Source organism: Pseudoalteromonas sp. NGC95 (assembly GCF_015864705.1).
GTDB lineage: Bacteria > Pseudomonadota > Gammaproteobacteria > Enterobacterales > Alteromonadaceae > Pseudoalteromonas > Pseudoalteromonas arctica.
In genome coordinates this window covers 173014-230684 of sequence record NZ_JADYWR010000005.1, presented here as the reverse complement: position 1 = coordinate 230684, position 57671 = coordinate 173014, and the positions used below count along the sequence as shown (strand labels likewise).

58 protein-coding genes (2 of these 58 only partly in view) are annotated in these 57671 nt (G+C 39.9%); 52 read left to right on the top strand and 6 right to left on the bottom strand.

The genetic code is table 11. From position 1 onward, the window contains the following. The 10 genes from flgG to fliD all read left to right on the top strand — a co-directional run. Positions 1 to 402 carry the 3' portion of a flagellar basal-body rod protein FlgG gene (flgG, locus tag I6E70_RS06990; protein WP_002959420.1) on the top strand. It extends 387 nt beyond the left edge of the window, so 402 of the gene's 789 nt are visible here — the last part of the coding sequence; its start codon lies beyond the left edge, outside the window; it ends in the stop codon at positions 400 to 402. Between the two features lie 16 nt (positions 403 to 418). Then, the gene (gene flgH / locus I6E70_RS06985) at positions 419 to 1102 is read left to right on the top strand and encodes a flagellar basal body L-ring protein FlgH (protein WP_002959418.1); all 684 of its coding nucleotides are present in this window, start codon (positions 419 to 421) and stop codon (positions 1100 to 1102) included. An 11-nt stretch (positions 1103 to 1113) separates the two neighbouring features. Next, positions 1114 to 2208 (top strand): flagellar basal body P-ring protein FlgI, encoded by a 1095-nt coding sequence (locus I6E70_RS06980; protein ID WP_024592771.1) that lies wholly within the window; start codon positions 1114 to 1116, stop codon positions 2206 to 2208. A gap of 172 nt (positions 2209 to 2380) precedes the next feature. Next, positions 2381 to 3397 carry a flagellar assembly peptidoglycan hydrolase FlgJ gene (gene flgJ, locus I6E70_RS06975; protein ID WP_197098606.1) on the top strand — a complete coding sequence of 339 codons (1017 nt, stop codon included), beginning with the start codon at positions 2381 to 2383 and terminating at the stop codon, positions 3395 to 3397. Between the two features lies 1 nt (position 3398). After that, entirely contained in the window at positions 3399 to 5465 is a 2067-nt protein-coding gene (gene flgK / locus I6E70_RS06970) for a flagellar hook-associated protein FlgK (protein WP_197188354.1), read from the top strand. Between the two features lie 2 nt (positions 5466 to 5467). Beyond that, the gene (flgL, locus tag I6E70_RS06965) at positions 5468 to 6742 is read left to right on the top strand and encodes a flagellar hook-associated protein FlgL (RefSeq protein ID WP_197188353.1); all 1275 of its coding nucleotides are present in this window, start codon (positions 5468 to 5470) and stop codon (positions 6740 to 6742) included. A 285-nt stretch (positions 6743 to 7027) separates the two neighbouring features. Further along, positions 7028 to 8206 (top strand): flagellin, encoded by a 1179-nt coding sequence (locus I6E70_RS06960; RefSeq protein WP_197188352.1) that lies wholly within the window; start codon positions 7028 to 7030, stop codon positions 8204 to 8206. A gap of 310 nt (positions 8207 to 8516) precedes the next feature. Further along, positions 8517 to 9692, top strand: a complete 1176-nt coding sequence (locus I6E70_RS06955; RefSeq protein WP_231620072.1) for a flagellin — start codon at positions 8517 to 8519, stop codon at positions 9690 to 9692. Positions 9693 to 9848: 156 nt separating this feature from the next. Continuing rightward, positions 9849 to 10274, top strand: coding sequence for a flagellar protein FlaG (locus tag I6E70_RS06950; protein ID WP_197188351.1), 426 nt, complete (start codon positions 9849 to 9851; stop codon positions 10272 to 10274). 61 nt (positions 10275 to 10335) lie between these two features. Next, positions 10336 to 11769 carry a flagellar filament capping protein FliD gene (gene fliD / locus I6E70_RS06945; RefSeq protein ID WP_197188350.1) on the top strand — a complete coding sequence of 478 codons (1434 nt, stop codon included), beginning with the start codon at positions 10336 to 10338 and terminating at the stop codon, positions 11767 to 11769. A gap of 145 nt (positions 11770 to 11914) precedes the next feature. Here fliD and I6E70_RS06940 read toward each other — a convergent pair whose 3' ends face one another. Further along, positions 11915 to 12226 carry a hypothetical protein gene (locus I6E70_RS06940; protein ID WP_197188349.1) on the bottom strand — a complete coding sequence of 104 codons (312 nt, stop codon included), beginning with the start codon at positions 12224 to 12226 and terminating at the stop codon, positions 11915 to 11917. Between the two features lie 8 nt (positions 12227 to 12234). Next, on the bottom strand, positions 12235 to 12636 hold the full coding sequence (gene fliS / locus I6E70_RS06935) for a flagellar export chaperone FliS (protein ID WP_024608173.1): 402 nt from the start codon (positions 12634 to 12636) through the stop codon (positions 12235 to 12237). 433 nt (positions 12637 to 13069) lie between these two features. Here fliS and I6E70_RS06930 point away from each other — a divergent pair, with 433 nt between their 5' ends. After that, positions 13070 to 14506, top strand: a complete 1437-nt coding sequence (locus I6E70_RS06930; protein WP_197188348.1) for a sigma-54 dependent transcriptional regulator — start codon at positions 13070 to 13072, stop codon at positions 14504 to 14506. A 346-nt stretch (positions 14507 to 14852) separates the two neighbouring features. Here I6E70_RS06930 and I6E70_RS06925 read toward each other — a convergent pair whose 3' ends face one another. Continuing rightward, complete coding sequence (locus tag I6E70_RS06925) at positions 14853 to 15446, bottom strand: DNA-3-methyladenine glycosylase I (RefSeq protein ID WP_197188347.1); 594 nt, start codon at positions 15444 to 15446, stop codon at positions 14853 to 14855. 132 nt (positions 15447 to 15578) lie between these two features. On the opposite strand from I6E70_RS06925, the gene I6E70_RS06920 reads away from it, so the two are divergent. From I6E70_RS06920 to I6E70_RS06770, 31 genes are all read left to right on the top strand, one after another. Continuing rightward, positions 15579 to 16691: a sensor histidine kinase gene (locus I6E70_RS06920; protein ID WP_197188346.1), complete on the top strand. Its 1113-nt coding sequence runs from the start codon at positions 15579 to 15581 to the stop codon at positions 16689 to 16691. Beyond that, positions 16688 to 18154: a sigma-54-dependent transcriptional regulator gene (locus I6E70_RS06915; protein WP_197188345.1), complete on the top strand. Its 1467-nt coding sequence runs from the start codon at positions 16688 to 16690 to the stop codon at positions 18152 to 18154. Before I6E70_RS06920 ends, I6E70_RS06915 begins: the two co-directional genes overlap by 4 nt. A 156-nt stretch (positions 18155 to 18310) precedes the next feature. Beyond that, a complete protein-coding gene (gene fliE / locus I6E70_RS06910; protein WP_007581879.1) occupies positions 18311 to 18643 on the top strand; it encodes a flagellar hook-basal body complex protein FliE in 333 nt (110 codons plus the stop codon). A gap of 20 nt (positions 18644 to 18663) precedes the next feature. Beyond that, complete coding sequence (gene fliF / locus I6E70_RS06905) at positions 18664 to 20379, top strand: flagellar basal-body MS-ring/collar protein FliF (protein WP_007581880.1); 1716 nt, start codon at positions 18664 to 18666, stop codon at positions 20377 to 20379. After that, on the top strand, positions 20372 to 21412 hold the full coding sequence (gene fliG / locus I6E70_RS06900) for a flagellar motor switch protein FliG (RefSeq protein WP_010553910.1): 1041 nt from the start codon (positions 20372 to 20374) through the stop codon (positions 21410 to 21412). Before fliF ends, fliG begins: the two co-directional genes overlap by 8 nt. A 3-nt stretch (positions 21413 to 21415) precedes the next feature. Then, positions 21416 to 22222 carry a flagellar assembly protein FliH gene (gene fliH, locus I6E70_RS06895; protein WP_197188344.1) on the top strand — a complete coding sequence of 269 codons (807 nt, stop codon included), beginning with the start codon at positions 21416 to 21418 and terminating at the stop codon, positions 22220 to 22222. A gap of 18 nt (positions 22223 to 22240) precedes the next feature. Beyond that, complete coding sequence (gene fliI, locus I6E70_RS06890) at positions 22241 to 23575, top strand: flagellar protein export ATPase FliI (RefSeq protein ID WP_024589949.1); 1335 nt, start codon at positions 22241 to 22243, stop codon at positions 23573 to 23575. Then, complete coding sequence (gene fliJ / locus I6E70_RS06885; protein WP_024589948.1) at positions 23575 to 24021, top strand: flagellar export protein FliJ; 447 nt, start codon at positions 23575 to 23577, stop codon at positions 24019 to 24021. Before fliI ends, fliJ begins: the two co-directional genes overlap by 1 nt. A gap of 89 nt (positions 24022 to 24110) precedes the next feature. After that, a complete protein-coding gene (locus I6E70_RS06880; RefSeq protein ID WP_197188343.1) occupies positions 24111 to 26237 on the top strand; it encodes a flagellar hook-length control protein FliK in 2127 nt (708 codons plus the stop codon). A 57-nt stretch (positions 26238 to 26294) separates the two neighbouring features. Next, the gene (fliL, locus tag I6E70_RS06875; protein ID WP_197188342.1) at positions 26295 to 26822 is read left to right on the top strand and encodes a flagellar basal body-associated protein FliL; all 528 of its coding nucleotides are present in this window, start codon (positions 26295 to 26297) and stop codon (positions 26820 to 26822) included. Positions 26823 to 26831: 9 nt separating this feature from the next. Continuing rightward, positions 26832 to 27923 carry a flagellar motor switch protein FliM gene (gene fliM, locus I6E70_RS06870; RefSeq protein WP_024592743.1) on the top strand — a complete coding sequence of 364 codons (1092 nt, stop codon included), beginning with the start codon at positions 26832 to 26834 and terminating at the stop codon, positions 27921 to 27923. 20 nt (positions 27924 to 27943) lie between these two features. Then, positions 27944 to 28342, top strand: coding sequence for a flagellar motor switch protein FliN (gene fliN, locus I6E70_RS06865; protein ID WP_007585803.1), 399 nt, complete (start codon positions 27944 to 27946; stop codon positions 28340 to 28342). Beyond that, positions 28339 to 28722 (top strand): flagellar biosynthetic protein FliO, encoded by a 384-nt coding sequence (fliO, locus tag I6E70_RS06860; RefSeq protein WP_007377952.1) that lies wholly within the window; start codon positions 28339 to 28341, stop codon positions 28720 to 28722. The genes fliN and fliO overlap by 4 nt, the downstream gene beginning before the upstream one ends. Positions 28723 to 28726: 4 nt before the next feature. Continuing rightward, the gene (fliP, locus tag I6E70_RS06855; protein ID WP_007585804.1) at positions 28727 to 29467 is read left to right on the top strand and encodes a flagellar type III secretion system pore protein FliP; all 741 of its coding nucleotides are present in this window, start codon (positions 28727 to 28729) and stop codon (positions 29465 to 29467) included. A gap of 40 nt (positions 29468 to 29507) precedes the next feature. Continuing rightward, entirely contained in the window at positions 29508 to 29777 is a 270-nt protein-coding gene (gene fliQ, locus I6E70_RS06850; protein WP_002959325.1) for a flagellar biosynthesis protein FliQ, read from the top strand. A 2-nt stretch (positions 29778 to 29779) separates the two neighbouring features. Continuing rightward, positions 29780 to 30559, top strand: a complete 780-nt coding sequence (gene fliR, locus I6E70_RS06845) for a flagellar biosynthetic protein FliR (protein WP_007585805.1) — start codon at positions 29780 to 29782, stop codon at positions 30557 to 30559. A 9-nt stretch (positions 30560 to 30568) separates the two neighbouring features. Further along, the gene (flhB, locus tag I6E70_RS06840) at positions 30569 to 31699 is read left to right on the top strand and encodes a flagellar biosynthesis protein FlhB (protein WP_007585806.1); all 1131 of its coding nucleotides are present in this window, start codon (positions 30569 to 30571) and stop codon (positions 31697 to 31699) included. 72 nt (positions 31700 to 31771) lie between these two features. Further along, a complete protein-coding gene (gene flhA / locus I6E70_RS06835; protein WP_010553901.1) occupies positions 31772 to 33883 on the top strand; it encodes a flagellar biosynthesis protein FlhA in 2112 nt (703 codons plus the stop codon). A 21-nt stretch (positions 33884 to 33904) separates the two neighbouring features. Beyond that, entirely contained in the window at positions 33905 to 35386 is a 1482-nt protein-coding gene (gene flhF, locus I6E70_RS06830; protein WP_197188341.1) for a flagellar biosynthesis protein FlhF, read from the top strand. Further along, on the top strand, positions 35379 to 36239 hold the full coding sequence (locus tag I6E70_RS06825; protein ID WP_007585809.1) for a MinD/ParA family ATP-binding protein: 861 nt from the start codon (positions 35379 to 35381) through the stop codon (positions 36237 to 36239). Before flhF ends, I6E70_RS06825 begins: the two co-directional genes overlap by 8 nt. A gap of 26 nt (positions 36240 to 36265) precedes the next feature. After that, the gene (locus tag I6E70_RS06820) at positions 36266 to 36976 is read left to right on the top strand and encodes an RNA polymerase sigma factor FliA (protein WP_007585810.1); all 711 of its coding nucleotides are present in this window, start codon (positions 36266 to 36268) and stop codon (positions 36974 to 36976) included. A gap of 40 nt (positions 36977 to 37016) precedes the next feature. Then, entirely contained in the window at positions 37017 to 37400 is a 384-nt protein-coding gene (gene cheY / locus I6E70_RS06815; RefSeq protein ID WP_008132609.1) for a chemotaxis response regulator CheY, read from the top strand. Between the two features lie 17 nt (positions 37401 to 37417). Then, a complete protein-coding gene (locus tag I6E70_RS06810; RefSeq protein WP_007585814.1) occupies positions 37418 to 38191 on the top strand; it encodes a protein phosphatase CheZ in 774 nt (257 codons plus the stop codon). Between the two features lie 15 nt (positions 38192 to 38206). Then, positions 38207 to 40426: a chemotaxis protein CheA gene (locus tag I6E70_RS06805; RefSeq protein ID WP_197188340.1), complete on the top strand. Its 2220-nt coding sequence runs from the start codon at positions 38207 to 38209 to the stop codon at positions 40424 to 40426. 58 nt (positions 40427 to 40484) lie between these two features. Beyond that, complete coding sequence (locus tag I6E70_RS06800) at positions 40485 to 41651, top strand: protein-glutamate methylesterase/protein-glutamine glutaminase (RefSeq protein ID WP_121953963.1); 1167 nt, start codon at positions 40485 to 40487, stop codon at positions 41649 to 41651. Beyond that, entirely contained in the window at positions 41644 to 42408 is a 765-nt protein-coding gene (locus I6E70_RS06795; protein WP_007585825.1) for a flagellar motor protein, read from the top strand. The genes I6E70_RS06800 and I6E70_RS06795 overlap by 8 nt, the downstream gene beginning before the upstream one ends. 1 nt (position 42409) lies before the next feature. Next, positions 42410 to 43369, top strand: a complete 960-nt coding sequence (locus I6E70_RS06790) for a flagellar motor protein MotB (RefSeq protein ID WP_007585826.1) — start codon at positions 42410 to 42412, stop codon at positions 43367 to 43369. A 12-nt stretch (positions 43370 to 43381) separates the two neighbouring features. Continuing rightward, a complete protein-coding gene (locus tag I6E70_RS06785) occupies positions 43382 to 44152 on the top strand; it encodes a ParA family protein (RefSeq protein ID WP_007585827.1) in 771 nt (256 codons plus the stop codon). A 3-nt stretch (positions 44153 to 44155) separates the two neighbouring features. Then, positions 44156 to 44950: a chemotaxis protein CheW gene (locus I6E70_RS06780; protein WP_007585828.1), complete on the top strand. Its 795-nt coding sequence runs from the start codon at positions 44156 to 44158 to the stop codon at positions 44948 to 44950. A gap of 24 nt (positions 44951 to 44974) precedes the next feature. Next, the gene (locus tag I6E70_RS06775) at positions 44975 to 45472 is read left to right on the top strand and encodes a chemotaxis protein CheW (RefSeq protein WP_002959294.1); all 498 of its coding nucleotides are present in this window, start codon (positions 44975 to 44977) and stop codon (positions 45470 to 45472) included. A gap of 17 nt (positions 45473 to 45489) precedes the next feature. Beyond that, positions 45490 to 45891 (top strand): DUF2802 domain-containing protein, encoded by a 402-nt coding sequence (locus I6E70_RS06770; protein ID WP_024589935.1) that lies wholly within the window; start codon positions 45490 to 45492, stop codon positions 45889 to 45891. Positions 45892 to 45922: 31 nt separating this feature from the next. Here I6E70_RS06770 and I6E70_RS06765 read toward each other — a convergent pair whose 3' ends face one another. Together I6E70_RS06765 and fliK are read right to left on the bottom strand one after the other, a co-directional pair. Then, entirely contained in the window at positions 45923 to 46231 is a 309-nt protein-coding gene (locus tag I6E70_RS06765) for an EscU/YscU/HrcU family type III secretion system export apparatus switch protein (RefSeq protein WP_024589934.1), read from the bottom strand. Between the two features lie 2 nt (positions 46232 to 46233). Then, complete coding sequence (gene fliK, locus I6E70_RS06760) at positions 46234 to 48705, bottom strand: flagellar hook-length control protein FliK (protein WP_197188339.1); 2472 nt, start codon at positions 48703 to 48705, stop codon at positions 46234 to 46236. Between the two features lie 113 nt (positions 48706 to 48818). On the opposite strand from fliK, the gene ccmA reads away from it, so the two are divergent. From ccmA to I6E70_RS06710, 10 genes are read left to right on the top strand one after another with little or no spacing between them, the layout of a single operon-like run. Then, positions 48819 to 49439, top strand: a complete 621-nt coding sequence (ccmA, locus tag I6E70_RS06755; protein WP_096058052.1) for a cytochrome c biogenesis heme-transporting ATPase CcmA — start codon at positions 48819 to 48821, stop codon at positions 49437 to 49439. Continuing rightward, on the top strand, positions 49439 to 50125 hold the full coding sequence (gene ccmB / locus I6E70_RS06750) for a heme exporter protein CcmB (protein WP_002959286.1): 687 nt from the start codon (positions 49439 to 49441) through the stop codon (positions 50123 to 50125). Before ccmA ends, ccmB begins: the two co-directional genes overlap by 1 nt. Beyond that, positions 50125 to 50862, top strand: a complete 738-nt coding sequence (locus tag I6E70_RS06745) for a heme ABC transporter permease (RefSeq protein ID WP_007585844.1) — start codon at positions 50125 to 50127, stop codon at positions 50860 to 50862. Before ccmB ends, I6E70_RS06745 begins: the two co-directional genes overlap by 1 nt. Positions 50863 to 50864: 2 nt before the next feature. Next, complete coding sequence (ccmD, locus tag I6E70_RS06740; protein ID WP_007585846.1) at positions 50865 to 51068, top strand: heme exporter protein CcmD; 204 nt, start codon at positions 50865 to 50867, stop codon at positions 51066 to 51068. Further along, positions 51065 to 51544, top strand: coding sequence for a cytochrome c maturation protein CcmE (gene ccmE, locus I6E70_RS06735; protein ID WP_007585848.1), 480 nt, complete (start codon positions 51065 to 51067; stop codon positions 51542 to 51544). The genes ccmD and ccmE overlap by 4 nt, the downstream gene beginning before the upstream one ends. Positions 51545 to 51546: 2 nt before the next feature. Further along, positions 51547 to 53517 (top strand): heme lyase CcmF/NrfE family subunit, encoded by a 1971-nt coding sequence (locus I6E70_RS06730; protein WP_197188338.1) that lies wholly within the window; start codon positions 51547 to 51549, stop codon positions 53515 to 53517. Continuing rightward, positions 53514 to 54083, top strand: coding sequence for a redoxin family protein (locus tag I6E70_RS06725; protein WP_007585852.1), 570 nt, complete (start codon positions 53514 to 53516; stop codon positions 54081 to 54083). The genes I6E70_RS06730 and I6E70_RS06725 overlap by 4 nt, the downstream gene beginning before the upstream one ends. Then, positions 54083 to 54544 carry a cytochrome c-type biogenesis protein gene (locus tag I6E70_RS06720; protein WP_007585854.1) on the top strand — a complete coding sequence of 154 codons (462 nt, stop codon included), beginning with the start codon at positions 54083 to 54085 and terminating at the stop codon, positions 54542 to 54544. The genes I6E70_RS06725 and I6E70_RS06720 overlap by 1 nt, the downstream gene beginning before the upstream one ends. After that, the gene (gene ccmI, locus I6E70_RS06715; RefSeq protein WP_197188337.1) at positions 54545 to 55798 is read left to right on the top strand and encodes a c-type cytochrome biogenesis protein CcmI; all 1254 of its coding nucleotides are present in this window, start codon (positions 54545 to 54547) and stop codon (positions 55796 to 55798) included. It begins immediately after the preceding gene. A gap of 9 nt (positions 55799 to 55807) precedes the next feature. After that, positions 55808 to 56539, top strand: a complete 732-nt coding sequence (locus tag I6E70_RS06710) for an MlaA family lipoprotein (RefSeq protein ID WP_007585858.1) — start codon at positions 55808 to 55810, stop codon at positions 56537 to 56539. Positions 56540 to 56601: 62 nt separating this feature from the next. Here the strand turns inward: I6E70_RS06710 and I6E70_RS06705 are convergent, their stop codons facing one another. After that, positions 56602 to 57671: the 3' portion of an EAL and HDOD domain-containing protein gene (locus I6E70_RS06705; RefSeq protein WP_197188336.1), read on the bottom strand. Its footprint extends 157 nt past the window's final position; only the last 1070 of its 1227 coding nucleotides appear in the window; its start codon lies off the right edge, out of view; the stop codon is at positions 56602 to 56604.

Genomic DNA, 57671 nt, shown 5'->3' with positions numbered 1-57671 from the left:
ACATCGGGCGCAGGTTACGTTATTCAGCCAGAAATGAATGTACCTGATGACGCGCAATCAATTACGGTTTCGCAAGACGGTGAAGTATCTGTGCGTGTTGCAGGCCAAGCCGATAACGTGGTCATTGGTCAGCTTACTATTAGTGATTTTATTAATCCGTCGGGTCTTGAGCCAATCGGTCAAAATCTTTATACCGAAACCGCTGTAAGTGGTGCGCCGGTACAAGGTAATCCTGGTGTTGAAGGGTTAGGTAGCATTATTCAAGGCTCGCTCGAAACATCAAACGTAAATGTAACTGAAGAGCTCGTAAATCTAATCGAAACTCAGCGTATTTACGAAATGAACTCAAAAGTAATTTCGGCCGTTGACGAAATGATGAGTTATATCAATCAACAGCTTTAATAGAGTAGGGGGAATTATGCGTAATATTATTTTATTTGCAGCGGGCACATTATTTTTAAGTGGCTGTATGTCTACGCAAAATAGTGAGGTAGTGCAGGACGACCCTTACTACGCACCTATGTACCCCGAGCCTATTTTAGAGCCGCTGGTAGCTACAGGTTCATTGTTTAATACTCATACATCAAACGACTTATATTCTGATAAAAAAGCGCTACGTACTGGCGATATAATTACGGTTAAACTGCAAGAGTCTACTCAAGCAACAAAGGCCGCTAAAACAGAAACAGACAAAGAAACTGACGCAAGCTTAGACCCAGTGATTGGATTAGGTGGTCTACCAGTAAATATAGGTGGCGATAGCATTCAGTTTGGTATTGGTAGTGATTCGTCGTTTACGGGTGATTCAAAATCAAACCAGTCAAACAGCTTAGTAGGCGATATTTCGGTAAATGTAATGCGTGTTTTACCTAACGGTAATTTAGTTATACGCGGCGAAAAATGGCTAACGCTTAATACCGGCGAAGAGTTTATTCGTCTAGAAGGGCTAGTACGCCCTCAAGACGTAAGCGCCGATAATACGGTTGAATCAAACCGTATTGCTAATGCACGTATTCAATACTCAGGTAAAGGGCAAACGCAAGAAGCGCAAAGTCCTGGTTGGCTTACACGTTTCTTTAGCAGTTCGCTGTTTCCATTTTAGAGGGTAACAACATGAATAGCCTTAAAGCTTTATGTTTAGTTGTGTTATTAGGTTGGCAGTTTACTGCCAGTGCTGAGCGCATAAAAGATGTGTCTATGGTTGAAGGCGTACGCTCTAACCAATTAGTTGGTTATGGCTTAGTGGTTGGTTTACCGGGCACTGGCGAGCAAAACTCATACACACAACAAAGTTTTAGAGGCATGTTGAACAGCTTTGGTATTACGCTACCTTCAACTCAAAGTCCTAAAATTAAAAATGTTGCCGCTGTTGCTGTGCATGCAGAATTACCTGCATTTAGAAAGCCCGGGCAAACAATAGATATTACGGTTTCTTCCATTGGTAGTGCAGGCAGTTTACGTGGTGGCACTTTACTACAAACTTTTTTAAAGGGTGTAGACGGTAACGTGTATGCAATTGCACAAGGTAGCTTAATTGTCGGTGGCTTAGGGGCACAAGGCCTTGATGGTAGTAAGGTTGTAATTAACACCCCTACAGTTGGTCGTATACCAAATGGCGCAACAGTTGAACGCACTGTAGAAAGCCCATTTATGCAAGGCGATTACATTACCTTCAACCTAAACCGCCCAGACTTTACAACGGCAAAACGCCTAGAAAAAACAATTAATGACCTAGTTGGCCCAAATAGCGCACAAGCAATTGATTCTGTTTCTATCCGTGTTATTGCACCACGCGATGCATCCCAGCGTGTATCGTACTTATCGACACTCGAAAACTTAGAATTTAAGCCAGCTGATATGGCCGCTAAAATTATAGTTAACTCGCGTACCGGTACAATTGTCATTGGCAAAAACGTTAAACTTCAGCCTGCGGCTATAACTCATGGTGGCTTAACAGTAACAATTGCAGAGCAACAAAATGTGTCGCAACCAAACCCGCTAGCAAACGGTGACACCGTTGTTACTCAGCAAAGTATTATTGATGTAAACCAAGACGACTCGCGCGCCTTTGTATTTAATCCAGGTGTAAGCCTTGACGATTTAGTTCGCGCAATTAACGAAGTAGGCGCAGCGCCTGGTGACTTAATGGCTATTTTAGAAGCACTAAAAGAAGCCGGCGCAATTAACGGGCAGTTAGTTGTTATATAAATAACTCAAGTCAATAAATAACGTATTACTTAAGCTCTATATTTTTGAAACAAGATATAGGGCTTTTTATTTACAGCAACTTAAGTTTATTATTTTTATCTTCCTCGTTTTATCGGTAGTGGCTCAATTTTTGCATTTTTAACTGCATTATTCATTTTGTGTCAAAAAGCCGATGGAAACTAATCACCTCGATAAACAAAACTTTTTTGATTTAGGCAACTTAGATTCACTTCGTAAAGAAGCCTTAACCAGTGGCGATGCATCAACTGATGCTTCTAAAGCTGCGCTTAAAAAAGCGGCCGCACAATTTGAAGCTATTTTTACGCAAATGCTGCTCAAAGGAATGCGCAAAGCTAACGAAGCATTTGAAGACAAAGACAGCCCATTTAATTCAAGTGGCGTAAAGTTTTTTGAAGAAATGCACGACCAGCAACTTTCAACAGAGCTTTCTTCAAATGGCTCGTTAGGCCTTGCCGATTTAATTGTTCAGCAGTTATCGCCTGAGTCTAAAAACTTTATGCCAGGCTCTGTACTTAGAACAACCAACGATATTTTCAGCGATACACAAGTGGGATCTGCTCTTCCTCATGAGCAAAAAAATAAGCAACCCGATCTTATCGTTAATAACACTAAAGCCGATATTGCTGAGCCTAAAGTCGATACTGCAGAGTCTAAAATCGATAGCCCAACATTTAAAAATGCAGAAGAGTTTGTAAGTTCAGTGTGGGAACACGCTAAAACTGCAGCGCAAAAAATTGGTTTAAACCCAGCGGTAATGGTTGCACAAGCGGCACTTGAAACCGGTTGGGGTAAGCACATTATTAATAGAAGTGACGGTGGTAGCTCAAATAACTTATTTAATATTAAGTCAGATAAAAGCTGGGAAGGCGATAAAGCAAGCAAAGTAACGCTTGAGTTTGAGCAAGGTACACCCGTTAAAAAACAAGCCAGCTTTAGAGCCTACGATTCAATTAAAGATAGCGTGAACGACTTCGTTGATTTTTTAACGCAAAACCCGCGCTACAAAGAAGCATTACAAAATACAGCAAAACCAAATGACTTTTTAGATTCATTACAAAAAGCAGGTTATGCAACCGATCCAAATTATGCCAGCAAAATAAAAAAAGTGCTCAATAGTAGTCAGCTAAAAGACATTGCGGCAAACGTGATCCGCCAAGGAGTAGAGTAACATGTCGTTTAATTTATTAAACATTGCCAGTTCTGGGGTTAGAGCAAGCTCGGAGCTACTGCAAACGACAAGTAAAAATATCGCCAATGTTAATACCGAAGGCTATGTGCGCGAGCGTACAGAGTTTACTACTATGGTTGATAACCAAGTAGGGCGGGGCGAAACATACCGATTATTAAACGAATTTGCTCAGTCACAGCTAAATCGTGATACCTCAAATAAATCGTTTTTCGATCAGTTTATTACTGAGGCTAATCGAGTTGATACTATTTTTTCTGAAGAGTCGAATAATCTATCAACTGGTATTAACTCTTTATTTAATAACGTACAAGAAGCGCTAAATCAGCCGTCGTCTACCGTTGCTCGCTCATTAGTAATGACAGATGCGCAAAGCTTAATTGATCAAATGGATAGGCTTTCTGGCATCGTGCTTGATCAAAAAAGTATAGTGAACGAGCAGCTCGAAATATTTTCAGATGAAGCAAACTCACTCATTCAAAGTATTAGCACGCTAAATCAAAATATTGCAGCCGTTAATGGCACTAATAACGCCGCAGATGCAAGCTCTACCTATAACGAACGCGATAAAGCAATACGCGACTTATCAGAGCTAATAGACATAGAAACGCTTGATGGTCCAAATGGCGAAAAACTCGTTTTTATGGGCACAGGCGAAGCGGTTGTTATGCAAAATGGCGCATTTAACTTATTTTCGATGACGGGGGATCCTGATCCTAATTTTAAAGAATTCACGCTTGATGTTAACGGTGGCAAAGCAGTGCCGCTTGAAGTTGATGTAAGCAAGCTTAAAGGTAAAATTGGCGGTTTACTTGCTTTTAGAGATGACATATTAGTCCCTGCGCAAAACCAAATTGGCCAAATGGGCTTAGCGATAGCTGATGCATTTAACGAACAAAACAAATTGGGTATGGATGCAACAGGCCAGCTAGGTGGTAATATTTTTAATATACCTACCGTTGGCGCTTATGCGTATCAAGCGAATACTGGTGATGCTGGTATGACTGCAACTGTAGAGCCCGGTAAAGGCAGTGAATTACCTGCCAGTGACTTTATTATTACTTATACGAGTGCTGCATCGGTTTCTATTCAACCAGTAGATAATAAAGGCGAGCCGCTAGGTGACCCATCAGTTGCAGATATCCCAGCTGATGGGATCATAAATGCAGACGATATTCGAAATGCAGTCCCTTATCAAGCGGCAACAGCTACAACACCAGAAGTATTAGCAACGGTAAAAGACTCCTTCGGACTACAATTAAATATAGATACAACCAAAACAGGTAACGTGGGAGATCAGTTTCAAATTAAGCTTAATTCTGACTCGGCTTCTAGCATTACGCTTGCAACAGGGCGCGCAGAAGATTTAGCACTAGCATCGCCTATTCGTACTGCTAACAGTATAGATAATATAGGCACCGCTACTATTTCAGTGGGAGAAGTAACAAGCGTGACATCGGGTGGTTTTACCACCGCTCCCGGTTTGACCAATGGCGGTATTACCCTAGTAAAAACAGGCACTGCAAACGAATATCAAATTTCTGATGAAAATAATACGGCAACAACAATTATTATTCCACCGCCAGGTAATAATGTTTTATCTCAAGCAGGAACGCCATACAGCGATTATGGTTTTGATTTTGACATAGAAGGTACACCAGCAACAGGCGACACCTTTACACTTGAGTTTAACGAAGGCGGCTTTGACGATAACCGTAATGGTTTAAAATTAGCTGACTTACAAAATGGCGAATTAGTACGCTTAAACGTAGAAACAACAGCAACGGCCGACAACCATAAAACGTTCAACCAAGCTTATTCAGGGTTAGTGAGTGATATAGGCGTTATAACTGGTCAAGCAATAACAAGCGGTAGTGCGTTTAATGCATTAGCAGAGCAGTCTGAGGCATGGTATGAATCACTATCGGGTGTAAACCTTGATGAAGAGGCCGCAAATTTACTGCGTTTTCAACAATCATACTCAGCATCAGCACAAGTTTTAGCAGCAGCTCAAGAAATTTTTGACACCTTATTAAATGCGGCGAGGTAATTATGCGTTTATCAAATAATTTAATGTACCAAAACAACATAAATAAAATACTCGACAACCAACAAGGTGTTGCCAGCGCTCAAGAGCGAGTAACAACCGGTGAAAAGTATTTAACCACCTCAGAAGCGCCAGCTGCTATTTCGCAAGCTATGCTGTATTCAAATAAAATACAAACTAATGAGCAATACACTAAAAATATTAACCAGCTAAATGGCCGCCTTGAAACTGAAGAAAGCGTATTACAAAGTATAAATAGTAATATTCAACAAGCGCAAGAGCTCACTATTCAGGCGGGTAATGGTGTTTATACTAAAGATGATTTAAAGACGTTTGCATCAGAGCTTAGTGGCATTCAACAAACGTTAGCTAACTTAATGAACACCCGATCAGAAGATGGAAAATTTATATTTTCAGGTTACCAAGACAGCACGCAGCCTTATCAGTTTGATTCTGCAGTGGGTGAATATAGCTATAAAGGCGACCAAGGTCAGCACCAAATTACAATAGCTGAAGGTGTATCAATTAAAGCGAGTGATAACGGCTTTGATACGTTTGAAAAAACAGATGCCAGATTAAATGTACTCGATAATAAAGCAGAAATACCAACAACAACACCTACAAATAATATTACTAAAGGCACTGTTTATGTTGATGGCCAAGCCGAGTTCGATAAGTTCCATCAAGCTCAATACAATGCTGATCCAACGACTCCAGTTTCACCTACAGCAAATACTTTTAGTGTAGTCACAACCGCTGGTGCAACAACAAACGATCCTGATACATACGAAATTTTACAAGATGGCGTGTCGCTTACCCCGCCTCAAACTGGTGAAGTTACAGATGATACAATTGAATTTGCAGGTATGAAAATTCAATTTGAGGGTAGTGCGCCTGGCCAACTCGATTTTAGCCTTGAAAAACCACATAAAGAAAACGTACTCAATACACTGCAATCACTTATTACCGGCCTTAATAATGGCGCACTTGAAGGTGATGACTTTCAGCAAGTACTTGCTGATGGCTTAGTGCAATTACAAAATGCGAGTGAGCAAGTGGTGTTTACCCAATCAAGTTTAGGCGGGCGTATGAACGCGCTTGAAAGAGTAAGCGATTCTAACTTAGCGCTCGACATTCAAAATAAAAGTAATCGTTCTAACTTAGTTGAAGTTGATATGGCAGAAGCTATTAGCGAACTAACCAAACAAGAAACGGCACTGCAAGCATCGCAAGCCACGTTTGGCCGCTTAACTAACCTTTCATTATTCGATTACTTATAAGCAAGTTATAAGCAGATTATAAACAGAAATACTTTGCCGCTTTACCTACTTTAAAGCGGCAATAATTTGCTACAAAGCCGCGGCAAAAAAATGTCACTCTTTTCAAATAACCTCACACCTACTTTTTAACTCAATAAAATCCATTTTTTATAATTAAAAACAAAGAGTTAAAATTGATTTAAAGTTGGCACAGTAAATGCTTTTCTTATTGTAAGAAATTATCGAACAGTGGTTCCTGTTAAATCGTGTTGAACCACACTCTGTTTAAACCTAGGAGATGGTAAAATGGCATTAACAGTAAATACTAATGTGTCGTCACTAAACGCACAACGTAACTTAACTAAATCTGGCGAAGGCTTAGCAACCTCAATGGAGCGCCTAGCTTCTGGTATGCGCATAAATAGTGCTAAAGATGATGCCGCCGGCCTGCAAATTTCTAACCGTTTAACGTCCCAAATAAATGGCCTAGCTGTTGCTCAGCGAAATGCGAATGACGGTATTTCAATGGCTCAAACGGCAGAGGGGGCTTTAAACGAGTCAACTAATATATTACAGCGTATGCGAGAGCTTTCTTTACAATCAGCCAATGGATCTAACTCTTCTGAGGACAGAAACTCGTTACAAAAAGAAGTAGCGGCTTTACAAAAAGAGTTAACACGTATTGCAGATACCACTTCTTTTGGTGGGCAAAAGTTATTAGATGGAACATTCGAAACAAAATCATTCCAAGTTGGTGCCAATGCCAATGAAGTCATTGACGTTACTATTGATGGTTTTAAAGCAACTGATTTAGGAGTTGTAAGCGGGCAGTCAGCAGCCGTACCAGCATTTACTGCAGCTAATATAGGTATTGCAGATGAAACTATTACATTTGGCGTTACAACTGCAGCAGGCTTACAGTCAGTAAGCTTTACTGTTGCTGCTGGAGCGGGTACTGATGATATGATTGACGCAATAAATGAGAATGTTGGCTCTTTAGGTGTTCGTGCACAGTCAGATAGCTCAGGGGGAATTACATTCACGACGACTAATGAAGTAACTGCTTTTGAGACATCTAGTAGTATTGCCGCTGATGCAGGGGCTTTCGCTTCAGCAGTAACTTCAGTAACACCAGGGGGAGCAGATACTGCTACAGGTGGTACTGCGGTTGGCTCAATTAATATTAGTGGAGCTGATGGGACAGGTGCACAAGCAGCACTTGAATCAATTGATGCGGCATTAAAACAAATTGATGATCAACGTGCTGATTTAGGTGCTATTCAAAATCGTTTTGGTCATACAATTAGTAACCTTGCTAACATTCAAGAAAATGTATCTGCATCGCGTAGCCGTATTCAAGATACAGACTTTGCAACAGAAACTGCACAAATGACTAAAAATCAAATACTCCAACAAGCGGGTACGTCAATACTTTCGCAGGCAAACCAAATACCACAAGCAGCCATTAGTTTATTAGGTGGCTAATTATTTAGTTTACTAGTAACTGTTTATACAAACGCACTTCAACTGGAAGTGCGTTTTTTGTTTTTTGAAATAGTAAAAACTATTTGAAATATAAATTAATACGCTATAAAAATTAATAAATAACTACTTTTCATTTTAAAACAACTAATTACATTTAATTAAACAAATAAACCAATTTATTTTTGAAATACTACTAAAGATAATTTATTTCCTGCCGTTAACTTAATCAGTACGGAGCTGAGCATACATTTGTGACAGCTCTTGGTTAAATTAAAATAGCAACATTACGAAAGTAATCAGGAGTTTTATTATGATTTCAGTAAATACAAATGTATCTTCACTAAACGCTCAACGTAACTTGTCTCAATCAGGTTCTGACCTTGCAACATCAATGGAACGCCTATCATCGGGTATGCGTATCAACAGTGCAAAAGATGATGCCGCTGGCATGCAAATTTCAAACCGCTTGACATCGCAAATAAATGGTTTAGGTGTAGCACAGCGTAATGCCAACGATGGTATTTCAATGGCGCAAACAGCTGAAGGTGCTATGAGTGAATCGACTAATATTTTACAACGCATGCGTGAGCTTGCTTTGCAATCTGCAAATGGCTCAAACTCCGCTGACGATAGAGAATCGTTACAAAAAGAAGTTGTTGCTCTGCAATTCGAGTTAACTCGAATTGCAGAAACTACTTCCTTCGGTGGGCAGCAGTTGCTTGATGGTAATTTCGGTACAAAGTCTTTTCAAGTTGGCTCTAATGCTAATGAAACAATTGAGATGGAACTTACCAGTATGAAAGCCTCTGATTTAGGTGTTGTGAGTGGTAGAAGTGTTACTGCTCTTGCTGGTTTTGATGCTGCTAATATAGGTACTGCAGCCGAAACTATAACGTTTGAAGTAACTGATGCAGATGGAACAAAGTCAGTTAGTTTTGATGTAGGTGCTGGTGCGGGTACCGATGATATGATTGATGCCATAAATGAAAATGTAGGTTCTTTAGGGGTTCGTGCACAATCAGATGGCTCAGGTTCAATTACATTTACTACAACAAATGAGGTATCAGGCTTTACTGCAGGCAGCTCTGTTCCTGCTGATGGAGGTACTTTTTCTACAACTGCCGGTGCTGCAACAGTGGGTGGGTTAGACTCAGCTTCAGGTGGTACCGCTGTAGGCTCAATTGATATCAGTGGAACTGATGGAGCAGGTGCGCAGGCAGCGCTTGAATCTATTGATGCTGCGCTGAAACAGGTAGATGAGCAACGTGCTGATTTAGGTGCATTACAAAACCGTTTTGGTCATACGATTAGTAACCTTGCGAATATTCAAGAAAATGTATCTGCGTCACGTAGCCGTATTCAAGATACTGACTTTGCAACAGAAACTGCAGAAATGACTAAAAACCAAATTTTACAACAAGCAGGTACGTCAATTTTGTCGCAAGCGAACCAGTTACCACAAGCAGCACTTAGCTTATTAGGTTAATAAGCTAAAGCAATAGCTTATTGGTTAGCTAGCTAGTACATAAAGTCAGTATTAGTTTTACAAAAAAAGGAGGTGGCTTTAGCTACCTCCTTTTGTGGTTTAAGAATATAAACTAAGCTATTGTTGGTTTAATTAAATGAAAAATAGGAATCTGTTATGAATACAATTACTTCAAACGCAGAGGTTACAATATCACCGACTCCTACTGCTGGTGATAATAAGCAAGTAGGGCAAGCTGCTCACTCTTTAACTGAGCGATCGGTTGATGATGTAAAGCAGGTGGATGCACAAAATCAACAAAAGTTACAGCAAAATCAATACAACAATAATAACCAAGATGAAAAAGCTCAGCCGTTAGAGCGCGAACAGCTAGAACAAATGGCGCAACAATTGCAGGACTTTATGGGCGAAATGAACCGAAGTTTGCAATTTAAAGTTGATGAAGATTCAGGTCGCGATGTCATTAAAGTGCTAGATAAAAACAGCGGTGAAGTTATTAAGCAATATCCATCTGAGGAAGTATTGAGCTTAGTTTCTAAATTGTCAGAGTCGGCAGGTATTTTAATTGATCAAACAGTTTAGTCGGTAGTTTGAATTACTAATACTAAGTTAGTTTATTTTTGAGTATTTAAAGAGGTAAGGTATGTCTATTACATTTAATGGGTTAGGTTCTGGGTTAGCAGTGTCAGATATCGTCGATGCACTAGTTAATGCTGAACAAGCACCCGCTGAAGCTCGCTTAAATACTACAGAAAGTAAGTTAACTACGGATATTTCAGCTGTTGGCGCACTCAAGTCTGCGCTCGAAAAAGTACAAACATCAATGGAAGCACTAGGTGATAGTGATAACTATCAAAAGCGAACAGCATCTGGCAATGATGATTTTATATCAATTAGTTCAGATAAAGACGCTCAGCCTGGTAGCTACAACGTAAAAGTAGACGCATTAGCACAAGCTCACAAATTATCTTCCCCTGCATTTGCAGCTGACGAGTCAATTGGAGCTGGCGTAATTACAATCGGTTCTGGTGCAAATAGTTTTTCTACGGTTTTATCGGCTACAAACACTTTAGAAGATTTACGAGACCAAATTAATAACGGTCCTTTTACTGGCAGTGATAGTAATGATTCTGTAGTTGCAACTATAATAACCAGTGATACCGGTCAGCATTTAGTGCTTACCAGTAAAGAAACGGGCGAAGACAACGCAATTACAATTACCGTACAAGACGATGACGGTAATAATACTGATACAGGTGGCCTATCTAGGTTAGCTTATGATGTATCAGACGCAAACCCAGCTAATCATACAACTAACCTAACGCAAGTTAATGCTGCACAAAATGCACAAATAACGATTGATGGCACGTTAACTGTATCAAGCAATACCAATGAATTTACTAATGTGATTGATGGCGTGGATATTACCGCTAAAAAGTTGCATGCCACTGACGACGACTTAAGTGATATATCGGTTACCGAAAACAACAATAATATTAAAACAGGCTTAAATAGTTTTATTGAAAGCTATAACGAACTGTTAGAGCTTAGTAATAACTTAGGTGCATCGAGTGCGGATGGCGCAGGCGTTATGGCGGGGGATTCACTACTTCGTGGTGTTATGTCAAAGTTACGTAGTGAAATCACCGAGTCAGTTGACTTAGGTGATGGTAACTCATTATCGCTTTCGCAGTTAGGAATAGAAACAGACCGCTATGGTGTTTTAACCCTAAATACAGAAACACTGGATGAGCAAATAGACGCTAACGTAAATCTAGTGCAACAGTTTTTTGTAGGCGATGACGATGATGGCTTTGCACAGTCGTTTGATGACCTAATGAGCTTTTATACAGATTCTGACGGCATCATACAAAACCGAATAGATAGTAAAACAAATCAACTAGATGATTTAGATGATGATCGCTTGGACCTTGCCAGTAAAATGGAGTCGCTATCGTCTCGCTTATATGCTCAATATAATGCGATGGATTTATTAGTGGCGAGCCTCAATAACACCAGTAGTTATGTTCAAGCTCAATTAGAGAATATGCCAGGCGTAGTTAGGCAATCAAATTAATAGCTGAGTTAAAGGTATTATAGATTTAATAAAAAACCGCTAAGTTTAAATTTAGCGGTTTTTTGTGTGTATTATTCTTTGATTCAAATAGTAAGCTATAGTCATGTATTTAGTTAGCATAAAGGTAGTTTATTAGGTCTGTTTACTAGGTGTTTTTATAAGCTTTTATCGCCTTTCCTGACTTTTTATGTTTAATAATAGCTTTAGATGACTCGTTTTTTGCACTATTCGCTTTTACTAAAATAGTATTAATACGAAGCTGAATTAATTCTAATTGCTCTGCGCTTGGACCTTCGCTACTTTCGCACCATTGCTTTAGTTTAGCATTTAAAGTGTCTAAAAAAAGCTTAGCTTCGTCTGCGTTATTTTCATTTACTAATACTTCAATATTTTTGAGCAACGTTTGTATGAGCTCAGAGTAGTTCGTTAGTGGCTCTGAAGATGTTGGCGATTCCATAATTTAAATTAAACTGCAGGGTTTCGTTGATCTAGCGGAATGTTATCCCAGCCTTCTTTAATTTCTTTAACAATACTTGATACTTCAATAATTGCTTCAATATCGTTGTTTATGTTCGCTTGCGTTAAACGGCGTTGGCAGTAATCGTAAAGTGCCAATAAATTGTTAGAAATACTAGGGTCTTGTTCTACTTCTAAATTAAGTGCGTCTTGCAGTGCACCAAATAATAAAACACAGGCTGAAATGTTTTCACCCTTCTTTTGTATTTCTTTGCGCTCAATAAACCCTTTTGTTGCTGCTAAGCGACCGATAATATTACTGAATATAAGGTTTATTTGTTCGTAAGGAGCCATTTCGGCAATACTACTAGCACGAACTTGACCGTATTTTTTTACTGAGACATGAGCCATGGGAAAATCCTAAAATTTAAAACGATAAAATTATGTGAAAGCTATTATAAAAACTTATATAAAAAATCAATAAAGCTTTTATACTTTTATAAAAACAAAGCAATATTAATGCCAAGCATTTTCACTTATTTATGTATCGGCATTTGTAACTTCAACTTAAATTTATAATTGAGTTTATTTACTAACAATAGCATTTTTATAGCCGAGTAAATTAATTTTTAGGGCTAAGTTATAGTTAGGTAATAGTTAAGTAATGACTGAGTTAAAACTATAACCCATACTTAATAATTAACTATTAAGTATGATTGACTTAACTAGCCCGTCTGTTTTTTGGCGTTTATGTCAAAAAACTGCCGCTATCGCTTGCATCCATGCTGAACTGGCTTACAATTTAACTAATTATACAAATTAGTGAAAGTACGGCTCGCTAAATATGATCTTGATTTTAGATAATAATAACAACCGCGCAATAGGATTAAATGCTTCACTTAGCTTTATTGGTGAAGCTTCTGAGCTATTAAGCGAAGAAAGCTTTGAGCAAGAGTGCAAAAAATATCAGCAACAAGAATGCATGATTATTTTAGGAGCGTTGCAATCACTTGACCACGAAAGCTTAATTAAACGCTATCCAACTCTACCGTTTTTATTAATTGGCGAAACGCTAAAACCACTATTAAGTATCGCTAATGTGGTGGGGCTTATTTGCGAGCCATTTAATCACGAAGTGACAACTCAGTTACTTCATGATTGCCAGCAGTATCAACGTATGCTGCCTAATGAACATAAGCATACTAAACCACATAAAACCTTTGACGGGCTAGTTGGTGAAACAGAGGCCGTAAAAGATGTTCGCTTTTTAATTGAACAAGTGGCAAAAACCGACGCTAATGTTTTAATTTTAGGTGAATCAGGTACTGGTAAAGAAGTGGTTGCCCGTAATGTACACCTGCTTTCAAAGCGTATTAATGGACCGTTTGTACCGGTTAACTGTGGTGCTATTCCGGCTGAACTGCTCGAAAGTGAACTATTTGGCCACGAAAAAGGCGCGTTTACTGGTGCTATATCGGCTCGTAAAGGGCGGTTTGAACTAGCTCAAGGTGGGACGCTATTTTTAGATGAAATAGGCGATATGCCACTGCAAATGCAAGTTAAGTTGCTGCGAGTATTGCAAGAGCGCAGCTACGAACGTGTTGGTGGTACAAAGGCTATTCAGGCTGATGTACGCGTTATTGCAGCCACACATCGTAATCTTGAAACAATGATTGAAGAGGGGAGTTTTAGGGAAGATTTATATTACCGCTTAAATGTATTTCCTATCGAAAACCCATCGCTGAGTGAACGTGCTGATGATATTCCGCTGCTTTTAAAAGAGTTAATGCGCCGTGTTAACGACCAGACTGGTTCTACCGCTAAGTTTACAGAGCGCGCAGTTGAGAGCTTAAAAGAACATGCCTGGCCTGGTAATATTCGTGAGCTTGCTAACTTAGTGGAACGTATGGTTATTATGTTTCCTGAAAAAGTGGTTGATATTCCTGATTTACCTAACAAATATCGTTACATTGAAGTTGAAGCCTACGAGCCAGAATACCCTGAAGAGTTAATGGAAAAAGACGCCTTTAACGACATATTTAGCACAGGCTTTAGCGATTACGAAAGTGAGCCAGACGCTGAGTTTAGCCAAACGGGTAGTGGGCTATTGCCAGATGATGGTATTGAACTTAAAGATTATTTAGCAGAGCTTGAAATTAGCTTAATTACCCAAGCCTTAGAGCGCTATGATTACGTTGTAGCTCGCGCTGCAGAAATATTGGGTGTTCGCAGAACCACACTCGTTGAGAAAATGAAAAAGTATAATCTCTCAAGAGATTAAGGTTTAAAAGCAGCTGTCAGTGTTTAGTTATAAATTGGCCAAACACAGTAGATAAATAACCCCTCGTTTTGTAGGTGCGGTTTTATACCGCACTTTACTTCAAAAATATTAGCAAGAGCGCGAAGTAAATTCGCACCTACACGGTTTTTACTTTTGTTGTAGACGCTAGACTTGCTCGCGTGAAAAGCGTAGCTTTTAATCATTTAAATAAAACGCTATTTCACAAAGAGAAAAAACGAGGCTAAATGAGAAGCCATTGTCAACTTACGCGTTACAGGCTCCTTCTCTAAAGCGCAGCGTCTCTTAACCTCTTTGTGAACAAATCACTTTTATGGTTATAAATCACTTACCCACTTAAAGCCTTAATAATTTCTTCTTTTCTAAAACAATCATTACTGTGATCGTTAACCATACCGCAGGCCTGCATATGAGCGTAAACCGTTGTAGGGCCTAAAAACTTAAAACCCCGTTTTTTTAAATCTTTCGCAAATGCGGTTGATGCCTCTGTAATTGCTGGGTAGTCCTCAACGTTATTTAAATTACTTATAATCGGCTTATTACCCACAAACTGCCATTGGTAGTTACTAAAACTTCCAAATTCTTCTTGTATTTCTATAAAGCGCTTTGCGTTGTTAACAGTTGCCGAAATTTTTAAGCGATTGCGCACAATCCCTTCATTAAGCATTAGTCTCTCAACGTCATCTTGTGTGAATTGTGCCACTTTCTTTACATCAAAATTAGCAAATGCTTTTTTGTAACCGCTGCGTTTTTTTAAAATTGTGTACCAGCTTAAGCCGGCTTGCGCGGATTCAAGAGTGATAAATTCAAACAGCTTTGTATCATCGTAAAGGGGGACGCCCCATTCTTCATCATGGTAAATAACGTAGTCGGGTTTAGTGGTGTCGAGCCACGGGCAACGGCACTTTATTTGCTCACTCATTATTATTCCTTTTTGTGTGCGTCATTTTTATGTCGCTCAAATTATTGATGTAACTTAATGATAAGTATGTAAATAAATTTTGGTATAAATCGTGCATTTAGACATGTATCTACATCAATTCGAGATTTGATTATGGCTCTTGCTAGCGTGCTAAAACCACAGTTTTTTTCTGCAAATCAGTATAACCCATGTTTACTTCAAGAGGAGTACATTGGTGAATTAAGCGATCTGCGCAAGCAAGCAAGTTGGCTTTCGCATTTGGTTGATACCATGCCAGCAGGCGTGGTTGTACTTGATGGCAAAGGGTTGATTGCAAAAGCGAATCAAATAGCGATTGATATGCTTGGCGAGCCACTTGAAGGCGAACGCTGGTTTAATGTTATTCAGCGCTCTTTTAGGCCACATCAAGATGATGGTCACGAAGTGTCTTTAAAAGACGGGCGCCTAATAAAGCTTGATATTACTGCTTTAGCACCAGAGCCTGGGCAACTTATTTTAATGACGGATTTAACCGAAACTCGCCGTTTACAAAAACGTGTTGCACATATGCAGCGATTAAGCGCGCTGGGTAAAATGGTTGCGTCACTGGCGCATCAAGTCCGTACACCGCTCTCAGCCGCTATGCTGTACGCTGCTAATTTAGGATCAAAGCGCTTACCCGAAGCATCTCGCGATAACTTTCAAACAAAGTTAATGTCGCGTTTAAAAGATTTAGAAACTCAAGTAAACGACATGCTGTTATTTGCCAAAAGTGGCGATCAGCAAGTTGTTGAGCAAGTTTCAATGCAGCAGCTTTTAACAGAAGTTAAAGCGGGCGCTGATGCGATGGTTGCACTTAATGAAAGTGAACTGGATGTAAGCTTACCAGAGCCAGATATACAAATAGTCGGTAATAAAACGGCATTGGCCAGTGCTATTCAAAATCTTGTGCACAATAGTATTCAAGTTATTGGCGGCGGCGCAAAAGTAAAAATAAGTGCACAAAGAGATTTAAAAGATTTAGATATGGTTCGTATTAGTGTGAGCGACAATGGCCCAGGTGTTGATTTAAGCCAAAGCGATAAAATTTTTGAACCATTTTTTACTACCAAAAGTCAGGGCACAGGTTTAGGGCTTGCTGTAGTGAGTTCGGTGGCTAGTGCGCACCAAGGCCGTGTTGATGTGACTAATAATACGCAGGGTGGTGCCTGCTTTAGCTTGTTACTGCCTATTAAGGCAACATCTAAACTAGAGGGGGCATTATGAGTAACACTATTTTAGTTGTTGAAGATGACGCAGGGCTTCGTGAAGCCTTAATAGATACCCTTGAAATGTCGGGTATTGAATGTGTTGCAGCTAACAGTGCTGAGCAAGCAATGATATTGCTTAAAAAAGATCAATTTTCGCTTGTTGTAAGCGACGTGCAAATGGGCGCAATGAGTGGCCTTGATTTACTACGCAGTATTAAATTAAACCACCCTGATTTACCTGTATTGATGATGACGGCGTATGCCACAATTGACGATGCGGTAGAAGCCATGCGTCTAGGTGCAATTGACTACATGGCTAAACCATTTGCACCTGAAGTGCTGTTAAATATGGTGAGCCGTTATTTGCCTGAAAAAGCAAAAGAAACCGACGGACCTATCGTTGCCGACCCAACTAGTATTCAATTATTGGAGCTTGCGAGTAAAGTAGCACGCTCTGATGCAAGTGTGATGGTACTTGGCCCAAGTGGTTCGGGTAAGGAAGTACTTGCTCGTTATATTCATGATAAGTCGAGCCGATGTAATGAGCCATTTGTGGCGATTAACTGCGCGGCGATTCCCGAAAATATGCTCGAAGCCACGTTATTTGGTTACGAAAAAGGAGCTTTTACGGGCGCGATTCAAGCATGTCCGGGTAAGTTTGAGCAAGCACAGGGCGGCACTATTTTACTTGATGAAATTACTGAGATGGACTTAGGGCTACAAGCTAAGCTGTTACGCGTACTGCAAGAGCGTGAAGTTGAGCGTTTAGGGGGTCGTAAAACAATTCAGCTCGATGTACGTATTTTGGCAACCAGTAATCGTGATTTAAAAGAAGCCGTGTCTGAAAATCAGTTTAGAGAGGATTTATATTACAGGCTTAATGTTTTTCCACTAATGTGGCGTCCATTGTGCCAACGCCCTGGCGATATTATTGTATTGGCTAAGCATTTAATTGAGCGCCATATAAGTAAAAGCAAAGAGCCTATGGCGTATTTAGATAAAGCTGCCGAGCAAAAGTTACTGGCTCACGCGTGGCCTGGTAATGTGCGCGAGCTTGATAACGTTATACAGCGTGCACTTATACTGCGAAGTGGCGATACAATAAACGAGCATGCTATTTTTATCGAAAACTTAGTATCTAATAACTTTGTTATGGAGCCATCATTGGCACCAGCGCAAACAGTATCGCCAACAGAATTAGCTCACGCAGATAAAGGCGTTGATAAAAGCACGCTAAGCTCTGCATATTATGATGAAAAATCGCATGCCGAGGATGAGCCCAAACAAGGTTTACTTGCGGCGGATACCGGTAGCTATAAAGATGAGCTTAAAGACAAAGAGCATCGCATTATTTTAGAAACCCTTGCACGTTGCCAAGGCAAGCGTAAAGACGTTGCCGAAACGTTGGGAATAAGCCCACGAACTTTACGTTATAAACTAGCGCAAATGCGCGATTTAGGTATTTCACTTCCTGCATAACCTCCTATAAACCCTAAGTTTGCGCTACGAACTTAGGGTTGTCAAAACTCTGACTAACACAAATTAAAGTTAACCTATTGTATTTTAATGATTAATTATTTGGCATGCTTTGTGCTTTATTACTTGTAAGAGTTCACTGCGTGTCAGAGATAAATTATGAAAATTCAAAACAGTGCTGTATTTCAAGAAATGCAATCAATGGCTTTAGAAGCCGGCCGTAATAATCAAATAAATAAATTGCCGACTCAAGTTCAACCTACTTCTACTTCCCAGTTTGGCGACATGCTAAGTGATGCACTAAATTCAGTGCATGGATTACAACAAGATGCCGCTCAAAAAGTAACAGCAGTTGAGATGGGGGATCGAAGTGTATCGCTTGCTGAAGCGATGATTGCTTCTCAAAAATCGTCAGTTGCTTTTGAGGCTACAGTACAGGTTCGTAATAAACTTGTTGAAGCTTATAAAGAAATCATGAACATGCCTGTTTAATTAGGTAGTGGAGAATTATTGTGGCGCAATCTAACCAATCTACAGACCTAGCACTTGCTGGTGGCGGTATTGACCAAAGTGGTGGTGATGATCAACAAGAACAAAAGTCAGGCTACTTAAGTGCTTTAAATGGTGTTGATGTATTGCGCCAAGTAACATTGGTTATAGCATTGGCTATTTGTTTAGCTATCGCGATTTTCATTATTATTTGGGCTCGTCAGCCAGATATGCGCCCGTTAGGCAAAATGCAAACTGAAGAGCTGATTCAAACGCTCGACTTTTTAGATGCGCAACAAATTGAATATCAACTAGATGGCAATGTTGTATCGGTTGATGAAAGCGAATACCAAAACATTAAATTGTTAATGACCCGCGAAGGGTTAGAGCAAGGCCCTGCATCTGGCTCTGATATAATTATGCAAGATATGGGCTTTGGTGTAAGCCAACGCTTAGAGCGCGAACGCCTAAAACATGGCCGCGAGCAACAACTTGCCCGCACCATTGAAGAGCTTAATAATATTACTCGTGCTAAAGTATTGTTAGCCATTCCTAAAGAAAACGTATTTGCCCGCAGAGAGAAAAAACCATCAGCTACAGTTGTATTAACGCTTAAGCGTGGTCGCTCACTTGACCGTGAAGAAGTAGATTCTGTTGTTGATATGATTGCTTCTGCAGTACAGGGTTTAGAGCCTATGCGAGTTACTGTTACCGATCAAAATGGTCGATTACTAAATTCAGGTTCGCAAAGCTCATTAGCAGCACGCTCTCGTAAAGAATACGATTTAGAACGTAAGCGCGAACAAGAGTACCTTGAAAAAATAGACAGTATTTTAATACCGGTTGTTGGGCTTGCAAACTATACAGCTCAAGTTGATTTGAGTATGGACTTTAGCTCGATTGAGGAAACTCAAAAGCGTTATAACCCAGACCTACCAGCGGTAAGAAGTGAAACCACATTTGAAGAAAATAATATTGGCGGCCTAGCTGTTGGTATTCCAGGTGCGCTTACAAATCAGCCACCGTTAAACTCGAACATTCCTGAGGTTGCAGGGCAAGGTGGTGCAGGCACAGCTACGTCACCAACACGCAGCCACAAAGAAGCCACGCGTAATTATGAACTCGACACTACAATTTCTCATAAGCGCCAGCAAAGTGGTGTAATACGTAGAATAAGCGTATCAGTTGCTGTTGACTACATCGCTAAAGTGGGAGAAAACGGTGAAACAACCATGACTCCACGCTCGGTAGAGGCATTGTCAAATATTCGTCGCTTACTACAAGGTGGTGTAGGTTTTGATATGCAACGTGGTGATGCACTTGAAGTCGTGACAGTGCCGTTTGTACGTGAAGAAACAAATTTAGCAATAGAAGTGCCACTGTGGGAACAAGACTGGTTTATGAAAATAGCCCGCCTTGTATTAGGCGCCTTAGTTATCATTGTATTGATAATGGCAGTAGTAAAACCAATGCTTAAACGCTTAATTTACCCAGACGATACACTAGAAGAATACGACGAAGATGCATTAAGTTCAGGCGTAGATATTGGCGACAACACGCTTGATATGCTAAATAAAGACTTTGATTCTGCTTCGGTTGGTTTCTCAAGTGATGGTACACTGCAGTTACCGGATTTACATGGCGACGAAGACTTACTTAAAGCAATTCGTGCCCTTGTAGCTAACGAACCAGAACTATCATCACAAGTAGTCAAAGCGTGGTTAACAGAAGATGACTGATCAAGAACAAAAACAACTCCCGCCAGCCTTTGATGTTGATAAGCTAGATGGGGTAGATAAAGCCGCTATATTACTTTTGAGTTTATCAGAAGAAGATGCCGCGCAAATCCTTAAACACTTAGAACCTAAACAGGTGCAAAAAGTGGGTATGGCGATGGCTGGGTTACAGGACTTATCACAAGCTAAGATTAGCGCTGTACACAATTTGTTTATAGAACAAATTCAAAGCTTTAGTACCATTGGTTTTCAGTCAGAAGACTTTATTAAAAAAGCGCTTACAGCAGCACTTGGTGAAGACAAAGCCGCTAGCCTTATTGACCAAATTGTTATGGGCTCAGGCGCTAAAGGCTTGGATTCATTAAAATGGATGGACTCTAAACAGGTCGCTAGTATTATTCGCAATGAGCATCCACAAATTCAAACTATTGTATTATCGTACTTAGAGCCAGAACAGTCAGCTGAAATTATTTCTCAGTTTCCTGAAAAAGTACGCTTAGATTTAACCATGCGGATTGCAAACCTTGAAGAAGTTCAGCCTGCAGCACTGCAAGAGCTAAACGAAATAATGGAAAAACAATTTGCCGGCCAAGCAGGTGCGCAAGCTGCTAAAATGGGTGGTTTGAAGGCTGCAGCAGATATTTTAAATTACCTTGATACTAACGTTGAAGGGCAGTTAATGGACTCTATTCGTGAGCATGATGAAGAGATGTCGCAGCAAATTCAAGACTTAATGTTTGTGTTTGAAAACTTAATGGATGTTGAAGACCGTGGTATTCAAGCAATCCTACGAGAAGTACAACAAGACGTACTAATGAAAGCAATTAAGGGTGCTGATGATGCACTTAAAGATAAAATACTAGGTAATATGTCTAAGCGTGCAGCCGAAATGCTTGCTGATGATTTAGAAGCAATGGCACCGGTACGTATAAGTGAGGTAGAAGCGGCGCAAAAAGAGATTTTATCAACAGCGCGTCGTTTATCTGACTCAGGTGAAATTCAGCTGGGCGGCGGCGGTGGCGAGGAGTTCCTGTAAATTATGAGCAAACTCAAAGGACGCACACTTCGGGCTGATGAAGCAGATGAATTATTAAAAAACTGGGCTATTCCGGATGTAGCACCAGATGAGAGTAGCTTTGGCAATCGCTCTACGGCTTACGGCACACCGCTTAGTGAGTTGTACAAAAAAGAATTAGCCGAAGAAATGCCTATTGATGAACCACAAGAACCAGAACTCCCTGCGCTTACGATGGTTGAGCTTGAACGCATTAGACAAGACGCGTACGAAGAAGGCCTTAAACAAGGTCATGAGCAAGGCTACATAGACGGCTTTGAAAAAGGCGTTGGCGAAGGTAAAGAAGCAGGCTACAAAGAAGGCTTAGAACAAGGTAAAACACAAGGTCTTGAAGATGTAAAACCATTAATTGAAGAGCAGTTAACAAGTTTAAAAGCCATTTTAGAGGGGCTAACTGCACCGCTAGATAAAGTGGACGAACAAGCTGAAAAGCAATTAGTACAACTTGCTAGCATGTTGGCGGAAGCTGTTATTTATCAAGAAGTAAAAACATCGCCTGAAGTGATTTTACATACTTTAAAGCAAAGTATTGATTCACTTAATGCGGAGCAAGAAAAAGTACGAATCCATTTAAACCCCGAAGATTTAGAACTCATAAAAGAGAGCTACGGCGAACAAACCATTATTGATAATAACTGGCAATTAATGGCAGAGCCCACTCTTGAACGCGGTGGCTGTGAAGTTAAAACAGCGAAATCGTCACTCGACATGACCCTTAAAACACGTGTCAAAGAAACGTTGGATAGTTTTTTGCATAATAGTGGTATCTAACTATTTTATTGGCGTGTTATGTCAACTCAACGTGCACCTTTAAGCGAACGCTTATCTCAATATCAACAACATATTAAAACCCCGGCGCCTGCTGTGGCAGGTATTTTAACGCGTGTTGTTGGCCTTACCCTTGAGGCTAGAGGTTTACGTGCACCCGTTGGTAGCCAATGTAAAATAGAAACTATGAACGGCTTTGTAGACGCCGAAATAGTCGGTTTTAACGATCAAACTTTGTACTTAATGCCTAACGACCACATCTCTGGTGTATTACCTGGTGCGCGTGTTATTCCTCAAGTAAATAATTTAGGTTTACCTGTAGGGATGAGTTTATTAGGCCGCGTGGTGGATGGTTTAGGGCGACCGCTAGATGGCCTTGGTAAAATTAATGCTGAGCATCACTTAAAGTTTGCGCAAAATACTATAAACCCGCTTTCAAGAAGACCAATCACTAAGCCTATGGATGTAGGTGTGCGTGCTATTAACTCGGTTATCACAGTAGGGCAAGGCCAGCGTATGGGCTTGTTTGCAGGCTCTGGTGTGGGTAAATCAGTACTTCTCGGTATGATGACCCGAGGTAGCGAAGCCGATGTCATTGTTGTTGGCTTAGTGGGGGAGCGTGGCCGCGAAGTAAAAGAGTTTATTGAAGAAATACTCGGTGTAGAAGGGCGCAAACGCTCAGTTGTTGTCGCAGCGCCTGCTGATTCATCACCACTTATGCGTTTAAAAGGCTGTGAGAGCGCCGTAACTATTGCAGAGTATTTTAGAGATCAGGGTTTAAACGTATTATTGTTACTCGATTCGGTAACGCGTTATGCAATGGCGCAACGTGAAATTGCACTTGCTGTTGGCGAGCCGCCCGCTACAAAGGGTTATCCGCCTTCGGTGTTTGCTAAATTACCTGCGCTGGTGGAGCGTGCTGGTAATGGCGGTGAAGGGCAAGGTTCAATTACTGGCTTTTTTACGGTGTTGAGTGAAGGCGATGATATGCAAGATCCTATTGCTGATGCAGCGCGAGCTATATTAGATGGCCACATTGTACTATCGCGTGATTTAGCTGACAGTGGGCACTATCCCGCTATAGATATTGAAAAGTCGATTTCGCGTGTTATGCCTCAAGTTGTTTCTGAGCCGCATATGCAACAAGCCCGAGTGCTTAAACAAGTGTATTCAATGTATCAACAAAACAAAGACATGATTACGTTAGGCGCTTATCAAAAAGGGACCGATCAAATGCTCGACCAAGCTATAAATATGATGCCAAGAGTAAATGCATTTTTACAACAAGGTATGCGAGATGTCATTAGTTACGATGATGGTCTGCAAGGTCTTGCTCAGTTACTAGGACAAGCATAATGGCTAAAAACAAACTCGATTTATTGCTCAAAATTGAAAATGATAAAGAAGAAAATTTGCGCATGAGTTACTTACAAGCTAATCAAAACTTGCAATCGAATCAACAAAAGTTACAAGGTTTAAACAATTTTAGACTTGAATACTCTCAGCAGTTACACCTAAAAGGTAAGTCGGGTTTATCTAGTGCAGGGTTTGGTCAGTACCATGCTTTTATAGCTAAAATTGAAGAGGCAATTCGCCAACAAGCAAGTACCGTAAATACCGCTAAGCAAGTTGTTACTCAACGCAAAACTCTATGGCTTAAGCAGCAAATTAAAGCTAAAGCAGTTGCCAAATTAATCGAAAATCAAAAACTTAAAGCAAATGCGTTAATGGCAAAAAATGAGCAAAAAATGTTAGATGAATTTTCAGCTAATCAGTTTTTTCAACGTCGTAAAGCTTTGTAATTCAGGCACGTTAATTGCTTTGTTACTTAGTGGAATTCAACTTTTGGCGGTATGCGGTGGCATATTGCCGTAATGGTATTAGGTGATTTATGGCGATGAATAACATTTCGTTTTTAGTTTCTTCTGAAAAAGATTCACTGTTAGCTTTTAAAGACAATAGCTTAGCTAATGGCGAAGAAAATTTAGGCGATGAATTTTTAAGTCAGCTAAACGAAGCGCATAACTCTATGGAGCCTTTGCTTAAAGGCAATAAAAATCCCGATGCCGAAAACTCTATTGCCATACCTAAGCATAAACAGCCAGAAGAAAATGAAAATCTGAGCGTAAAGCTAGATGAAGTAATAACTGACGAAGTTACTTTTGTGTCTGTTGAGATGCTTGATCAAATTAATTCAGCACAAGCAATGAGCACTTCGGTCAATAAGCCGTCCGATGCAACTAACAGTTCAGAATCAGAAAATGCAGAGCTAGAAGCTACACAAGCAGAGAATACCGAAATAGAAAACACGGAAATAGAGAATACAGAATTACAAAGCACACCAATAATTGCATCCACTAATATAAGTGATGAAGTATCGACTGAAGAAGCGAATACAGCCAGTGTAGTGCAAAATCCAATTGCAACTAATGTAGACTCTAAAACGGCTAAATTAACTGATTCAAAAAGCGATAACTTTAGCACCCCACCTTTAAATTCGTTACCATTAAATGAAGGCAAGCATCGTAAAAGTGGTGTTGCTGAAGCTATTGAAGGGCCATTAAATTCTATAAATAAAAAGCCCGATGACAGCATTGGGCCCATAGTTGATAATGCTGAATTAGTTTCAATGGATTTAAAGGAGCAGTTAGCTCAAGGGAAACCCGCTGATAAAAACTTAAAAAATATAGTGTTGCCAACACCAGTACCTACGCCAGCAGCTGCATCTGTAGAGACACCTCCTTTAACTGAATCAGAAGCGATACAAGTAAGTTCACAGACATCTGAGATTGAAAAAGGCGCAGCAATAGATACGTTAATGGCTAAAGATGCAAGCTTAATTAAAGCTAATAATGTTATTGCTAGTTTAACACCTGAGCAGCGCTCACAACTTAACGCGCAAGTTAAAGTATTAGAAAATACTGATTCAACAAGTAACGCAACTAGTAGCACTTCAAATCTTAAGCAAATGTTTGCGCAATTTATTACTGATAATGAAGAAGCACAGGGTAGCGTAGCTAAACACTCTTTTAGCGCAGAAATCAATTCACTTAATACAACTGAAAAACAAAGCTTATTAACGCAATTAAACGCTTATATTAAAACAGAGCAGCCTAAAGGCGAGCAATTGGCAGTGCTTAAGCAAACAGTTAATGAATTAAAAGCTTCAATTGAAATAGGACTTGCCGACACAGCTAAATCAGACTCAAAAACGTTTGTAGCGTCAGAAACTCCTAATACAGTATATAATCCACAAAAGTTAAGCTTAAAGACATCGACAAACGAAAGGGCTGATTTAAATAAAGCCGTAACAACCTCAACTAAGAGTGATGATTTATTAAAATCACTTGAAGAATTACAAAAAGATGGCCTTAAAAAAATAACTGCAGAACAAACCCCTGTACGCGTAGCACAAGTATTTACGCAAATTACAGCTGCTTTAAATACTCAGCAAGTGAGCACATTAAGCCAATACGACTCATTAAATTACGAGCAGAACTTACTTGATACCCAAATAATACAAACTCAACAATCACAAAGTACATCGCGAGTTAAGCAAGTAAGTATTGATCCTGGTGTAATGCAGGCAATTAATATTGTTAAAAGTGATGCAGCTAAATTACTGCAAGAGCGCGTTAGCTCAATGCTGAGCATTAATAACAAAGAAGCAGAAATTCGCCTAGATCCTCCCGAAATGGGCAGTATGCAAATACGTATTCGTAGCGATGCAGAACAAGCACATATAAACTTTGTAGTACAAAACCAGCAAGCCAAAGAAGCACTTGAACAATCAATGCCGCGCTTACGTGAAATGCTAGCGCAACAAGGATTAGAGCTTGGTGAAAACACTATTTCTTATGGCCAATCAGGTGGTGAAACTGCTGAGCAAAGTGAGAGTGGAGCCCAAGGTAATTTGGCTAATAATAAGTCAGTTAATGATGAAAACGACGAGCAAGCAAATAACACTGCCCAAAGTTCTCGACAACAAACTTCATCATCAATAGATTACTATGCCTAAGTACTGCTATTATAATAACTAAAACAAGCAAGTACCTTTGCGACTAAAGGAATCATGATGGCTGAAGAAACAAGTTTAGAAATTGAAGAAACCGGTAAAAGTAAAAAGAAACTAATAATAATCATAGTAGCTGTACTACTTATTGCAGGCGGTGCTGCGGGTTACTTTTTTATGTCGGGTTCGGATGCGCCAGTTGAAACCTTAGATGAAGAAGCGGGAATCTCTGCAGAACTGTCAACCGGATTTGGTGATTCAGCTGAAATAGGCAGTGCTTTATATGTGTCAATGCCACGCCCATTTGTATTTAACGTGCCTGGCTCAAGTCGCGACAGGATTGTGCAAATTAAAGTGCAGTTACTGGTACGTGGCGAAGTAAATGAAGAAACAGCTAAAAAACACATTCCATTAATAGAAGGTACGCTATTAAGTGTGTTTTCTACTACAACAGCCGATGAGTTAAGTACGAGTACGGGCAAAGAAACACTTCGTTTTTCTGCACTTGAAAAGGTACAGGAAGCTTTAATGGATGTTGAAGGCAGCAAAGTAATTGAGCGGGTATTGTTTACCGGCTTTGTAATGCAATAAGGGGTTAGCGTGAGCGATTTATTATCCCAAGACGAAATTGATGCGCTATTACATGGCGTTGATGACGTTGAAGAGGAAGATATACACGACGGTGAAGATGGCGGGGGAGGTACGCTTCAGTACGATTTTTCTTCGCAAGATCGGATCGTGCGTGGTCGTATGCCGACGCTGGAAATTGTTAATGAACGCTTTGCTCGTCATATGCGAATTAGCCTATTTAACATGATGCGCCGCACCGCAGAGGTGTCTATTAACGGCGTGCAAATGATTAAGTTTGGCGAGTATATTCATACTTTATTTGTTCCAACCAGCTTAAATATGGTGCGTTTTAGACCTTTAAAAGGCACTGGCCTGATTACCATGGAAGCACGACTTGTGTTTATTTTGGTAGATAACTTTTTTGGTGGTGACGGGCGTTATCATGCAAAAATAGAAGGCCGAGAATTTACCCCAACAGAGCGCCGAATTGTACAAATGCTCCTTAAAATAATCTTTGAAGATTATAAAGAAGCTTGGGCACCGGTTATGGATGTATCGTTTGAATATCTCGATTCTGAAGTAAACCCAGCTATGGCTAATATTGTAAGCCCAACTGAGGTTGTGGTTATTAGTTCTTTCCATATTGAGCTCGATGGCGGCGGTGGCGATTTTCATATTGCACTTCCGTATTCAATGCTTGAGCCAATTCGAGAGCTGTTAGATGCGGGTGTTCAGTCTGATACTGAAGATACTGATTTACGTTGGAGCAAAGCGCTTCGCGACGAAATAATGGATGTAGAGGTTGAAATATCAACTCAGTTACTTGAAGTTGATTTAACCTTAAAACAAATTATGGAACTCAAAGCCGGTGATATTATTCCGGTTGAAATGCCTGAGCATATAACCGTGTTTGTTGAAGAACTACCTACATTTAGAGCTAAAATGGGTCGCTCTCGCGATAATGTTGCGCTTCAAATTAGTGAAAAGATTAAACGACCTGATTCAGTTAAATCTGAGCTGCATGTATTTACCAAAGGCGGCAAGAAAATTGACTCAGATGCAGAATTAGCAGAACTAGAAGATGATTTACACCTCTCTGACGGTGTAGACTTAGACTGGTAATTGATTAAAAGGTTAAAAGTATGAGCGATGATCAAGACACAATGGATGAATGGGCAGCAGCATTAGCAGAAGCCGAAGCTCCAGATGATAGTAGCGAAGCACATGTTGCAGAGCTTGATGAGTTAAGTGATTCAAAACACGAAATGAGTGGCGATGAAAAACGAAAACTCGACACTATTTTAGATATCCCCGTTACTATTTCAATGGAAGTAGGACGCTCTAAAATTAATATTCGTAACTTATTGCAACTTAACCAAGGCTCTGTTGTTGAGCTTGACCGTGTTGCGGGCGAGCCGCTAGACGTGCTAGTTAATGGTACTTTGATAGCCCATGGTGAAGTAGTTGTAGTAAACGACAAGTTTGGTATTCGCTTAACTGACGTGATAAGTCAAGTAGAGCGGATCAAAAAACTACGATGAGCTTATTAGTTGCTTTAACGAGTTCCGTTTTTTCAAAAGCAGATGTGGCAACACCAACTGGAGATATACTCTCTATGGTGCTGTCGCTTGTAATGGTGCTAGTACTAATTATTGTGCTGGCATTTTTTGTTAAAAAGCTTAATCCAAATTTAGCAAACAGCGATGAATTTAAAGTAGTCAGAAGTCTACCTTTGGGTTCTCGCGAGCGTTTAATGGTTGTTGAGATAGATAATGCTCAGCATTTACTTGGTGTAACTCCCCACAGTATTAATTACTTACACAAGTTAGAAACCCCATTAAGTGAAAAAGAACTACCTGAACTCGCTAAACGATTTGGTAAACTTTTAAACCCGCAATCAAACCAAAATAAAAAGAATTAAACCTATGACAAAGTGGCTGCTTATTATTTTTGCCATGGTGTTTGTACCAAGTGTAAGCGCAGAAGGAATTGATGCGCTTACTATTACAACAAACGCTGATGGCACACAGGATTACTCAGTAACGTTACAAGTTTTAGCAATTATGACGGCGCTGAGTTTTATACCGGCTGCCATAATTATGATGACTTCCTTTACACGAATAATTGTTGTACTCGCCATTTTGCGCCAAGCAATTGGTTTGCAGCAAACACCGTCAAATCAAGTGTTATTAGGGATGTCGCTTTTTTTAAGTATTTTTATAATGTCGCCTATTTATCAGCAGGTAAACGAGCGAGCTATAGAGCCTTACTTAAATGAGCAGGTTACTTCAGTACAAGCTTTAGAGCTTGCTAAAGAACCAATGAAAGCCTTTATGCTTTCGCAAGTGCGTTTAAAAGATTTAGAAACGTTTGCTAAAATTGCCGGTTACGATCAGCTTGATTCGCCACAAGATACACCGTTAATAGTGCTTATACCCGCCTTTGTAACCAGCGAATTGCAAACCGCATTTATAATAGGGTTTATGTTTTTTATCCCATTTTTAATTGTTGATTTAGTGGTCGCCTCGGTATTAATGGCGATGGGTATGATGATGCTTTCACCCATGATTGTGTCCTTACCGTTTAAAATTATGTTATTTGTACTTGTAGACGGCTGGAGCTTAGTGATGGGTACCTTAGCCAAAAGCTTTGGTTTAGGGACTTAGTATGCAAAGCATTAACATGACCCAACAATAGGAGTACAACATGGAACCGGAAATTTTTGTTGATATCCTAAGTGACGCTCTTTTTTTAGTTATTAAGCTGGTGTCTGCAATTGTAGTCCCAGGCTTAATTATTGGTTTAGTTGTTGCCGTGTTTCAGGCTGCAACGTCTATCAATGAACAAACATTGAGCTTTTTACCTCGTTTATTAATTACCATTAGTGCGCTTATTGTGGGTGGGCATTGGCTTACTCAAGAACTAATGGACTTTTTTACTCGCCTAGTATTACTTATTCCTGAAATTGCAGGTTAAACGTGGAATACCCCTTTGCTGTCGTTATTCAATGGTTGAGCGATTTTTTGTTGCCGCTGGTACGCATTAGCTCAATGATTATGATTATGGCTGGTTTGGGGGCTAAAAATGTTCCTACACGTATAAAAATGGGTTTATCGGTTGTTGTAACTTTTGTTGTAGTTCCTGTTCTGCCCCCAGCTACATTCACTAATTTATTTTCGTTTGAGATGATTTTAGTCGTTATTCAACAAATGCTGATTGGTGTTGCTATTGGTTTTGCATCTATACTTTTATTAAATACTTTTGTGTTAGCAGGGCAAATACTCGCGATGCAAACCGGTTTAGGTTTTGCTTCGGTTATTGACCCTTCTAATGGTGCGAGTGTGCCTGCTGTAGGCCAGTTTTTTCTTATTTTGGCCACCCTATTATTTTTTGCTTTTAACGGTCATTTAATGATGATTCAAATGGTGGTGCATAGTTTTCAAGTGCTACCCATTGATGGCACATGGTGGTCTGTAGATCATTACTGGGACATAGTGACTTGGGGCGGCTGGATGTTTACTACAGCACTTGTACTCTCACTTGCACCGCTTACCGCGATGCTCGTTATTAATATGTCGTTTGGTATTATGACGCGTGCAGCACCGCAATTAAATATTTTCTCTATTGGTTTTCCGTTTACCTTGGTAGCGGGGCTTATTATTATTTGGGCGACACTAGGTAACTTTGTTACTCAGTTTGAGTTTCAATGGTTAAAAATGGTTGAGCTAATGTGTACTTTAGTTGGTTGCTCACCTTAGGAGAAAGTCATGTCTGAAGACTCAGGACAAGAAAAAACAGAAGAACCCACATCCAAAAAACTTGAAGAATCTAAAAAGAAAGGCCAAATAGCGCGCTCAAAAGAGCTAGGTACCATGTTTGTACTTATTTTTTCGGCTATATCGCTTTTGATGTATGGGCCAGAAATTGGCAAAGGTTTATACAATGTAATGGGCCGAACCCTTAGCTTAAATCGCAACGAAGCCTTTGATACTACTAAAATGTTTGCCGTATGGGGAGAGGTTGCAGACGCTTTAATGTTTCCTATGGCTATGTTTGTATTAATTATAGTTTTGGCTGCATTTATTGGGAATACGTTACTAGGTGGTTTTAATTTTAGCTGGGAAGCCGCTGCACCTAAAGCAAGTAAAATGTCGCCAATGAAAGGCTTTAAACGTATGTTTGGCCCGCAAGCGGCTATTGAGCTTGTAAAGTCACTTTTAAAATTTGGTTTGGTTGCAAGTTTTGCTATATTTTTAATTAATACCTATTTTGATGAAATACTGCATTTAAGTTTAGAAAGTGCGCCAGGTAATATTATCCATGCCTTAGAGATTTTAGGCTGGATGTTTTTAGGCCTTTCATGCACTTTAATTATTATTGCGGCTATTGATGCACCATTTCAAAGTTATAACCATAACAAACAACTTAAAATGACAATGCAAGAGATTAAAGATGAGTATAAAAACTCTGAAGGTGACCCACAAATAAAAGCGCGTATTAGGCAAACTCAAAGGCAAATGTCGCAAAACCGTATGATGCAAGATGTCCCTGACGCTGATGTTATTGTTACCAACCCAACTCACTACTCAGTAGCATTAAAATACGATACAGAGCGCGCAGGAGCGCCAATAGTGCTTGCTAAGGGTATTGATGAAATGGCGATGCAAATTAGAAAAGTAGCAATAGGGAATGAAGTACCTATTTTAGAATCCCCTATGCTGACCCGAGCGCTTTATCATACGGCTGAAGTAGGAGAGCAAATACCCGATCAGCTATTTACTGCAGTAGCGCAAGTTTTAGCGTATGTATTTCAGCTTAAGCGCTTTAATAAAGGGCGCGGTAAACGTCCAACTAAGCTCAATAACAAGCTCCCAATCCCCGATGCCTACAAGTATTAAACCGTTAACTTAGTAACTTGGAATAGTTATTGCAAATTCTACGTAGTGTCAATTTTTTGAAATTGTAGAATTATGAGTTTTAAAGCGGTATTACAACAACTTAACAGAGACAAAAAAGACTATGCCAAAGGGGTAGGTACTCCTTTGCTTGTGCTTGCAGCCTTGGGAATGGTGATCTTACCGTTACCGCCATTTTTACTCGATATCCTTTTCTCGTTTAATATTGCCCTCGCATTAGTGGTTTTACTCGTGACTGTTTACACGATGAAGCCGGTTGAGTTTGGTATATTCCCCTCTGTATTACTAATCGCTACGATTATGCGCTTAGCGCTTAACGTTGCCAGCACTCGAGTTGTATTACTTGAAGGTCATAATGGTGGTGATTCTGCCGGTAAAGTAATTGAAGCGTTTGGCTCAGTTGTTATTGGTGGTAACTACGCTGTTGGTTTGGTCGTATTTTTAATTCTGATCATTATTAACTTTGTGGTAATTACTAAAGGTGCTGGGCGTATTTCTGAGGTATCTGCACGTTTCACCCTTGATGCAATGCCGGGTAAACAAATGGCAATTGACGCCGATTTAAACGCTGGTTTTATTAGTGCTGAGCAAGCGCGTGACCGCCGCGAGGAAGTAACTCGCGAAGCTGATTTTTACGGCTCAATGGATGGTGCGAGTAAATTTGTAAAAGGCGATGCCATTGCAGGTATTGTTATATTAATCATCAATATTGTTGGTGGTTTATTTGTCGGTATGATTCAACATAATTTGAGTTTTGGCAACGCAATGGAAGTATATACATTACTTACCATTGGTGATGGCTTAGTTGCTCAACTCCCTTCTTTACTGCTTTCAATTGGTACCGCGATTGTTGTAACACGTCAAAATGAGTCGCTCAATATGGGTGACCAATTTAAGAAACAACTAGGTAACGAAAAATCACTCTTTATTGCTTCAGGTATTTTGATCATCATGGGTTTAGTGCCTGGTATGCCGCATTTTGCTTTTTTAAGTTTAGGTGCGTTACTGGGTTATTTAGCTTACTACACACAGCAAACTAAGTTAAAAGCCGCTGCAGCAGAAGCCGAAGAGGCCGCCAGTGGCGGAAGCGCTGCAACAGGTATTGCCAATAAACAAGAGCAAAAAGAACTTGGTTGGGATGATGTTCAACAGGTTGACGTAATTGGCCTAGAAGTAGGTTATAGATTAATTCCGTTAGTGGACCAATCACAAGGTGGTGAGCTACTTAATCGTATTAAGGGTGTACGTAAAAAGCTTTCTCAAGAGCTTGGTTTTTTAGTACCACCTGTTCATATTCGCGATAATTTAGAGCTTGACCCTAATGCTTACAGAATAACGCTAATGGGTGTTTCAACCGGTGAAAGCGAACTTAAACATGGCGACGAGCTAGCAATTAACCCAGGGCAAGTATTTGGCCCAATTAAAGGGGTTGAAACCAAAGATCCTGCGTTTGGCCTTGATGCAGTATGGATCAAGCCTGATCAAAAAGATGAAGCGCAATCACTAGGTTATACCGTTGTAGATTCAGCAACTGTAGTTGCCACTCATATTAGCCAGTTATTAACTAACAGTGCGGCGTTGTTACTAGGGCATGAAGAAGTTCAAAACCTGCTTGATATGCTTGCTAAAAGCCATCCTCGCTTAGTAGAAGGACTAGTACCTGATGTGTTGCCATTAACTGCAATTGTAAAAGTGCTGCAAAATTTATTGAATGAAGGTGTAGCTATTCGCGATATGCGCTCAATTGTTCAAACTCTTGTTGAGTATGGTCCGCGTAGCCAAGACCCTGATGTATTAACGGCTGCAGTGCGTATTTCTCTGCGTAGGTTAATTGTTCAAGATGCGGTTGGTATGTCATCAGAAATCCCTGTCATAACCTTGGCACCTGAGTTGGAACAGATGTTGCATCAGTCATTACAAAATGCAGGCGATGAAGGTGCCGGTATTGAGCCTGGACTTGCAGAGCGACTTCAAGTGTCATTGACACAAGCGCATCAAAATCAAGAAATGGCCGGTGAACCTTCTATATTGCTAACGTCAGGAATGTTACGCACTGTGTTATCTCGTTTTGTTAAGTACACCATTCCAGGATTGAGAGTGATGTCTTATCAAGAGGTACCAGACGAAAGACAGATCAAGATTGTTAGCTCTGTAGGCCAACAATAAGATTTTAACAGGGGTTGAATCATGAAAATTAAACGTTTTTTTGCTAAAGATATGCGCACAGCACTTAAAGAAGTTAAAGATGAGTTAGGTGTTGATGCGGTTATTATGTCAAATAAGAAGCTGGCTAACGGTGTAGAAATTGTAGCGGCAGTTGATTATGACAAAGCAGCCCCTAAAGTAGCAGCGCAACCACAACGTACTGCAGAGCCGCGTGCTCAAGTACCACAGCAAAGTGTGCATAATTTTGTAAAACCAGAGCCTCAGCGTGCCAAACCAGAGCCGCAAGCAAAAGTGGCTGACAGCCTACAGGCTTTATTAGAGCGCCAATCACCGCGTCCTCGCTCCCCTGAACTTGCATCAATGTTTTCACAATCAGGTATTGATACTACCGATAACTATCAAGAACCAGTTATGGAACAGCGTACTAAAAATATGTTTTCTCCTGAAAATGCAGCGCCAGTTCGTCCACAAACTCAAGCGGATAGCTTAGGTTTTGATGATTTAGACAGCGACTTTGATGATTTAGATAGTCCAGTAACTGCTCGCCAACAAACACCCAATAATGAAAGCGAAGAAATGACAACAATGCGTGAAGAAATGAACGCAATTCGTCAATTGCTTGAGCATCAAGTATCGGGCTTAATGCAGCAAGATATGGCGCGTCGCGATCCAACACGCGCTTGCATGGTTGACCGCTTAGTCGGTATGGGTATCGATAAAGAAGTAGCGCAACAAATAGCATGTTTTGTACCTGATGATGTATCTCGTAAGCAAGGCTGGAAAGCGTTGTTAACGATGGTCGAAGATCAAATGCAAACAACCAATAATGAAATACTTCGCCAAGGTGGTGTATATGCGTTAGTGGGTCCAACAGGTGTTGGTAAAACAACAACAGTTGCTAAGCTTGCAGCGTTAGGCGCACAAAAATATGGCGCTGATAAAGTGGCCTTAATAACCACTGATACATACAGAATTGGTGCATATGAACAGCTTGCTACTTACGGCCGTATTATTGGTTGTGGTGTAAAGCAAGTTAAAGATGCTAATGAATTAGCTGAAGTTTTATATCATTTACGAAATAAACGTCTAGTATTAATTGATACAGCAGGTATGAGTCAGCGAGATTTACGTTTAACTGAGCAGTTAAACACGTTAATGCGTAACCAACGTGTGGATATTCGCAGCTACTTAGTACTAAGCGCGACGGCACAAATTAATGTATTACAAGAAACAGTACGTCACTTTAAAAAAGTACAGTTAAGTGGTTGTATTTTCACTAAGTTAGATGAATCATTAAGTTTGGGTGAGATTATTAGTATTGCGATTCAAAATCGCCTTCCAATAGGGTATCTTACTAACGGTCAACGAGTGCCAGAAGATATTCGTGTTGCAAATGCTGAAAAACTAGTGAAAAAGGCTGAGCAGTTATATTTAAAAAGAACAAAAGCACAACATTCAAGGCACCAAGCAGTGGCGCCAAGTACAGTAGGGATGTATGATTAACACAGTATTAGATCAAGCAAGCGGCCTGCGCAAAATGAGTCAAAACAATAACAACGGCGTAAAAGTTATCGCTGTAACCGGTGGTAAAGGTGGGGTGGGGAAAACAAATGTTTCTCTAAATACCGCTATTGCACTAGGGCAACAAGGTAATAGAGTATTAGTGCTGGATGCTGACTTAGGTTTAGCAAACTGTGATGTGATGCTTGGTTTACGTGTAGAGCGCAATTTATCACACGTTTTGTCAGGTGAATGTGAGCTTGACGAGATTTTAGTTGAAGGGCCTGCTGGTATTAAAATTGTACCCGCTACATCGGGCTCGCAAAGTATGGTTGAATTATCGCCATCTGAGCATGCCGGGCTAATTCGTGCATTTAGCGAATTGAATACCGAATTTGATATTTTAATTGTAGATACAGCCGCTGGTATTTCAGACATGGTGCTAAGCTTCTCACGAGCAGCACAAGATGTAATGGTTGTTGTGTGCGATGAACCAACATCAATAACCGATGCTTACGCACTTATTAAAGTATTAAGCCGCGAGCACGGTGTTTACAAGTTCAAAATTGTTGCCAATATGGTCCGCAGCATGCGTGAAGGCACTGAATTGTTTGCAAAACTATCTAAAGTTACCGATCGCTTTTTAGATGTTTCAATGGAGCTAGTAGCAACGGTTCCTTATGACGAAAATATGCGTAAAGCAACACGTCGCCAAAAGGTGATTGTTGAGCTCTTTCCAAGTTCGCCAGCCGCTCTCGCGTTTAAAGCGCTGGCGACAAAAGCAGTTAAATGGCCAATACCAAATCAACCATCTGGGCATTTAGAGTTTTTCATTGAGAAACTAGTAAACGGCTAATTATGACAACATTGGTGAATAGAGCTATGGGATATCAATCAACACAAAACTTAAATGTGATTGTTGAGAAACATGCATCGCTTGTTAAAAAAGTGGCATGTCATCTAATTGCTCGATTACCACCTAGCGTTCAGCTTGATGATTTAATTCAATCAGGAATGATAGGTTTAATAGAAGCTTCAAAAAACTTTGATGCAACAAAAGGCGCAAGCTTTGAAACCTTCGCCGGTATTCGTATTCGCGGGGCTATGCTTGATGAAATGCGCCGTGGTGATTGGGCTCCTCGTTCAGTACACCGTAAAAGCCGACAAGTTGCAGAAGCAATTACTGGGCTCGAAAGCAGTCTGAATCGCGAACCAACAGATACAGAAGTTGCTGAAAAACTTGAAATTTCACTCAATGAGTACCATCATATTTTAAATGATGTTAATACCAGTAAAGTATTAGGCATAGAAGACCTTGGTGTAGATGAGGATGTTATTACTCCCGTAGGCCAAGATTTAGCGCTAGACAAACCTTTTAATAATGTTAAAAATGATCGGTTTAATGAGTCTTTGCTAAATGCAATAAAGTCATTACCAGAGCGTGATGCAATGGTACTTTCTTTATACTATAACGATGAAATGAATTTAAAAGAAATAGGACATATACTCGATGTAAGCGAATCGCGTGTAAGTCAGATACATGGTCAGGCGATGATTAAGCTTAAAGCTAAAATCAATGACTGGATAAACTAGTAGTAAGTAAACTAAGGTTAATACCTCACTGGGGGATGTTTTGGATAAAAACATGAAAATTCTTGTAGTTGATGATTTTTCAACGATGAGACGAATTATAAAAAACCTATTACGTGACTTAGGTTTCACTAATGTTCAAGAAGCTGATGACGGGTCTACAGCTTTGCCTATGTTACAAAATCAAGTATTTGATTTTGTGGTTACAGATTGGAATATGCCGGGAATGCAAGGTATTGACCTTTTAAGAGCAATTCGTGCAGATGATAAGTTAAAACATATCCCTGTATTGATGGTAACGGCAGAAGCTAAAAAAGAACAAATAATTGCTGCAGCGCAAGCTGGCGTTAATGGTTATATTGTTAAGCCATTTACAGCTGGAACATTAAAAACTAAATTAGAAAAAGTATTTGAACGCTTAGGCTAATGATGGGGGAGAGGCTTATGTCAGCACCAGCTGCGCCTCAAATAACGTTAGAACAAGCTCGTCAACTCGTCATTTATTTAGAAAACGATGAGCAAGATAAAGCTAATCAGTTGATTTTAGAGACAGCTTCGCAAGAGCAGTCTAAATTATTTGCTGAAGTTGGGAAGTTGACTCGTCAACTGCACGAAGCACTTAAAAGCTTTGAGCTTGATACTCGCTTAACTAACATAACGACAGATGCGATTCCAGATGCTAAAAAGCGGCTTAATTATGTTATAGAAATGACAGAAAATGCGGCTAATAAAACAATGGATGCTGTTGAGGCTAGTTTACCTATAGCTCAGCAACTTGCAGATGAAATATCTCATATCAAACCGACATGGGATCGTTTAATGAGCCGGGAAATTGAGCTTGGTGAGTTTAAACAACTTTGCCATAGTATCGATAAGTTTATGAATAACTCTCATCATAAAACGGATGAGCTTCAAAGCTTAATGACAAATGTACTAATGGCTCAAGACTATCAAGACTTAACAGGTCAAGTTATTCGCCGTGTTATAGAACTTGTTAGAGAAGTAGAAGAAAGCTTACTTCATCTTTTAACAGCGTTTGCTGAACAAGATGACAGTGACAACACAGCGAATAAAGTAGAACAACAAAAAATAAAAGAACCAGTTGCCACACAAACTTTAGCAGGTCCTGAAGGCCCTATTATTGATAAAGAATCGCGTAATGATGTTGTGTCTGATCAAGATGAAGTCGATGATCTTTTATCAAGTTTGGGCTTCTAAGAGGAGAGTAACTGCATGTTTGAAGTCGATGAAGATATTTTACAAGACTTTCTTGTAGAGGCAGGAGAAATCCTAGAGCTTTTATCTGAACAGTTAGTTGAACTGGAAAATAATCCAGAAGATACCGAGTTACTAAATGCCATATTTAGAGGCTTTCACACTGTAAAAGGTGGTGCAGGCTTTTTAGCTATGACAGAACTTGTTGATGCTTGCCACGGCGCTGAAAACGTATTTGATTTACTACGTCAAGGCGTGCGAACGGTCAATTCAGAGTTAATGGATGTTATTTTACAAGCGCTCGACACCATTAATGAAATGTTCGCGACTATCCAAAATAGGGATAAGCCAGAACCAGCAGATCCTGAGTTACTTCAAACCCTCCACATTTTGGGCCTACCTCCAACAGAAGCCGAGCTTAACGGAGTCGCTTCAGAAACTGACGTTGAACAACCTCTTGATGAAGTAGTTGATACGCCAATAGCTGATGAGGAAGATCCATTTGCATTTGATGAAATGTTTAGCGGAACTCCTTCGGTTAGTGATGCTGAAATAAACGAAATCACTGAAGATGAATTTGAAAACTTACTTGATGAACTACACGGTAAAGGACAAGGTCCTGCAGTTGAAAAGCCAGTAGCAAGTAGTAGTGATTTTAATGGTGATATTACTGATGATGAATTTGACAGCTTATTAGACGAGTTACATGGAGTTGGCAGTTTTGGTGAGGTTGCGAGTAAAGCACCTGAGCAAAGTAGTGCAGTTAAAGCACCTGTAGAACCAGCTAAACCAGCGTCAAATACTGCTAATTCATCAGATGATGAAATTAGTGATGATGAATTTGAAGCGCTTCTTGATGAACTTCATGGTAAAGGCACTGCACCTAAATCAATAGAAAGCACTCCTGCTGTGAAACAGCCCAATATTCCAGCTAAACCAGCTGCAAAAGCGAGTGTGCCTGTAAAAAAACCAGAACCTGTAAAAGCACCCGTTTCTAAACCGGTAGAAAAACCGGTAGAAAAACCGGTTGCTAAAGCAGCGCCAACAACGCCTAAAAAATCAGCGCCACCAGCAGCAGAGACGACAGTTCGCGTAGATACAAAACGACTTGACCAAATTATGAATATGGTTGGTGAGTTAGTACTTGTGCGAAATCGTTTGGTTAGTTTAGCGACCAACTCAGACAGTGAGGCAATGGGTAAAGCAATCTCTAACTTAGATGTAGTGACTGCTGATATTCAAGGCGCGGTTATGCAAACACGAATGCAACCAATTAAAAAGGTATTTGGTCGTTTCCCTCGCGTAGTACGCGATTTAGCACGCAGCTTAAACAAAGACATTGACTTACAACTTGTAGGTGAAGAAACCGATTTAGATAAAAACTTAGTGGAAGCACTAGCTGATCCGCTTGTGCATTTAGTTCGAAACTCAGTTGACCACGGTATTGAAATGCCAGCTGTTCGTGAGGCTGCAGGTAAACCTAGAACAGGTAATGTTACTTTATCAGCGTCTCAGGAAGGCGACCATATTTTGTTGACCATTAAAGATGATGGCGCTGGTATGGATGCTGAGAAACTGAAAAAAATAGCAATTAGTAAAGGCGTACTCGATCACGATCAAGCGAGTCGACTTTCTGACACTGAAGCATATAACCTCATTTTTGCACCTGGCTTTTCTACAAAAGAAGAGATATCTGATATTTCAGGTCGTGGTGTTGGAATGGATGTGGTGAAAACTAAAATCACCCAATTAAACGGCTCTGTAAGTATTCAATCTGAGTTAGGTGTAGGTACTATTTTAGAGATAAAAGTACCACTTACCTTAGCCATATTACCGACCTTAATGGTAATTGTTGGCGCACAAACATTTGCGTTACCACTTGCAGGTGTTAGTGAAATATTCAACTTAGATTTAACGAAAACAAATGTGGTTGATGGGCAATTAACAATTATTGTGCGTAAAAAGGCAATACCGTTATTCTACCTCGAGCACTGGTTAGTTAAAGGCTCAGATCGTTCACAGCGAAAAGCAAAAGGCCATGTAGTTATTGTGCAAATTGGTACGCAGCAAATTGGTTTTGTTGTTGACTCATTAATTGGCCAAGAAGAAGTAGTGATTAAGCCGCTTGATGCGTTACTTCAAGGAACACCAGGTATGGCAGGCGCTACAATTACTTCAGATGGTGGCATTGCACTGATTTTAGACGTTCCAAACATGTTAAAACATTACGCAGGCTAATAATAAAGTAGGTATATATTTAATATATACCTACGCATAAATTTAATAAGAGAGCTAAATGGCCGTTAAAGTTTTAGTTGTTGATGATTCAAGCTTTTTTCGCCGCAGGGTAAGCGAAATTCTTGAGCAAGATAGCGACATACAAGTTATAGGCTTTGCTGTGAATGGCAGAGAAGCTGTTGAAAAAGCAGCTCAGCTACGTCCAGATATGATCACTATGGATGTCGAAATGCCTGTGCTTGATGGTATTAGCGCAGTTAAAGAGATAATGGCGAGTAATCCAACGCCTATCTTAATGTTTTCATCACTAACACGTGATGGCGCAACAGCAACGTTTGATGCGCTAGATGCTGGAGCAATGGATTTTTTACCGAAAAAATTTGAAGACATCGCTCGCAATAATGAAGACGCTATAAAGCTTTTACAAAATAAAGTGAAAGATATAGGGCGAAGACGTTTACCGCGAACGTTTAAAGCTGCAACACCACCTAAGCCAGTAATATCAAGTAAACCGATAACAAGCTCACTTTCGCAAAGAACAAACACACTAACGCCTTCGATAAAACAACCCGATAGAAGCTTTCAAAGAGCAGCACCTACAACACCGTCAGATTCTAATGTTGCCTCAATGCGAGCAAGTGGAAAGCAATACCAGCTTGTAGCTATTGGCACTTCTACAGGTGGCCCTGTTGCACTACAAACTATACTGACTCAATTGCCAGCTAATTTCCCTCACCCTATTTTGCTTATTCAGCATATGCCTGCGGCTTTTACACCTGCATTTGCGGCACGTTTAAATGGTCTGTGCCAAATAAAAGTGAAAGAAGCGCAACAAGGTGACCGCTTACAACCAGGAACTGCTTATCTAGCGCCTGGCGGACAGCAGATGATGGTAGAAGGGCGTGGTGCAAATAGAACTCTGCGCGTATTTGAAGATCATAGCGAGAGAATAAGTTATAAACCGAGTGTAGATGTAACTTTTGCCAGTGCAGCAAAAACGTATCAAGGCGATGTGCTTGCTATCGTTTTAACAGGCATGGGCGCTGATGGACGTGACGGTGCAAGAATGTTAAAACAAACGGGTGCAACCATTTGGGCACAGGATGAAAAAAGCTGTGTTGTTTATGGAATGCCTCAAGCCATTGCTAATGCGGGGCTTTCGAGTGAAAGTTTAGCATTAAGCGATGTTGCAGCACGTATCAAGAGAGAGGTAGGTTGTGGATAAACTCTCAATATTTGGACTATTTGTAGCACTGGGTGCAATAGGTTTAGGTTACTCTTTAGAAGGCGGCGTTGTTTCTGCTTTATTTAATGGTCCTGCCCTTATTATTGTATTAGGCGGCACGCTTGGTGCTGTTATGTTGCAAACATCAGCAAGTACCTTTAAAAAAATGCTAAATATGAGCTCTTGGGTCTTTGTTGCGCCACAATATGATATTGAAGATGCAATAGAGCAAGTTAAGCGATGGTCTCATAAGGCACGTCAAGAAGGTTACTTAGCGCTTGAAAACGAAGCGCTAGCTCACCCAGATGCATATGCAGCAAAAGGTTTAAGCTTGCTTGTAGATGGCTGCTCAGAGCAAAAACTACGTGACACGCTTGAAATTGATTTACTGCTAGAACGCGATCGCTTGCTTGAAGCCGCACGTGTTTATGAAGCGATGGGGGGCTACAGTCCTACCATTGGTATTTTAGGTGCTGTGCTTGGTTTAATACAGGCAATGTCGTTTATTACCGATCCACAAATGCTTGGTGCAGGCGTTGCAACGGCATTTATCGCGACCATTTATGGTGTTGGTTTAGCTAATTTATTGTTTTTACCTATGGCAAATAAGTTAAAACAGCGTGTAGAGCAAAAAATGCTTTACCATGAAATGCTTGCCGAAGGTGTGATTGCGATAAGCGTTGGCGAAAGCCCAGTAAATATAGAATTAAAGCTTGAAGCCTACCGTGTAGAGCGTCCTAATTTAGTGGACGAATAACATGCTACGCCGACGACTTCGTCACTCTGCTCCTAAAAGTCAACATACAGAGCGTTGGCTTGTATCGTATGCCGATTACATGACCATTATGTTTGCTTTTTTTGTGGTGCTGTATGCGATAGCGATCAACAAAGAAGAACAATTTCAAATATTGTCAGACTCCCTTGAACACGTTTTTGATAAATCTGCCCGCCAGCACTCCCAGCAAGGTGAGGGCGTCAATGGTAATGGAATATTGACTGATAGAGTGACACCTGAACAAGAAGTTCTTTATGGTGAAAGTATTTTAAAAGAAGAACAAGGTCCAGAGTTACTCGACGGTCAAAGTGATACAAGTAACATACAACAAAAATATTTAGGAAAACCACTCGATAGCTTACTTGCTAAGCTGCAGTCAGCGCTCATTGATGAAATTCGTGATGGAGAAGCCAGTTTAGAGCTTAATCAAGATTGGCTGATTATAGAGCTAAGCTCAGGTATGTTATTTTCAAGTGGTAGCTCAGTTGCACACTCTAGGGCAAAGCAAGTCGTCAAAATTGTTAAAGATATTATTGCTCCAGTAGATAACTATATTAGGGTGCGTGGCTATACTGATGATGAAAGTATTCGCAATGAAATATTTCGCTCAAATTGGGAACTCTCGGTTGCTAGAGCAACATCTATTTTAGTAGAGTTGGAAGCATTAGGTATTAATTCTGCCAGAATGGCGATAGAAGGTTATGGTCAATATTCACCTTTTGTAAGTAACGATACAGAACAAGGGCGAGCAGAAAATCGTAAAGTTGTTATTGCACTTTCTAAGTATGGTTTACCGCCAATACAAGACATTAAAGGTGATGAACAAGCTGTTAAGCCAGTAGCGGAAGAGCCTGAAATTGAGCTCCCTTCAGATGACGATACAATAAAAATAATTCGTTTGCCTCATGGTGGTATTCGCATAACAACGCGCAATGAACAGTAATTAGGATGTAATGTGAAGATTTGGACTGTCGCAAATCAAAAAGGTGGTGTTGGTAAAACAACAACAGCAGTGAGCCTTGCTGGTATTTTAGCTTTGCAGGGTAAGCGTGTGTTGCTTATTGATACAGACCCTCATGCATCACTCACTTATTACTTTGGCATTGACTCAGAAGATTTGGAAGTCAGCGTATATGATATTTTTGCGCGTGGCACGAGCATGCAAAGTGAAGAGATACTGCAAGCTTTATGCCCATCAACACTTGAAAACCTAGATATTTTACCCGCAACAATGGCGATAGCCACGCTTGATAGAAGCATGGGTAATAAAACAGGTATGGGATTAATACTAAAAAAAGCGCTTGCAAAAATCAGTGAACATTACGATTATGCCATTTTAGATTGCCCCCCAGTTTTAGGGGTGTTAATGGTTAATGCGCTTGCAGCAAGTGAGCGAATTTTAGTGCCAGTGCAAACGGAATTTTTAGCACTGAAAGGGCTTGATAGAATGATGCGCACTATGGAATTAATGCAAACCTCTCAAGCGAAAGATTATCAATATACTATAATCCCTACTATGTATGATAAACGTACTAAAGCATCGTTAGAAGCATATAAAACACTGCAAAGTACGTATGGTGATAAAGTCTGGCCAGGTGTGATACCGGTAGATACTAAATTTAGAGATGCAAGCTTTGCGCAAAAAGTGCCTGTAGAGTATTGTCCTCGTTCGCGTGGTGTATACGCATATAAAGCACTGCTAGAATATTTAATTGAACAAGGTTAATGAATGAGTAAGCAATTATTTGCTAATGAAAAAGTAATGAAACAATACCTAGGGGCTTTGTTATGTGAAGACGAGCCTGTAGATAACCTTGAGCCAGTCGCAAAATTACTTGAGCAAATGCCACATGACTCGCAGCAAGAACATATTCATTTAAAACCAAAAGAACAGATAAAAGCGGCAGAAAAAATATTTGATCAAGACTTACTTAATTCTGAAATTAAGCCAATAGTTGAACCTATTTTTGAAGCCGAAAAAGTTAATAAAGCCATTGACGATGAAGTAATAGAGCCGATAAGTACGATTACAGAAGAACCAGAACCACAGATTATAACCACTAGCCAATCTGACTATTTTGATGGTGAATTTCAGGCATTATTTTTTGAAGTTGCTGGTTTAACATTGGCTGTGCCATTAAAAGCATTAGGCGGTATACATCAACTAGGTGAAGTAAATCATTTATTTGGTAAGCCAAAGTGGTTTAAAGGCGTTATGCTCAACAGAGAAGAAAAGCTTAATGTTGTTGATACTGCTCGTTGGGTAATGCCAGAAAAGTATGATGATAAATTAGAGGCGTCTTTAGATTATCAGTATTTAATTACCTTAGGTGATAGCCAGTGGGGCTTATTAGCTGAAAAGTTGATAAATAACATTACATTGAGTAAAGAAGATGTAAAATGGCGTACAAATAAAAGTAAGCGCCCATGGCTTGCTGGTGTTATAAAAGAAAAAATGTGTGCTTTAATAGATGTAGATAATTTAAATATATTATTAGAGAAAGGCTTAGATAGCCGTCAGTAGTAATGACCATTACGGGGTAATAGCATGAATCAAGATAAATTACTGTCAGCAAATAAAAACGCAGATAATAATGATGAAATTTTACAGTGGGTTACGTTTAAGCTAGAGGAAGAAACCTACGGCGTAAATGTAATGCAAGTACAAGAAATACTTCGTTATACAGAGATAGCCCCTGTACCAGGTGCACCTTCTTACGTTATTGGTATTATTAACTTACGCGGTAACGTTGTAACTGTTATTGATACTCGTGCACGTTTTGGTTTGTTAGCTGCTGATGCAACCGATAATTCTCGTATATTAATTATTGAAGCTGAAGAGCAAGTTATCGGCATTTTAGCCGACAGCGTATCTGAAGTCGTTTATTTACGCAGCTCTGAGATCGATAGTGCACCAAATGTTGGTACTGAAGAAAGTGCTAAGTTTATTCAAGGCGTTTGTAATCGTGATAATGAGCTACTGATTTTAGTCGATTTAAACAAGTTACTCAGCGATGATGAATGGGATGAGTTAAGCGATATATAAGCTTTACCAAATAAATTATGCTGTTACTTAGTATAGCCATATCAGCGTTAGCGGTAGGACTTATATCGCTTGCGCTAATAATTGCATTAAAAAACAAACAAGTGAATGAAGTTAATGCTGTATTACAGCAGCTTAAAGATAGCTCAGAGCAAACTCATATTTTGCGAAGTGAAATTTCAGAGCTTAGAACAGGGCTTTTAAGTATTGGTAAGCGAGTGCTTGAGGTTGAGCAACAAAATCAAGATTTAATACAACAACAAGCTGCGCAGAAATACGATGACCCTGATGCTAAAATTTACTCCCGTGCAGTAAAAATGGTTGAGTTAGGTGCGGACCTCGATGAGGTGATACGCGAATGCGAATTACCGCGAGCAGAAGCCGAATTACTATTTTCACTACATAAACAAAAAGGCGCTTAGCGCCTTTTTAGTTATAAGCGTGTAAATAATCTCACGCTTTAATATTTAACTTACCTTGAAAGTCTTGCCAGCCTGGCGGAAATTGACCTCTTAATACATACGAAAACGCAATAAGCTCTGCAATTACATAATAAAGCTCTTTAGGGATTTCTTCCCCTAAGCTTAAATGCGACAACGTTTTAGCAAGCGCTGCATCTTCGTGGATCATAATTCCTTTTAATTTTGCCGCTGCAATTATTTCGTCAGCTAACTCACCAAACCCTTTTACGCTTACAGTGGGGGTGTTGCCAGCTTCGTATAAAAGCCCAATGGCTGACTTATTAATAGGTGTATCACTCATTACTAAACCTTAATATTAATAATTGCATGAGATTTATAAAATGCCTGATTATTTGCATCGCCTCGCTTTAAGTTGAGCTCTCCAACCTGTAAACCATGCTTAGCTAGTTTGGATCTTAAATTATCTAAGTGAGGGTGAGCAATTGCGCTTACTTCTTGGCTTGAGGCTAATAGCTGGCAATCGAGTGCTTTATCCATTAACTCAGCGGTAATCTGTAACTGCCCAATCTGTGCATAATCAAAGTTTAACCTGACAAACCATACATTTTTATCTTCTAATTTATCTGCGCTTGGCTTTTTATACTGCCCCAATGTTATTTCTGTTTGGGCGGCCTCAGGCGGCAATTTCATTGGTAATAAAAATTGTGCAAGCGGGTTTGTGTCTGGTTGTTGATTTGGTGTTGAAACACTTACTTGGGTAAGTGTGTTTTTAACTTGTACGATTTCGCTAGCCAATGCTTGAACTTGAGCTTGCTGCAGTTGCTCAAGTATTTTTGCTCCCGCGTTTCCTGTTTTAAAAGTAGGTATGAGTACTTGTAAAAGTGCATCTAAGCCAGTTTGGTTATTAAAGTTTATCGGTGTTACTGATTGGCTAATTATAGGGGCTGCTAAAATACTCACTGCAACTTGTTCAAGTCCTTTAGTGAAGCTACTTTGTAGTATATCACCCGTTAATTGAGATGGTTGTAAGGTGGCTAATACTTCACGCCGTATGGTCGCAGGGTTAATATTATTACTTGAGACCATGCGATTAAATGCTTGGTTAATTAAGCGAGTTAAATCGGGCGTTTCTTTTGTTGCTCTATTTGTAATGTCAGTAATTTGACTACTTAAAAGCTGTTTGTTACCAGCTACTCTATCCGTAGGGATTGTGGTATCAGGAAGCTTTAATAGTGTGCTTAATAGCTTTGCTTCTATTGGTTGTAGCATTTGACTACGAGAGGCAATATTAGATAACGGCTCTGCTAATGGGAGCATGTTTTTAATCGAGGCTGAGTTTGCACTGTTTTGATTGTTGCCGTTTATTACTGGTTGCACTGAAGAGGTTATTTGCCCTTTAGTAACAATTTCACTTGTAGGCTTAATTAACGTATCAACTTTACTGTTAGTACTAATATTCAGAGCACTCAATTGACTCGCGTTTAAATTACTTGGCTTAGCGCTCGCCACTCCATTTTGAGTAATATTATTTGGCGTTGGCGTTGGCGTTGGCGTTGGCGTGTTAGCTGTTGTTATATTTGTAGATGATTGCCAAACACTAACACTTCCTTTTATTTGCTGAGTTAATTGTACAAGTGGCGGAAGTCTTGAAAAGTGCTCTGGTAAAGTATTGCTCGTATTACTATTTAACGCAGTACTTACATTTTGGGTAATGTTAACTCTATTTAACGGTGATACTGTTAATTGCATAACTAAGCTCGGCCTTTGTATCGCAGATGATCCAGACGGCGGCATTAACTCAGATTTATTTGCTGCTGCAAAGGGCTTACTTTCAAAATATTTAACTGCATCATTAATTCGCGTTTTTAAATCACTAAAGCTATTTTGTAGCCACGACTTTATTGGGCTATCAGGTGTAAGCAGTGGGCTTGCTTTAATAGTGGACGCAGAAAAATGTATTTCAGGGACACTGCTTTTTTGAGCTAAAAGTAACTCGTTAAACGGTTTAGAAAATGAGTTATTAAGAGTTACTTTTATATTATTAGTATCGGTTTTAATAAGTAATTTATCAGCCTGATTTATTAAATTTACCTTAATGGGGGTGTTGGGTAGCTCACTAACTTGTTGATTAGTAATAGGCGTTGTAAACGAACCTGACTTTTGAGGATGAGTCAAAATAGCTAGTTTAGGTGTTGCTTGAAGTTGCGCACTAGGTAATAAGGCCACGAGTAATTTAGTAAGTTTAGTTTGGCTAAGTGGTTGCGTATGAATTGTATCTGCAAAGCGATTAATAACATTAAGCTGTGCGCCTTTGTTAGTCGTACTAACAACTACTTTTAAAGGCTGCTCAGTTAAAAGTAACTGCGCTACGTCTTTATTTATGGCAATACTGGCGTTAAGTTTATCAATTACTAATTTTGGGGTAGGGGACATAACCACCTGTAAATCCATTGGTTTGTTTTGTACCTCAGTGCCCGTGCTTACATAATTTAATAAACGCTGTAATTGTACTGGTTGATTTAAAGTAAGGGTTGTAGTGTTTGGCGTGATGTTGAGCTGTTTGCCATCGGGACTAAGTTGTATGTTAGCACTGGCTATCTTTTGTAAATTTTGAGGTGCGCTTGTAGTGCCAAGTCTTAATGTTTGCCAATGTTTATCAATAAATACATCAAGCGTAATCGAGTCTTTCGAAAATTGAATGTTTTTAGCCGCAAGTACCTCATTAGGTAATTGCGATAACTCATTGGTTTGAGGGTTTGTCGATTGATTGATAACCAATGAATTAGATAATGTTATTTGCGTTGGCGTATTCATTATTTTAAATCAAGTTTTCTCTATTTTAAGTGAATCGATTTTAAAGCAATATTCGTATTACCCTATCATTATGGTAGACTAACGCCTAATTTTTGGCAGAGAGAATCGTCATCTTGTTACACATTAAGTCCGTCACCTGCATCAAGCAAGATCGTTGTTTGTTTGCGGATCTTAATTTTAGCCTTAATAGCGGTCAAATCATGCAATTAGCGGGTCCTAATGGGGCTGGTAAAACATCGCTATTGCGTATTATCGCAGGCTTTTCTGTGCCTGATGAAGGAGCTGTTTTATTTCAAGAACAGCCTATATCTAAGTATTACGAAGAGTATGCCAGAGAACTACTCTTTATAGGCCACAAAACAGGTGTAAATACTCAGCTTAGTGCAGTTGAAAATGTTCGTCATTGGTTACAAATTAATGGCTACATAAACCAGCCTGACTTGTATCCCATTTTAGCGCAACTTGGCCTTGTTGGACTTGAAGATGTACCGGTTAGAATGTTATCTGCTGGACAACAAAGACGTGTAGCTTTGGTCAGGCTTTGGTTAAGTGATGCTAAATTATGGGTACTTGATGAGCCATTTACCGCGCTTGATAAAAGCGGTGTTGCCTTTTTACAGCAGCGATTTACCGAGCACTTACTAAACGGTGGAGCTATTTTGTTAACGACTCACCAAGACTTAACGACCCATTTTAGTAACTTGCAAACGGTTACACTGGAGTATCGTCACTAATGACTCGTCAACATTCTTATTGGTTGCTATTTAGTGCGGTATTTACCAAAGATGTAAAACTTGCGTTTCGCCAGCGCGCTGAAATTGTAAATCCTATTTTGTTCTTCTTAATTGTAATTTCATTATTTCCGTTAGCAATCGGGCCTGAGCCTGGTTTACTAGCGAGAATGGCACCGGGAATTATTTGGGTTGCCGCATTACTCTCTACCATGTTGGGCTTGGATAAGCTGTTTAGAGATGATTTTAATGATGGCTCATTGGAGCAGTTAATTGCATCGTCTTACCCGTTATCGTTAACCGTACTTGCTAAAGTGGCTGCTCACTGGGTGGTAACAGGTTTACCGCTTGTATTAATGACGCCGCTATTTGCATTGTTGTTAAACCTAGAAAGTACGGCGTTAACAGCGACTGTTTTAACATTATTATTAGGCACTCCACTATTGAGCTTTATTGGCGCAATAGGCGCAGGGCTTACTGTGGGATTACAAAAAGGGGGTATTTTGATGAGTTTACTCGTACTGCCTTTGTATATTCCTGTTTTGATTTTTGCAACGTCGGCTATCGATACCAGCACCATGTCGCTGGATTATAGTGGGCAGCTTGCCATTCTTGGTGCAATGTTACTTATTGCTATTATTAGCGCACCAATTGCCATATCGTCAGCTTTAAAAGTGAGTGTAAGTTAATGTGGAAGTGGTTACATCCCTATGCTAAAGCAGAGCGTGCATACCAGTTATGCAATACGTTACTGCCTTATTTTGCCGTAGTTACTGTAGTTAGTATGATTGTTGGATGGGTATGGGGGCTTGGTTTTGCACCTGCCGATTACCAACAAAAAGACAGCTACCGTATCATCTTTATTCATGTTCCTTCTGCCATTTTGTCTATGGGGGCTTACTCATCAATGGCTATTGCAGCTGTTGTTGCACTTGTATGGCAACTACGAAATGCCGAACTTGCCGTTATTGCTATAGCGCCTGTTGGTGCTTGTATTACAGCTATAGCGCTTATTACTGGCGCTGCATGGGGTAAACCTATGTGGGGTGCTTGGTGGGTATGGGATGCGCGTTTAACGTCTGAACTTATTTTATTATTTTTATATCTTGGCGTGCTTTCGCTTTATCATGCATTTGAAGATAAGAAGTCAGCAGGGCGTGCAGCTTCTATTTTAGCAATTGTTGGCGTAATTAATTTACCTATTATTCATTACTCAGTTGAGTGGTGGAATACGCTACACCAAGGCGCAAGCATTACAAAACTAGACACTAAAGCAATAGACCCAAGTATGTTTTGGCCACTTATGGTTAATATTTTAGCCTTTGCTGCTTTTGTAGGAACAGTGACTTTAATTCGTCTTAAAAATGAAATTTTACAACGCGAAAAGCACCGACCGTGGGTGCGTTTGTTGTTAAATAAGGGGTAATTATGCAGTTTGACTCTTTTTCTGATTTTATTGCAATGGGAGGCTATGGGTTTTATATCTGGCTTTCTTTTGGTACATGCGCTCTTATCTTACTCGGTATTTTAGTGAACTCTTTAAGAGATACCAAACGTATTATGGCTTCAGTTGAGCAACAAATAATACGTGAAGCGCGAATTAAAAAAGCTAAACAGGAACAAGCCTCATGAATCCAAGACGTAAAAAGCGCCTATTGGTAATTATTGCCGTACTGTTTGGTATTGGTGGATCAATTGGTTTAGTGCTTTATGCACTTCAAGAAAATATTAATCTTTTTTATACGCCAAGCGAACTTATTGATGGCAAAGGGCCTAATAAAGAAAAACCATTCATTGGCCAAAAGCTACGTATTGGTGGCATGGTTGTACCAGGCACGGTTGAGCGTAATGAACAGAGCTTACAAGTAAGCTTTAAGCTAATTGATACAGGTCCATTAGTGACCGTGCGTTATCAAGGCATATTGCCAGACTTGTTTCGTGAGGGGCAAGGCATTGTAGCGCAGGGCGTATTAATCGAACCTAATGTTATTGAAGCATTTGAAGTGCTTGCAAAGCATGACGAAGAATATATGCCAGCAGAAGTTGCAGAGGCAGTTAAAGGTATTAAGCACGAAAAACCAAAATACAACTTAGATAGTGGTAATTAGCTATGATCCCAGAAATTGGTTATTTTTCTTTAACGCTTGCCATGGTGCTAAGCGTTTTACTGTGTATTTTTCCTCTTTGGGGCGCGCATACCGGTAATCTTCGATTAATGCGCGCAGCTCCCTCTTTAGCAATTGGGCAATTCGCTTTTGTTTTAATCTCTTTTGCAGCACTTATTTACGCCAGTGTAACGGATGATTTTACCGTATCGTATGTGGCATATCATTCAAGTAGTACGCTACCTTGGTATTACAAAATCACCTCTACATGGGGCGGCCATGAAGGCGCTATTTTACTGTGGTTAGTAATGCAAGCTGGTTGGACTGCCGTTGTCGCTGCGCGTTCTAAATCATTACCTTGGGTGCTACGTGCTCGCGTATTGGGCGTACTTGGTTTTTTAGGTGTAGGTTTTATGATGTACACCTTACTACTTTCAAGCCCGTTTGAGCGCCTACTTCCTTATTTCCCTGTTGAAGGGCGTGATTTAAATCCGTTACTTCAAGATCCGGGCATGATTATTCACCCGCCATTACTGTACATGGGTTATGTAGGGCTATCAGTTGCTTTCTCTTTTGCTATTGCTGCGTTGTTAACCGGTAAGCTTGATAACACATGGGCTAAGTGGTCACGTCCGTGGACAATGACTGCATGGGGCTTTTTAACTCTAGGAATCACAATTGGTAGCTGGTGGGCATACTCAGAACTTGGCTGGGGTGGCTGGTGGTTTTGGGATCCAGTAGAAAACGCATCATTAATGCCATGGCTTGTTGCGACCGCATTACTGCACTCGTTAAGCGTAACTGAAAAACGCGGTGTGTTTAAATCGTGGACCGTATTACTTGCTATCGCAGCATTTTCATTGAGCTTATTAGGCACATTTATTGTGCGCTCAGGTATTATTGTATCGGTACATGCTTTTGCAACAGACCCTGATAGAGGCTTATTTATACTCGCCTTTTTAGGCATAGTTGTAGGTGGTGGCTTAGCGTTATATGCACTGCGTGTATCGCAAGTACATAGTGAAGGTCGATACAAGTTTGTATCACGCGAAGTGGCGTTATGGCTCAATAATATATTTTTAGTAGTTGCTACATTAATCGTATTGCTGGGTACTTTATTACCTATGGTTCATAAAGAAATGGGCTTGGGCAGTATTTCTATTGGCGAACCGTTTTTTAATAAGATGTTTGCAATAATTTTAGTGCCGTTTGCTATTTTGATGGGGATAGGGCCATTTTTACGCTGGAAGCAAAATAAATGGGCTTTCTTACAAAACAAAATATTAATGGGCGTATTAGCCAGTGTAGTGATTACCTGTGCTTGGTTGTTTTCAAGTTACGATTTAGTAAAACCACTTACGCTACTAGCCACTACGCTTGCGGTTTGGATTGCAATATCAACTGGGATCGACATTTATACTAAATCTGCTGTACACGGCACCTTAAAAGAAGGTTTAAAACGCTTAGGTGTAAGTTACTGGGCTATGGTGCTTGGGCATATTGGTATTTCGTTTGTTATTGCAGGTGTAACGCTTACATCTGCGTATTCAGTTGAGCGTGACGTATCGATGAGGCAAGGCGACACAGTTCAGCTTAACGAGTATGAATACCGTTTTGATGGTGTTAAAACTATTCGCGGGCCGAACTACAGTGGTCATGCTGGTGTTGTATCGGTGCTTAAAAACAATGAGCTAGTAACACGCTTACACGCCGAAAAACGTAAGTATGATATTGGTATGCAGTTTATGACCGAGGCGGCCATAGATGCAGGCTTTACACGTGATTTATACTTAGCGTTAGGTGAGCAGTTGAGCCAAGGTGCATGGTCACTTCGCATTTATCATAAACCGTTTGTTCGTTGGATGTGGATTGGTGGTGTGCTTATTTCCCTAGCTGGATTTATGATTTTATTTGATAAACGCTACCGCACATCAGCTAAAACAGCGCGTAGAGCTGCATCGGAGAATGTTTTATGAACCGTAAAATTTTAGCTATTGCGCCGCTTTTAGTATTTGCTTTTGTATGTGTATTTTTATACCAAGGCCTTTTTGCTAATCCTCGTGAAATTCAAACGGGTCGGTTAGGTCAAGAAATGCCAGCATTTAATCTACCTGATTTAATGCAAGACAATAAGCCGTGGACCAACGAGTCTTTAAAAGGCGAAGTTTACTTACTAAATGTATGGGGTACTTGGTGCCCAACATGTTTAGTTGAACTTGGTTATTTAACTAAGTTACGTGAGCAAGGTGTTAAAATTATTGGGCTTTATTACGTACAAGGTTACGATGCTGACTTTGATGGCCCGTTTGATATGCAATCACTTCGCACCGAAGTGAGCGATATGCTGCAACGTGCGGGTGACCCATATCAATTTAATATCTTAGATTTACATCGTACTTTGTCGTTGGATTTAGGTGTTTCGGGTGCGCCTGAAACATTTTTAGTCGATAAAAACGGCACTATTTTGTTGCATCACACGGGCGATATAAACCCGCGAGTATGGCGAGCTAAATTTGCGCCAATTATGCAGGAGCTTAAATAATGAAATGGTTACTACTTACGCTTAGCCTTTTTGTAAGCATCAGTGCGTTTGCAGAGCAAGATCGCTATCAATTTGATAACAACAAACAAGCGATATTGTTTGAAGAGCTAACTAAAGAGCTGCGCTGTCCTAAGTGTCAAAATCAAAACATTGCGGACTCTGACGCTGTTGTTGCTAAAGACTTGCGCGATAAAGTACTCGTATTGGTTAAAGAAGGTAAGAGCAAAGACGAAGTGATTGATTACATGATTGACCGCTTTGGCTATTTTGTTCATTACGACCCACCAGTTACACCAGCGACTTTAGTACTTTGGGTATTACCTGTATTAATTGTCATAGTCGGCTTTGGTTTTATTGTTATTCGCCAGCGAAAAGCATCAGTAAAACAAACGTGGAGCAGTGACGACGAAATGCTGTTAGCTAAGCTAATTGAACAAAATAAACGTCAGGAGCAAAGTTAAATGATTTTAATGTGGGCGTGTTTTGCTTTACTCACACTGGTTGCTCTTGGGTTTGTGATGTTGCCTTTTTTAAAAAAAGAGCGCGTTCAAACAATTACTCATAACGCCAATGCTGAGCTAATTAGCATTTATGAGCAGCGTTTAGTTGATTTACAAACCGATTTAGATAATCAGCGTATTGATACCGTAAATCATGCAGAATCAATTATTGAATTAAAACGCCGTTTATTGAATGAGTTATCACCAGAGAAATCACTAAACAGCAAAGGTAATAATCGTATTTTTGCTTTAACTGGTGGCGCATTTGTTCTTGCTCTAACAGGTGTTTTTTATGGTTTAACGGGTAGTCAGCAGCAAATTTCGGCTTGGCATGATGCAATGGATAATTTAGCTGATTACGGCGAGCGTGCTGTAATGCAAAAAGGTGAGCCGCTTAGCCAAAATGAGCTGCAGGCTTTTGCATTGGCACTTCGTACAAAACTTAGCCGCTCAGGTGATGACGAAGTCGCTTGGATGCTACTTGGACGAGTTGCTATGTCGCTTAATGAATTTGACATGGCGCAGCAGTCATTTGATAAAGCACTACGTATGAATCCTGATAATATGCAGGTACTTATTAGTTATAGCCAAGTTTTATTACTAGAAGGCAGCGAAGCTAATATGACTCGTGCGGCAGGTATGCTCTCAAAAGTACTAAAAGTTGAGCCTACCAATTTAGATGCAATTTCGTTATTAGCACTCATTGCTTATGAACGTAAAGATTGGCCTCAAGCCAAAGCTGCATTTGAAGTTTTACTTGCGAGTATGGAAAAAAATGATTCTCGTTATAGCATGATCTCTGAGCGTATCGCTGATATAGAGAAGCAAATGCAAACGGAAGGCTCTGTTATGCTAGTTACTACTACAACGGGTGCTATTGCAGTTACAGTCGACATTGCAAAAGAGCTTATAGATAAACAGCCAAAAGACGGTATCTTGTTTATATTTGCAAAAGCAGCAAGTGGTTCGCCAATGCCATTAGCTGCTGTTAAACTCCCTAATTATTCATTTCCAATTACAGTTGAGTTGAGTGATAGTAGTGCAATGGTTGCAGGCCTTAACTTATCTAGTGCAGAAAATATTATTATTTCGGCGCGTATTTCTATAGATGACTCGGTTATGCCAAGTTCTGGTGAGCTAGAAGGTCATTCAGAGTCGTTAAAGCGTGAAAGTGTAAGTGACTACCAACTTCAAATTGATACATTAATACCTTAAGGACGTTAGATGTTAAAACACAGTTTTACTTTTTTATGTTTATTGATACTAGCCGGGTGTGCTCAAGTACCACAAAGCAAAGTAGATGACAGAGATCCGCTGCAAAGTATTAATCGTCCATTATATGACTTTAATATGGATGTACTGGATGCTTATTTATTGCGCCCAGTTGCTGTAGGTTATGTTGAAGTAACGCCTGTACCGGTAAGAAACGGTATTGTTAATTTTACAGGTAATATTACAGCACCTGTCGATATGATTAATGCGGGTTTGCAAGGTAAGCCGGGTAATGCAAGTGTGAGCTTAGCGCGTTTTTTAGTTAACTCTACGGTTGGTATTTTTGGTATTTTTGATGTTGCCAGTTCACTTGGTCTTGAAATTGTAGATGAAGACTTTGGACAAACGTTAGGTGTATGGGGCGTGGGTGATGGCGCTTATTTAATGCTACCAGGCATGGGTCCTACAACAGCACGTAACCTGACCGGTGATGTAGTCGACAACTTTGTATTGCCTGAAGTTGCCCTAACGACTCCACAAACTATTCTAGTGTTTGTTTTAAAAGCGGTAGAAGCTCGTGCATCATTAATCCCACAAGAAGGGTTATTAAATGATTCACTTGATCCGTACTTATTTGTAAAAGATATCTACTTTCAGCGTCAAATTTATGAGCTGTACGATGGCAACCCACCTATAAAAGAAGAGCCAGCTGATTTTGATGAAGACTTTTTAGAAAGTTTATAATTGAAAAGCCACTCACAAAAACGCCAGCTAAATGCTGGCGTTTTTATTTGCTGTTTATATATTTATTTTTCGTTCACTACTAACTGCATTTGCTCATTAACCCAAGCTAGTGCTTCATGATAAGCATCGGGAACTTTGTTACCTAGGTTTAGCTCTTTCGTTAGCTCGTTTGCGGCAGACCAATTTGCTTGTTCGTAGTATTTAACTAAGTTCAAATACTTTGCCAATAAGCCTTCGTCGTTTAATAGCGCTGCTTTTATATCATTAGAAAGTGGAAGCTTTTTCATGACGCTTTCCATACTCTCATCTAAAATAGCATCCATTAGGGACATCATACCGGTTAAAAATGCCATGCCGGTATCTTTAAACTGCCCATGGGATATAGCGAGCAATTCAGCAAATCGAGCGCGCGTAAGCGATAGCCTAATTAGCTCTACAGGTTTATCTGCTGATACTTGTGCTGCAAACAGTAGTGACAATAGCTTTTTAATTTCATTGGCGCCAAGCACTATAAGAGCTTGCTTAATGGTACTTATTTCTGCGCGTCTTGCAAATGCGGCAGAATTTGAATACCTAAGTAATTTATAAGATAGGTTTACATCACGTTCAAACACATCAGTGATTTTCTTAAGATCCATATCAACACTTGATGTTTCGTAAAGTAATTCAGCTAATGCCATTTCTGATGGTGGTAGAGCCTTACTTTGTACCATTTCAGGTTTTGAGAAGAAAAATCCTTGGAAATAATCAAACCCAAGCTCTAAAGCTTGTTGGTAAATTTCATAGGTTTCTACTTTTTCGGCAAGTAACTTAATATGTGAGTGCGGTTTTAAATCGTTTAGAACCGTTTTTATTGTATCTATATCGGATGCTAAAAAGTCTATTTTAATAATATCAATAAATGGGTAAAAATGACGCCATACAGGTTGATGAATATAGTCATCAAGAGCAATAGTGTAACCTTTATCTTTTAAATCTTTAACGATAGCTAATAAACGCTTACCAGGCTGGATAGTTTCAAGTATTTCTACAACTATAGTGTCTTTACCTAGTAGTGTAGGGTAACCCTTTGATAGTGTTTCTAGGGTGAAGTTTATATAGGCAGGTTTATTGTCGGTTAAATCTTCTAAAC

What these genes read in the sequence shown, in the direction of transcription:
- fliJ (WP_024589948.1), top strand. Translation starts at nt 23,575, where the DNA reads ATGGCTAAAAACAAACTCGATTTATTGCTCAAAATTGAAAATGATAAA.
- fliI (WP_024589949.1), top strand. Translation starts at nt 22,241, where the DNA reads ATGTCAACTCAACGTGCACCTTTAAGCGAACGCTTATCTCAATATCAA.
- I6E70_RS06825 (WP_007585809.1), top strand. Translation starts at nt 35,379, where the DNA reads ATGATTAACACAGTATTAGATCAAGCAAGCGGCCTGCGCAAAATGAGT.
- I6E70_RS06810 (WP_007585814.1), top strand. Translation starts at nt 37,418, where the DNA reads ATGTCAGCACCAGCTGCGCCTCAAATAACGTTAGAACAAGCTCGTCAA.
- I6E70_RS06930 (WP_197188348.1), top strand. Translation starts at nt 13,070, where the DNA reads ATGATCTTGATTTTAGATAATAATAACAACCGCGCAATAGGATTAAAT.
- fliP (WP_007585804.1), top strand. Translation starts at nt 28,727, where the DNA reads ATGACAAAGTGGCTGCTTATTATTTTTGCCATGGTGTTTGTACCAAGT.
- ccmI (WP_197188337.1), top strand. Translation starts at nt 54,545, where the DNA reads ATGATTTTAATGTGGGCGTGTTTTGCTTTACTCACACTGGTTGCTCTT.
- fliE (WP_007581879.1), top strand. Translation starts at nt 18,311, where the DNA reads ATGAAAATTCAAAACAGTGCTGTATTTCAAGAAATGCAATCAATGGCT.
- ccmB (WP_002959286.1), top strand. Translation starts at nt 49,439, where the DNA reads ATGACTCGTCAACATTCTTATTGGTTGCTATTTAGTGCGGTATTTACC.
- ccmD (WP_007585846.1), top strand. Translation starts at nt 50,865, where the DNA reads ATGCAGTTTGACTCTTTTTCTGATTTTATTGCAATGGGAGGCTATGGG.
- flgL (WP_197188353.1), top strand. Translation starts at nt 5,468, where the DNA reads ATGCGTTTATCAAATAATTTAATGTACCAAAACAACATAAATAAAATA.
- I6E70_RS06805 (WP_197188340.1), top strand. Translation starts at nt 38,207, where the DNA reads ATGTTTGAAGTCGATGAAGATATTTTACAAGACTTTCTTGTAGAGGCA.
- I6E70_RS06880 (WP_197188343.1), top strand. Translation starts at nt 24,111, where the DNA reads ATGGCGATGAATAACATTTCGTTTTTAGTTTCTTCTGAAAAAGATTCA.
- fliH (WP_197188344.1), top strand. Translation starts at nt 21,416, where the DNA reads ATGAGCAAACTCAAAGGACGCACACTTCGGGCTGATGAAGCAGATGAA.
- flhA (WP_010553901.1), top strand. Translation starts at nt 31,772, where the DNA reads ATGAGTTTTAAAGCGGTATTACAACAACTTAACAGAGACAAAAAAGAC.
- fliG (WP_010553910.1), top strand. Translation starts at nt 20,372, where the DNA reads ATGACTGATCAAGAACAAAAACAACTCCCGCCAGCCTTTGATGTTGAT.
- flgJ (WP_197098606.1), top strand. Translation starts at nt 2,381, where the DNA reads ATGGAAACTAATCACCTCGATAAACAAAACTTTTTTGATTTAGGCAAC.
- flhF (WP_197188341.1), top strand. Translation starts at nt 33,905, where the DNA reads ATGAAAATTAAACGTTTTTTTGCTAAAGATATGCGCACAGCACTTAAA.
- I6E70_RS06775 (WP_002959294.1), top strand. Translation starts at nt 44,975, where the DNA reads ATGAATCAAGATAAATTACTGTCAGCAAATAAAAACGCAGATAATAAT.
- I6E70_RS06790 (WP_007585826.1), top strand. Translation starts at nt 42,410, where the DNA reads ATGCTACGCCGACGACTTCGTCACTCTGCTCCTAAAAGTCAACATACA.
- flgH (WP_002959418.1), top strand. Translation starts at nt 419, where the DNA reads ATGCGTAATATTATTTTATTTGCAGCGGGCACATTATTTTTAAGTGGC.
- I6E70_RS06820 (WP_007585810.1), top strand. Translation starts at nt 36,266, where the DNA reads ATGGGATATCAATCAACACAAAACTTAAATGTGATTGTTGAGAAACAT.
- fliK (WP_197188339.1), bottom strand. Translation starts at nt 48,705, where the DNA reads ATGAATACGCCAACGCAAATAACATTATCTAATTCATTGGTTATCAAT.
- fliS (WP_024608173.1), bottom strand. Translation starts at nt 12,636, where the DNA reads ATGGCTCATGTCTCAGTAAAAAAATACGGTCAAGTTCGTGCTAGTAGT.
- I6E70_RS06780 (WP_007585828.1), top strand. Translation starts at nt 44,156, where the DNA reads ATGAGTAAGCAATTATTTGCTAATGAAAAAGTAATGAAACAATACCTA.
- I6E70_RS06770 (WP_024589935.1), top strand. Translation starts at nt 45,490, where the DNA reads ATGCTGTTACTTAGTATAGCCATATCAGCGTTAGCGGTAGGACTTATA.
- fliN (WP_007585803.1), top strand. Translation starts at nt 27,944, where the DNA reads ATGAGCGATGATCAAGACACAATGGATGAATGGGCAGCAGCATTAGCA.
- I6E70_RS06955 (WP_231620072.1), top strand. Translation starts at nt 8,517, where the DNA reads ATGATTTCAGTAAATACAAATGTATCTTCACTAAACGCTCAACGTAAC.
- I6E70_RS06925 (WP_197188347.1), bottom strand. Translation starts at nt 15,446, where the DNA reads ATGAGTGAGCAAATAAAGTGCCGTTGCCCGTGGCTCGACACCACTAAA.
- I6E70_RS06980 (WP_024592771.1), top strand. Translation starts at nt 1,114, where the DNA reads ATGAATAGCCTTAAAGCTTTATGTTTAGTTGTGTTATTAGGTTGGCAG.
- I6E70_RS06915 (WP_197188345.1), top strand. Translation starts at nt 16,688, where the DNA reads ATGAGTAACACTATTTTAGTTGTTGAAGATGACGCAGGGCTTCGTGAA.
- I6E70_RS06765 (WP_024589934.1), bottom strand. Translation starts at nt 46,231, where the DNA reads ATGAGTGATACACCTATTAATAAGTCAGCCATTGGGCTTTTATACGAA.
- fliQ (WP_002959325.1), top strand. Translation starts at nt 29,508, where the DNA reads ATGGAACCGGAAATTTTTGTTGATATCCTAAGTGACGCTCTTTTTTTA.
- I6E70_RS06920 (WP_197188346.1), top strand. Translation starts at nt 15,579, where the DNA reads ATGGCTCTTGCTAGCGTGCTAAAACCACAGTTTTTTTCTGCAAATCAG.
- fliO (WP_007377952.1), top strand. Translation starts at nt 28,339, where the DNA reads ATGAGCTTATTAGTTGCTTTAACGAGTTCCGTTTTTTCAAAAGCAGAT.
- I6E70_RS06745 (WP_007585844.1), top strand. Translation starts at nt 50,125, where the DNA reads ATGTGGAAGTGGTTACATCCCTATGCTAAAGCAGAGCGTGCATACCAG.
- I6E70_RS06730 (WP_197188338.1), top strand. Translation starts at nt 51,547, where the DNA reads ATGATCCCAGAAATTGGTTATTTTTCTTTAACGCTTGCCATGGTGCTA.
- ccmE (WP_007585848.1), top strand. Translation starts at nt 51,065, where the DNA reads ATGAATCCAAGACGTAAAAAGCGCCTATTGGTAATTATTGCCGTACTG.
- fliL (WP_197188342.1), top strand. Translation starts at nt 26,295, where the DNA reads ATGGCTGAAGAAACAAGTTTAGAAATTGAAGAAACCGGTAAAAGTAAA.
- I6E70_RS06720 (WP_007585854.1), top strand. Translation starts at nt 54,083, where the DNA reads ATGAAATGGTTACTACTTACGCTTAGCCTTTTTGTAAGCATCAGTGCG.
- I6E70_RS06710 (WP_007585858.1), top strand. Translation starts at nt 55,808, where the DNA reads ATGTTAAAACACAGTTTTACTTTTTTATGTTTATTGATACTAGCCGGG.
- I6E70_RS06950 (WP_197188351.1), top strand. Translation starts at nt 9,849, where the DNA reads ATGAATACAATTACTTCAAACGCAGAGGTTACAATATCACCGACTCCT.
- flhB (WP_007585806.1), top strand. Translation starts at nt 30,569, where the DNA reads ATGTCTGAAGACTCAGGACAAGAAAAAACAGAAGAACCCACATCCAAA.
- I6E70_RS06960 (WP_197188352.1), top strand. Translation starts at nt 7,028, where the DNA reads ATGGCATTAACAGTAAATACTAATGTGTCGTCACTAAACGCACAACGT.
- flgK (WP_197188354.1), top strand. Translation starts at nt 3,399, where the DNA reads ATGTCGTTTAATTTATTAAACATTGCCAGTTCTGGGGTTAGAGCAAGC.
- I6E70_RS06725 (WP_007585852.1), top strand. Translation starts at nt 53,514, where the DNA reads ATGAACCGTAAAATTTTAGCTATTGCGCCGCTTTTAGTATTTGCTTTT.
- I6E70_RS06800 (WP_121953963.1), top strand. Translation starts at nt 40,485, where the DNA reads ATGGCCGTTAAAGTTTTAGTTGTTGATGATTCAAGCTTTTTTCGCCGC.
- fliD (WP_197188350.1), top strand. Translation starts at nt 10,336, where the DNA reads ATGTCTATTACATTTAATGGGTTAGGTTCTGGGTTAGCAGTGTCAGAT.
- I6E70_RS06940 (WP_197188349.1), bottom strand. Translation starts at nt 12,226, where the DNA reads ATGGAATCGCCAACATCTTCAGAGCCACTAACGAACTACTCTGAGCTC.